Source organism: Aquimarina sediminis (genome assembly GCF_002895435.1).
GTDB classification, from domain to species: domain Bacteria; phylum Bacteroidota; class Bacteroidia; order Flavobacteriales; family Flavobacteriaceae; genus Aquimarina; species Aquimarina sediminis.
On the sequence record NZ_POYJ01000012.1, the window covers coordinates 1 to 57,671 of the forward strand.

Consider the following 57,671-nt stretch of genomic DNA (forward strand, 5'->3'; position numbering starts at 1 on the left):
ACTTATATATCGAAACATTAAGAAATATAGTGACCTAAATGACTCTATTCTTGAGAATATAAAAAAATAATAATACCCAACAAAAAAGCCAGACAGTAATGCCTGGCTTTTAACACTTTGTGACCCCAAGCATTCGAAGTTCGAACTTTTTATTAGAATCTTTGGAAGAAATTTCAGAATATACAAAGGAGCATCAAGATTTATTGATAGCTTGCTAATATTTTTCTTCAATAAAAGTCTTTTACTTTTATATAACTTTTGAAGCGAATTAAGAATAACGTTTCGTGTATGAGTAGTACAGGATTTCGAAGCTCCAAACTCTCAAATTACACTGCTGTTTATTTATTGTTATGTCATTCATCATTAGTACTTCTCCCGTATTACTTATACACATTGTGTCTGTTGCACAACTCGAAATATCTTTAGAATCATCCCTTATGGCTTTCTAAAAAAAACATAACTAACTGATTTTTAGAACTAATTATTTAGGGTTTCGTTTAAGATTTTAGCTTAATATCAAAAAGATAGTTGTGCAACAGTCACTATTATTAGCCAATGTTTATTTTTTCTGAGCTATTAATCTTATTTTTTCCATTGAAATTTGCTTCTCATATTTTTCAATTTCCGATTCTTCAATATCATTTACTAAATAATCAATATCTCCTAAATCATTACCAAACATACTTAATAATTCAGATTCGTATTCTTGTTCTAGTAGCTGAGGATTATAGTTTTGTATAAATTCTAATTTTGACCATTCATTTAAAACAATATTTGAGCTTACTTTATTTCCCCATATTTTTTCGTCATCAAACTTCTTTGCGTTTCTTTTATAGTTGGATTCTAGATTTATTCTATAAACTTTAATTTTTCTTTTTCTTATTAACGATTTCCAAAATTCTTTAGACCCTGGACTAGTATGACTCTTGTCAGATAGTACTTTGTAGTTTAATTCATTAATAAGTATCTCGAAAAGATAAGTAAGGTAACCTCTTTGTTTAATAATTGAACGTGTGTAATTTACTTCAAAGTAATCCACATTATGATAATTTACAAAAGTACCGTGAACAATAGCTATTGTATCTTTTTGATATTTATCTACTAGTTTCAAAGTTTGTAAATCCGTAGATAGCTTAATATCTTCATATTGCCTAGAAGGCATTGATTTAGGTATGAAATCATCAAAAATCTTGCTTGAATATAATGTATGTAAATATTCAAGATTTAAATCGTCAGGTTTATGTACAGTTGGCATTTTCTATTTTCTGATGATTTTATCAAAGACATTGATACTTCTTCTTCAAAATTAATTACAGTGTTTAATATTGGCTAACGTTTAATATAAAAAATCGTAGGGCAGAGTATAAGCATTGCATTTCGGTTGGTCACTAAGCCAAATATAAATAATTTGCTTTTGTCATTTTTCGTAAACGCTAAATTTTATATTTGACGAAATAGCGTATAAACTAGCATCTCTCGGGCATTCTTAAACCGCCCTATGTTTTTTAAACAGTGTTATATGCTTTATTTTTTTATGAATTTTATTTTTCCTGCTCTTATATCATGAACAAGTGCCTTAGTAAATAGTTGCCTATCAAACACATGCTTCGATCGGGTTTTAGATGTTTCATATGTTAATTCAACTCGTTCTATTTTAATAGCTCCATAATCATTAGTGTTCATATAACCGTTCGAGAATGGAAAGAAGTGTGTACAACCCTCCGAGTCAAAAACTTCGCGTAAGTTATTTTCTAATTCTAGGAAGTTCGTAAGTTTATTTCCTAATTCATCAACTATGTACATTTCATTATTTAATCCAGTGAAAGATATATCAACAGATTTAGGGTCTATATCTGGAAAATTCTCTTTGAACCAAACTAAATCCAATTTAACAAATGTATTTGTAATAGAAAGATCATGAACTTCAATTGTTGTGTCCAGATATCGTATTTCTCCTTCCCAATCAGATTCTAAAGGTTCTCTTAGTATAATTAATTGAATTCCATAATGCTCAGCAAACTCAATTGCTCCACTCTGAAACCCTTTGGTTGTCACTATTATTCCGTTGGTATTACCAATATCTTCTATAACTGATTTGAAATCTCTTACTTTACCGATTGAAACATTATTGCTGTAATTCTTACATTCAATAGCTACTTTATGATTGACACCAGCAAAATCAAACTCCCAAAATACATCAATCTGATGTTTGGCAGCTTTACCTTGAATTACTTGATTATGTAATACTTCGACTGTTAAGCCGTCCTGAGCTAAAAGTTCTTGATATATATCCCTTGCAAAGGTTTCATAATCGGTATTTCTATTCATGAAGTCTTAATTTAAAAGGGAAGATTATTGCATATAATAATGTTGTTTAGGCACTAAGTTACTATATATTCAAATATTAAGAAATACAGCTACCTAAATGGCTCCATTCTTGAGTATGTAAATATAATAAAATCTTTGGGGGAGATTAATATCAATACTAAGAAGAATAGAAACCTATTAACAGCTAAATTGTCTTATAAAGTAATGGTAAATTCAATTTAATACTTTTCAACTGAACAGAAACCTTCCTCTATATAGCTATAGTTTTGGTGATAAAATCGCTATTGTTTTGAGTAATTTTTTTTATAAACAAACTCTTTTATTTCTTTTTTGTTATAGATATAGTTTTCTTGTGAATCAATTTTTCTTAAAAAAACATATTCATTAGTTTGTCCAAAAAACAGAAGGTTTTTGTTAGTCTCTACCGACCTTTCGTCAATCATAAATTTTACATAACAGATAGATTTTCCGCTAAGGATTTCTTCCGCTTCTTTAAGACTCATATCCGAATATACGATGAAACAGACAAGCATCATAATTAAATAAACAAACAAGTTAAGTCTTGGGTTATGTTTGGTTTTTGAACTTCGAAATATAAATTTTAGAAGGAAGATAAGACCCCAAAAAATCATTAATACAATAGGGATTTTTGTGCTGTAGGGTATATTGTCAAACTTAAGACCAATTGCTAAATAAGCAAACAATAACATTGGAACAAAGTTCAGGTAGACACTTGTCATTATTTCAACTAACCAATATATGTTTTTTGAAATTTTTCCAAATTTGTTATTACTCATTTTATCTAACCTTTTATAAATACTAGACCCGTCTTTTCGGGTTTCCGATTCGAAATCATCATTATTATTTCCAAATACTACCATTGGAGCAATTAAAATCACAACAAATAATAAAGCAGATACTAGCATTGAACCCACTGGAATAAACATTAAAACTAACTCTGGAATAGTTAAATAATGCAAGATGTCAATTCCAAATTTATCATAATAGAGAGTTTTGTTAAAGTAGCCAAAACACACCAAGAAGATATAAATTAATGGTAAATAATCTTTTATAGTTTTTAGAGTAGTTTCTTTTTTTTCTGACATCACTTGTTTGTTGATGTTATTTTAATTCTTGCCAAAGTTAAATAGATAAATTGAAGCAGGGCAAGTACACCTCAGCCTATCGATTTAATTACGCATTTTAATCTCTTGTTTAACTTATAAAATCTAGAATAATTGTAAAAATAGAATGACATTCTCATTAAGTACTCTTTAACTATTTACATACAGTGTTATTTGGCACTGTTTTTATTTAGATTAAAAGTTTTGTCAACATAAAAAATATTCCTATCCTTTTGACTGCGAATATCCGATCGAATTAATATTCCTTGCTGTTCTCGCGTTAGTTTTAAAGGGCTGAAACTAAATTCCGCGTTGTTAGCATCATTATCCGAATAATAGCCCGTATACAACCAAATCTCTCGAAAAGAAGTGTTGTCCAAAAAATCTCTTAAAGTTTCTTCCGCGTCATCCAATTCATTCATTTCATAGGTTAAAGTCCTGTTATCAATAACCAAAACTGTTGATTCTTTTTCTAAATGTTTTTTATTTTCTTTTTTTTCTATCGCTTCTCTTATTAATTCAGAAAAAGGTCTTTTAATATCATCAAAACCACTAACGAATAAGGTTGGATTTTTTTCATAATAAGGATTGTCGATAAGTGATTTTTTACCTGTTTTTAGATCTTTTAATTGCTGAATTTGTTTTGAGGAATCTTCGCTCGGAAATAGTTTATTTAATTTCTCCAACTCATAAAATGGTATTTTTTCTTTAAAACTATTCAAAATGTATCTTTCTTCATTTTTGAACTTTTCAAACATATTCCTATTTTCAGAGATTGCAGTTACTTCCACGTTAAAAATCTCGTTTGTACTTAATTGAATTTTAAAATCCCATGGATTGTCTCTTGAAATTATATTGATTCCAATGGTTTCATTTAAAAATAATTTAACTTGATTTCTAAAATAATGAGTGCAGATAATTAATTCTCGATGAGAAGGGTTTAAAATATCTAAAAATATCCTTTCAATAATTTTACCATTTTTTTCAATTCGATAATACTTTTTGTAATTGGATTTATTATCCAAACTATCAATTGGATGAAAGCTACTTTTTTCAATATTCATTACGTTTGTTTTCAAATATCACCTAATAATTAAATTTACCTAATTAGGTATGTTTCTATAATTTAAAGATAACAATATCAAACAAAAAAGCCTGACAAAATTGTCAAGCTTTAGTAATATTTTCCTTATTAGTAATTACATGCTCAAAATCTACATTTTGGCATTTTTCCGTTTACTTCCCAGATATGTTCAATATTATCTTCGGTAAGATCAATTTCTAAAGTCTTTCTATCCGCTAATAACATGCTTAACTTTCCTCTAAAACTTCTGATATGCCCAAAATAGATATCTGTTTTATCTTTCTGATCATCTAAAACCACAATATATAGTTTTTCCATTCTTATAGTATCGTAGTATTCCATCAAAGTATCAGAGTACAAATAATCACCTCTACTTATTCCTATTTCTTCTAATCCATTTCCAGATACTTCAAAGGCAATTGCACTTTCTACATCTTCTAATATTGTTTTCGGAAGATTATCAAGATAATATTCATCATAATAATTATCTATATATTGATGATAATCTTGTTTGGTAACTAATCTTACATTTTTTTCTTGATTTTCTGCTGCTTCCCTTCTAAGATCATTTAGATAGTTTCTAAGCGTCGTTCTTGCTTTTGCTTTTTCAAGTCGATCTTTTAATCTAAGATTGTCAATTCTTAATTGGGTATAGTCTCTTACTAGTAATTCAAACTGTTGTTCTAGTGAAATAGTATCTGGAAAAAAATCCTCTGGCAAGTCAAGAGCTTCGATAATGTCATGCCTATATTCTGGCTTAATAATATTCTGCTGATATAATACATATATCCCCTGACGTGTTAATCCAAGCGTTTTGGCAAGATCATTGATGCCTCCTTTTTTATTAATGCCATTAGCTCTAACATAGTTTTTTAGCAGTTCCCCATGGTGGCGTGAGTCAATTTGTTCTAGTATAGATTTCATAGCTTCTTAAAAAAAAGTAAAAATTGTCTCAACAAATATATTTTTTGTATAGTAATTTATTTTACATTTGAGTAGATATTTACTATTGTAAGTAATTATTTACAAAGATAATGATTTTTAGTATCGAAATCTTAATCATACTAAATTTTGTTTTATCAATCAATTGTGTACATGATTTACATTAACTCTTATAATCATAGCTGTTCCTACCCCAGTTCATGATAATTCATATGTAAACTAAATAAGTTTACTTTTTTTTTAATTTTAAAAACTTTACTCTCTATGAATTACAAGTATTGTATTAAAGAACGTCTGGAAAAACTTCCAGTACACCAGTATCGAGAACTGAAAAATGACATTATCATGGCTTTAAAAAAGACCAGACGTACTTTTGACCGTTATTGCACCATCCATGCTGATGAGTTTGCAGACATTCCCGCTTTGGATTTGGATATTATTGCTTCCTTTCTGGACTGTTCCGCCGATGAGCTTAAAAATTACAAGGTTGATAAAGCTGAAATCAGGCATAAAATTACCCGACAACGATAATATACTTATCAGGGGTCACAGGGGTCAGAAAAAACAATCTAAAAACACACAAAAATGAAAAGAACATATAAATCCATATCCAAAAAGATACTCGCCCAAGCGTATAACATTAATGACAAGACTTTAAATAAATGGCTGGCTCCCCATCAGCAGGATATCGGGGTCTATCGTTCACGTTGTTATACTCCCAAACAAATAGAAACCATTGTCTCTCTATTAGGGATGCCTGAACGTTATGATTTAATCTGTGTCTAGCACATACAAGAATATTTCTTTAGATTTTGAGAAGGCAATCCTACAGATGCAGGATGATCTACGGTATCTGGTCAACAAAGGAAAAGTTAATAAGGGTTTTATAGCCAAACAAAACCGTATTTTAAAAGCTCTTATTACTTATTATAAGAGCTCGGCTCAGACGTATTCTGATACAGAGCTCGCACAGATGCAAAATAAACATGACAAAGAAATAGAAATCTTAACCGATCGTATCATCCAATTTGAAGCGATTTGTATTATGCATGGTATCATCGATTTCCCTATCCTTTTAGACCTGCCAAAATCTATACTTATTGATCAGGCAGCAGAATTACACAGAGAAGGAGGTTTTAGATGCAGTGCTATGCTGAAAACCTTTATAAAAAAATTGCCTTCAGAAAAGAAAACCTTATTTGAAAATATTCTATTTGAGCGCATTGACAATGAGCTTAAAGCAATATTTCAAAAAATAAAAAACAAACCAAATAAACATATAAGAAAATGGCAATAGATCATATAGAAATATGGGGTGATGATGGGGATGACGACTCCAAAGACATGAATAATAAAAAGGGGGATGACAATTCTGATCAGCCCGAAGAAGATAAAAGTGATAAAACTAATAGGAGACGTACTAATTATATTACAGATATACAGGAATACCTTCAGGAGAACTACCAAATGCGATTTAATACCTTAACGTTGACTTTAGAATTTAAAAGGAATGATGAGCATATATTTAAAACCCTTGATGAAAGAGTTTTAAATACGATCTGGATAGATTTACAACTAGAAGGGTTAAAGTGTTCAGATAAAACACTGGATAAAATCTTAAGATCGGAATACACCAAATCCTATCACCCTTTACATGAATACTTTAAAGGACTTCCTAAACATGATGGAACCGACTATATAGGTGAACTTGCAGCTACTATTGAAATCACAGATTTGCAGGCAGGTGAATTAAAATTAAAGAAACTGTGGCGCACCTATCTTGAAAAATGGCTGGTAGCAAGTGTAGCTACCTGTATAGGAAAAGGAATTAACCAGACCTGTCTCATCCTGGTTGGAGGTCAGGGAAGTGGAAAAACTACTTGGCTTAACAAACTTACCCCTGTGTCAATGAAGAGCTTTGCGGTATGCGGACATATTAACCCTTCTATGACAGATAACCATACCGTAAACCTGTTAGCCGAAAAATGGCTGGTCAATATCGATGATCAGTTAGAAAATATTTTTTACAAAGATTTTAATGCGATCAAGGCAATTATTACTACTCCCTTTGTAACCAACAGAAAAGCCTTTGCCAGACTTACCAAAACCAGATCGCGTACCTGTTCCTTTATGGGGTCTGTTAATAATCCTCAGTTTTTAACCGATACCTCCAATCGCAGATATTTAGTGTTTTCTACCGAAAAGATTGACTTTAAACATACCATCCCTATACAAAAAGTATGGGCACAAGCACTGCATTTATTACAACAGGGGTTTTCTTATTGGTTTACTGATCCCGAGATAGCACAGCTTAACATCATGAATGAGCATTTTCAGACAGCTACTGTTGAGCAAGAATGGCTGATTAAAATATTTGAACCTTGTGATTTGGATAACAAATCAGGAATGTACTTAATGTCTTCAGAAATTCTTTCCATTCTTGGGGCGCATTCCGGATTAAAACTAAATCAGAAAAAACTATCACAAGCCTTTGAGAAATTAGGATATGGTAAGCCCATTGCAAAACGAATCAATGGCAAAGGAGTACGCAGGGTTTTTTATGTCAGAAAAATAACAGACGAGCAAGAAAACAAATTCCAACGAGATGCAAGAAAGGATATTAGTGCTAAAAAAGATGATAACAAAGGTTCTGATACTACAGACCCTCCTAACTTGTTCACTGAGTAAGCTCCCTTTATTTTACTGTATTACACCAAGCCGATAGCATTTTACTATCGGTTTTTATTTTTTCATTGGATATTATTAAAATACAAAACAACAAATCTCCTGTAGGCAACATCTAATTTGATTGTTTTAAAAAAAACTAAAAACAATAAAACAACATAGCAACACGACAACATTTTTAAGTAAACCTCTTATAATTACCTATATATTAATATTATATATATAATACTATTATATAATATAGTACTTCAATGTTGTTGTCTGCTGCTGTTACGTTTAAAAAATCTCATTTTGTTGTTGTTGAGTTGTTGCGTTGTTTTAGGCGTTCGAGGTTTTTTTGTTTTTCGTTTTTAACTTTTTTAATGGTGATTTTTTTAAAAACATTGACTACAGGTAGTCTAAACCCAGCAGAATACACCCCATTTTTGACTGATATTGCTCTAGATCATGCAGAAAACCCCTTTAAACCTTCATGATTTAAGCAAAAAACATATAGATTAGAGGAACGATTAAAACCTAAAAACATGTATAAAACATTAGATAATTTAAAAGAAAAAATAAAAGAGTATAAAACTTTGGTTATGTCTTTTCCTGTATTGTTAGGAGGGGTATTTCAAATAATTGATCTTTGTATTTTAAGCCCTTCCTATATTCGGTATTTTTCTTTGAGCCAAAGTCTGTCAGATGGGCTATTAATATTAACAGTCTTGTTTTGTATTTTTAGTTTTGTTTATCTTTTTACGCCTTTAATTGACCGTATTGGAAAGGACAAAAAACATGAAAAAACGAAAGAACAGATAATTGAATCTATTAAAAAGATTTTATATGCTTACCCTATAATCCTTGGAGTGCCTCTGTTAGCAATCTTTATTTTTTCGATAAAAATAAATTTTGTTATAAACTGGTGGGTATATCTTTTAACGTGTTTTGCTCTTGCAGTATATTTTATTATCTTTCTTTGGGCTGGACAAAAACTAAACGAACTACTAGAAGGCAATAAAAGATATGAAAATGCTTTTCACACTTTTTTTAACATTCGAGTATTGTATATTATTGCTATCGCTTTTTTATTTTTCTTATATGTTATGTTTAAAGAAATTACAAGAAACAAAAACAATACATTTCTCAATGAAAAATTTGTGAAATGTTATGTAAACAAAAATCACCCTACCAAAGTCTTTGACATACTATATAGCAATAACACATATATTTTTATCAAAGTTGATCCTTATAAAAATAAAAAAGGAATAATTACCGATGTGCTTCTTGTAGATTTTAAACATTTCACTGATTTAGAGGTATGTAAAGACGTAGAAACAACCTCTTAACCCCTTCACTTCCATACTTTAATTTACTTTATCCCGACTTTTTAAACGGTTAGGGTACTTCTTCGGGTTGTGTTATTTTTCACGGTAGCATCTTAGCTCTATGAAAAAAACGGCTATTGTTTTCCTTTTTTTATTTGTTTTCCTAGCAAGCGTTAAAGGCTGGCGTATGTATATCAAAATACGCCATGCCCAACGCTTAAAAATAGGAGTAGAAAAATTCAAAATACTAAGTCTCTCGCTTCACCCTGTAAGCAATATAATCTTATCACTGGGTAACTATAGCAGTTCGACCTTTACAATTTCACAAATTAAAGTCAATGCCTATACTATAGACGGGCAACTACTGGCAGAACAAAGCGCCCCATTGTCACAATCTTTCACCTTAAACCCAAATCAAAACAGCGCCTTGCCTTTATCCTTTGTGATTAATGCAGCAGTAGTAATAGGTGCTTTAAAATCCATTGGTGGCTTATCCAGTCTGGCAGCTAACTATTTAACTTCTGGTACTTACGGACTTCCTATTGTTTTAAAAGGTTTCGTTGTAGCCGAAAATATACAAATCCCTATTGAAGAACCCATAACTATATAATCATGAAAGAAATCTATTTTTTGATATTCTCGGCATTGTTTAGCGGTTTGATTGCCATTCTGGGCTATTTTGTAAAGTCAGTGCATACTGAAATTAAAGCCCTTTTAAAAGAACTTACCGAGTACACAGGGGAATTACGAACCCTGATAAATGGTATCCAGATACAGATTGATAAAGGCATTGAATCTGATATCAGAGAAATCAAAACCGATATCAAACATTTGTATAGTAAAACAAACAGTCATACCACTGAACTCTCCAAGCTAAAAAACAACCGCCCTAATACCTAGATATGGATACGCATTATACTGATGAATTAGGCAAAATTGAAGATGCTGGGGCTATTGTTCGTGGGGGCGGTATTGATCGTCACTGGCAAGGGATTACTCCTGAGAAGAAATTTTTAGCCATGTTCGGAAAATCTCCAAAACATGCATGGTTGTTTGATAGTACTACCGCACTTACTCATTTTAATTTACGCAGTATTGAATTTGGTAACTGGATGACCCAACAGGACAGGGCTAATTTTTTATATGGCGCAGCCTTATCCCTGCATCATTTAGCCAAGGTTTTAAAGGTTAAAGATTCTGATATCGGATTAGGTGGCAGGTTGTCTCTGGCACTCGGAGCCAGAGGACATAGTCGTGCATCAGGGCACTATGAACCTACTCCTTTTGGAGTGATTAACCTGACTAAAACCCAAGGATTATATGGGGTACTGGCTCATGAATATGCCCATGCTTTTGATAACATGATCAGTTTTGTTACTCAAACCAAACCCCAGACCTATGCTTCTGGCGGGCGAAGCACCCGAAGGGGGTATAATGAAACCCTCGCAAAAAAAGGGAGTTTTTTTCAACAGCAGTTCGAAGACTTTTTTAATCGTCTCTATTTTAACCAGCAAGGAGAAGAAACAGAGTTTGGTCAACGTCTTAAACAATTTGAAGATTACTGGCAAAGACGAAATGAGGTATTCGCCAGAACCTTCGAGGTATATATCCGTATGCTTTTAGATCAGGCAAAGATTAAAAATACCTTTTTAGTATCAGGTAGTTATAACAATCCAGCGTATCCCAGTGCTACAGCATTACAAAAAGTAGCACCAATTATTCGCAGTATGTTTCGCAAAGGAATTCCGTTACTTAAAACAAATAAACCTTCATTATCAGGAATTACGACCCCTACAGGCTACAAAGGTTTTAGAAAAACACTTAAAGAACATGCTAATCTTGATGATACGCTTAAGGCAATGAAACGTATTGCTTTACGAGATTACAAACAGGTCGAAGGTCTGGCATTAGAATTAAAAGCGGATAATATCCATGAGACATCAAAAAACATATGGGAGTACTTACGTGAGAATACCCGATACAAATTGGACACGAAAGGCATAGAAGAATTACGCACGCCTGCCCGAAGTATTATCGACGGGCAGAAAGGTGTACACGATAGTGATTATGGTATCGATTGTGATGATTACACTATACTGGTGAGTGCCTTACTGCTCAATTTAGGTATATCCCACGAATATCGAGTAGTAGCCTATCAGGAAGCTGGTAAATTTCAACATATCTACCCTGTTGCTTTGGATACTGATGGTACGCCTTATGTTATTGATATCGTCCCTGAAATCCCACACTTTAATTATGAAGAACACCCAATTATAGACTTAAAAACAATCCCTATGGAACTACATGAATTATCTGGTGCAATACCAGAAGTACTGGAAGAAAATGAATTTGAAATCAGTGAAGAAGAAATTCTGAATGACTTTGCAGAAGAAATGGAAGAAGGAAATACCATTGCAGGCATCGAGGATGATTATGAAGATGCTATACTAGACCATTCTTTCTTGTCTGGTTTTACAGAAGTAATGGAAGAAAGTCAAGCCGATATTGTACTGCATGGTACATCAGATGCCATTACCCTATTAGAACGAGGTATTTTAGCTGAAGTCAATAAAGCAAGGCAAACGCTTGCCAATGAACATAGGAAGCCCAGTGTATTAAGTCAATTGGTCGATGTTGGTATGGAGCTGCGTATTATAGATACGGTAATGCAATCATGGGAAAGTGAAGATTTAAGGGATAGTGCGCTATTGGCAGCCATACAATCAGGAAGCCAGTACACTAATTTCTATCGTGCTATAAAAGCCAGTTTAGACCAGTTACAACATCAGCAATTAAACGGTTTTGACGATGAAGAACTGGACAAGCCTTTATATTTAGCCCGTGTACCTAATAATGAAGACTTATTACTCGATGTTCTGGATGATGAGGATGATTTAGAAGGTTTAGGCGAGATTGACGATGAAGAATATGAGGACTATGATGATTACGAGGAATTTGATGATGATTTTGATGATTCCCCTACTGATCTAAGTGGTTTTTTTAAAAAGATATTTCGTAAAATCGGAAGAGTAGCCAAAAAAGTGGTCAAAGCAGTAGTACGTTTTAATCCCGCTACCCTTGTGATGCGTGGTGCTATTATTCTGGTATTAAAAATCAACCTTTTCCGATTTGCTGAAAAACTGATTTATGGATACCTGACAGAATCCCAAGCTCGACAGCAGGGTCTTGATCTGAACGAATGGCGTAAACGAGTTAGAAAACTACGTAGAGCAGAACGTTTTTTTACCAAAATCGGAGGGCGTGCCAGTAAATTTCGTAAAGCTATTGTACGTGGTAAAGCGCGTAATCGCACTCGTTTACCTTTACGTGGATTAGGTGCAGCGGTGACAGCTACTAGTACTACGGCAGCCAGTGGGTTTATAGTATTTATGAAAAAAATACTTAGAGGACTTCGACCTATCAAAAGGTTTGTAAAAAAAGTCATCCGAAAGATTAAAAAGAAACCAGCCCGAAGGACACTTCCTGTGGTAAGAAAACCCTCTAGATCAGTGCCTCATAATCCAAGAACGGCTCCTAGAGCCAGTCGTCCTGTGGTACAAAAGTACACCCCAACCCAACACCAAAGCACTACAAGTACAATGCATAGAGCTGTCCCTATAATACCAGAACCAAAACAAGGCTTCATAAGCAAGATAAAACGCCTTTTTATCCAGCATAAAAAGAAATGGTTTTTGGGTATTGCCATTACCATCCTAGCTATTGTAGGGGTAAAATACTACAAGAAAAGTAAGAAAAAACAAAAACGTTCCCTCGCTGGCATCAAAGCTGCCAGAACACGCGCCAGAAACCGTAAAAAAATAGCTGCTGCCCCTGTGAGAAGAAGAACCAAAAAACGAAAATCCAAGCCAGTACTAAAAAGACGTAAACCCCGCGCCTTACCAGCACGGACAGTAAGTGGAACACGAAGACGTAAAACTTCAAATACATCTCGACTTAAAGCTATGCATCGTAAGGCAAAAGAACTTCAAAAGAAACACCCTAAAACCAAATATAGCACCTTGTTAAAAAGAGCAGCTAAGCAGATATAATAACTATTAATTTTTTAAACATCATAAAATGGACGATTTAACAAACGATGAGATCATACTTGCAGGATTAGGTGAGGTAGACGGCAGAAGACATGGTAGGAGTAGCAGCATGAGCCGAGTACGCCGAGCAGTAAAATCTGAGATCGGAGCTTCCCGATTTAGAAGGCACTTTTTAGACCGAGTACATAAGTTACCCCGCAATCTACAACAGGATTTAGTGCGTGGTAAAGCTCAGATATCGGATGCCCCCTACTACGCCACAGCAGAGTTAAAAGGGACACGATCAGAGCTAATCAAACTCTCTACTTCTGAGAAATTAGGAGTTACCAATATTGACAATGGGAAACTCAACAAAGACAGGTTTTTAACCCTTTCAGGAATCCGATTACTCTTTGATAAAGATAGTATGGAAGGCTGTTTTACCGACCCTTTCCCTGCGGATTTGTTAAATGGAGAATGGGAGTTGGAGCTTAACGGACAAAAGGTATTTGAAAAACAACCTATTCGTAAATTCTTTGATGGATTTTATGGGTACAACACTATAAAACCTTTTGGACTATATATCCTTAATAATCCCAAGATCATACACCCGCAGACCCCTATTGAATTTAACGTAAATCTTCCCAATGAAGTACAGGGCTACTTAAAAGTATTTCTGGAAGGTACAAGCGTATACAGCTATTAATTGCCCCTTAACCATAAAGCTACCGTTAGCGATTTATAGCAGGCTACACGGTAGCTTTTAAAACACATGCGATGAGTACTATAGACTACAACACCCTTTTAAAAGCAGAATTGATTAGCCTTTTAGAAAAAAGAGACGCAGAAATTACCACTTTAAAAGAAATCAATACTACAGCGAATACAGATATAGCAAAACAGGTTGCCATTATTCAGGGCTTACAAAATGAGTTGCATACTTGCCACAATACTACTACTAATGGTACAGTAAGTGATGTTATTGATACGATACTTAATTTAACAACACCAGAATTACAAAAGTTCCCACAACTTATCAGAACTACCGACAAAGGTATTGAAGCCTATACGGCTTTTACCTATGGCGTATTATCCTGTGTGGGAAGTTCTGGAGGTAGTAACCCAGACCCTAATCCTGATCCAAACCCAGATGGATGCCATGATATTGAGCAGCCTTTACCTAATGAAAATTAAATGGTATGAAAACAAAAATCCAACTTATAGAAACTACTATTACAGAGGCTAAAGATACGGTTCGCATATCTGAGGATTTGGATATAGGATATAGCCGTTTAGAAGGTGTTGCTGTACTCAGTAGTATTGGTAAGGGGCATATACTACGTTCTTTTACCATTGCAGGAGCGGAACTATTCCCTAAAAATTTTGAAGTAGAGTTTTTACAATCTAGCAGTCATGTAGCTCCAAACCAACGTTTTTTTGGTGTAGACACCCCCGCAGATGGAAAAAAAGCAGAAATAGAGTATATCGATAGTGGTAAAGCGGATAGCTACCCTTACAGCCTAAAAATTTATATGCACCTTTCCCAATGAGTAGAAAACTGGATATCATACGAATTGCGGGGGCAACACTTGCCCCCAACAAGCAGACTACATTTCGATATGTACTCGATGGAGATCGCACTGAAATGACAGGGATATTATGCAGTAATGGCACACAGGTATCGATTAGTTTTCTAAACGGTAATGATTTAGAAATAAACAGCCTTGAAACCCTGCTTACTGATACGCTGGAACTCCCGCCAAATAAACGTATTCTAACATGGAAACAAGACTTAAGTACTTGTCGTGTTATTGTGGGGAGTATCATCAACATACTATCAGAAACCCAAAAGGTAAGCCTGTATTTATTACTCTATAAAACTAGTACTTATGAAAAGTAATGATGCGCTATTATCACTACTGATGCTTCAGGATAAAGTTAGTACAGGTAAGCAACCAAAACTAATTACTGATCATTGTATTATTAGTCCCGATAAGATTAAGGTAAAGGCAAATCAGATAGTATATCTTCATTTTTTACATACTAATGCTTCAGATTTTGAAATAGAAGTAATTACCGCTACACAAAGCCTCACTATTACTCCTAATAACACTTTAAATGGCAGTTGTAATACCATATTCAGGACAGTATCAGATATAGAATTTAGAAATATAAAAAGCACGGATTTTTTTATACAACTTTTAAAAATGCAGTATTAATATGAAAAAGGTAAAAAATTATATTGCTCCCGATCTGGCAAAAAAGAAGATTGCCCGATACAAGTACTGGAACATCAAAGATGAAAGCGGGATTAGTATTACTTCCAGTGAGGATAGTACAGAGGGAAGAAGTTTTGAAGAGGTACTTGATGCTATTATTACTGATAACGTAGATGCTGAAGTACAGGTGAAGTTTGGCACTAATGAACAGTCTTCCCGTCAAAACACACCTATTTTCATACGTATCAATGAGACTATTGAATGGGTAGAACCCGAAGAAGAGGACACCATAAATATTAATGGTGTTCCGCATAAAATGGATAAAAACGGGAATGTACATATTAACCTAAATACGCCACAGGCAGAAACCCCGACTATCGAACCCCCTAATGATATGATACGTCAGGAAATGGAAATGCAACTAGAAGGCTTACGCAAAGAGAGTGAACTTAAAGAACAACGTTATCAAGCAGAGTTACACAATAAGTTGGCAGAACAAACCCTGAAGTTTAAAGAGATGATGCTAAAAGAGCGAGAAAACCGAATAGTTGAACGCGAACAGGAAATAATGGCTAAAGAAGCTGTACTGGAAGAAAAAGAAGCAGAAATGAGTAGCCAGCTCAAAGGATATGTAAAACTAATCCCTTCGACATTAGGAGGTGTTGTCACTGAATGGTTAAAGAGTAATCCTTTTGGTAAAAAAGCAGCATTGGGAACAGCAGCACCAAAATCTAAACCTAAAACTCAAAACCCTGTACAGTTTTCTATTGATAACGATATCGAAACTCCAGAACCCCAACAGTCAGAAGATATCATAAATGATATGCTGGATAAAGAAGAACTATTGGATATAGAGGTAGAAAATGTCGAGCAGGTAGAACCAGAATTACCAGAACCAGAACAGCCTTTGTTTGAGGCTATACCTGAAGAAATAGAGGAAGAGACACCAGAATTAGATAACAAAATTATAGAAAAAGAAGAAACATCAAAAGTAACAGACCATGAAGAACTATAAAATATCTCTTACTGTACCTGCTTTAGATAAGGAGCAATTGCAGGAAAAACTACAAGCCTTTCAGGATTTACAAGACCATTTGGAACATGAAGATTTTATTGCTTCGACTACCATTATTGTAGAGCATCCTGATATTATTGATTTTATAAAAGAAGTAATCCCCGAAGAAGGGGAACAGCTTACCATGACCGATTATATAGGGATTGCCAAAAGAGCCTTTGAACGCTTTGCCTGAAGCTTAAGGAATTGTATACCAAACTAAAAACATACGTATGAATCCATTACTCATCGCACAAGCAACAAAATCAGCAACCTCTTTTTTTTCTAACAGAAAAGTACAAATAGTACTACTAGGCATCGTGTTGTATTTCATTTTTAGAAGAAAGATCAAACGGTTAATCCATAATTACCGTCAGCGAAAATTTAATAGAAATGAAGGTAGGGACATTAACCAAATCGCACAACAATACAGGTCAGTTGCCAATCCTTCGGGGATATCGTGGATGATTAATTTTGATGGTACACGAACCAGCCAATTAGATGCATTAGCCCGTGAAACCAAAGGAAGGTTACAGCCCATTGCAGATGCTTACCGATTAAAGTTCGAAGAATCGCTAAGTGATAGACTACGAAAAGAACTAAGTGCCAAGGACTACAGAACTTGGAGGGATATTGTAGAATAAGGGGTTAGTCTCCTTTTTATGATTTGATATGACAATTACTTATACACCCAACAGAAACGCTAAAATCTTACTCGCCATCGTGTTTATTATTCTCATTGTGATAGTGTACAAAAAACGTAAATCTTTAAAATTATTAACGATGAGTACTATTAATTACCTAAAAGAAAAGACTTGGGATATCATATCAGACCGAAGAATTAACACCCTACACCCTAATATAAGAGCCAAAGCTAAAGAGTTCATAGTACGGGCAGAAAAAGAGCTTGGAATTAAACTACGGGTTACTTCGGGGCTTAGAACATGGGAAGAACAAACCCGATTATATAACAAAGGAAGATCCGCTCCTGGTAAAAGAGTGACAAATGCCAAAGCAGGGCAAAGCTATCATAACTACGGGCTTGCATTTGATGTGGTAGAAATTAAGAACGGCAGGGCAATCTGGAAAAACCCCAATTGGAATAAAATCGCCAGACTTGGGAAATCATTAGGTTTTGAATGGGGAGGAGATTGGAGAAACGTCGATAAACCTCATTTTCAAATGAGATTCGGAATACATCATACTACACTGGCAGAGTTATACCAATCTGGACAAAAGGATGGGGCATATGTAAAATTGGCTTAATCTTTCTGAAAAAGAATTTTAAAAACAAAAAAGTTGGTTCTTAAATCCAGTTGTTTGTTATGGAAAAACCTTAGTGATTTTGCGGTTTTAAACTTATTGATAAAGAGGGACTTAGTCGAGTTTTGTCTACATAATTGTAGCATAAAATTAAAAATTGACATTTTAGGCTAGAAAATTCACCAAAAAAGGTGGTTTTTTCCGCTTTTTTTATGTCAAAAAGGTGGCAAAAATACACTTAAATTAACAAAAATTCATTAACCTGTTTTTAAAAATATTCATTTACTTTAGCTTGTAAATCAATTACTTGCATTTGATTTTATTAAATATTTAATGATCATTATTTTTAAAAACCTAACATTATGAGAAGTATCCCATTTTATTTAAAAGCTATTTTCCTATTTTTATCTATCGCACTTTTAGCAAGTTGCGAATCAGAGTCAATTAATGAAGAAATAGGAGCAAATGAACAAGACACGTTCGACAAATACCAAATCGATAAAGATGATGTACAGGTCCCAGGGGATAAGGACTAAAATTAATATAATAGTATTGTTACTCACTTTAGGTGCAACGGTTGCTGCTGTTGCGCCTTTTTTACATATATTATTTCCAAAAGAATCGCAAGTAGAAGTGTTTGGCTTTCGTAATGCCAGAACATTTTGTTATTCTTTAGGTATGCCAATAACTATTTTTGTAAGTGCATTGATCATGTCGTTCATAGTAAATTTCATAAAAGATACTCCTATATATAAGACTATCCAGAATGTTTGCATCGTTTTTCTTTCTGTTGCTACCTATTACATACTTTGGACATTTAGTGCCTTCTCAGATTTTGACCCTCTTTTTTATTATATAATGATCATTTTGGTTTCTATCTCTTTTGGTATTTTAATAAATAGGTTTCTAAGATTCACATCTTCTAGCACCAATAAATTACTAAAAGTACAAAGTAATATTCCTAATCTTGATAAGCGCATAAGGACGGTTAATGATATAGCGAGTATAATGCCTGATGACAATGAAGATATAGTAACTTATAAAGCAATGGTTGATGTCACTGGTGATAATTTAAAAGAAACCATCACAGAAATTAAAAAAGATTTGAATTAATGGCGAGCAAGGATAATCTCAACAATCTATCCAGAGAAGAGCTTCTCAAAAAACTGCAAAATGAATTTGAAGAATCAGAAACACTTCAGTGGTTTATTGAAGTTGAAATTAAACGATTAACTTCTAAAGGGAATGGATACGAAGAATTAAAAAAATTAGCAAAACTCTCTGAAGAAAGTATAAGTAAATCAAATAAAAAGAAGAAATAGCTTATCCTATGTTACATTATTATTTTCTTTTAAGCTTGCCAGATAATTAGATAGGATTTCATAAAATTTATCATCTTTAATTAATTCCAGAAGTTTCTGGGAAGCAAAAGTATTTATTTCTTTACCAATAATATATTTTAAGGCTTTCTGTATATCATCATCAACTGTAAATAGACGAATTATTTCGTCTTTTAATTTTTCGTTAGTACTTGTTACTTCCTGCGAAATTTCTTTTTTGATAGTACCAATCTCATTTTGGGAGTGCAAAGAGGATTTCTCTTCTCCTTTAATAAGCCAATTTAGATCAATTTTAGGATAATAATCTATAAATTTTAATATGTTGTCTTCAGTTATACCACTTTCACTATCCAGTACTCCTCTAGTAATACCAGTTTCTTTATAAAATTTATACTTGCTCATACCATCGGCTGCTATATGTTCAAGCATTCTTTTTTTAATAGACGACATTTTTTGCTGTTTTTTTTAATAAACAAAATATATTGCTTATATTTGATTAATTATACAAAATATTTTGTTTAAATATACTGAAAATTTTACGGATAAGCCGTACTTTTTTCTTTTGTGTTTGACAATGACTATTAACAAATTTAACCAAAGACTTATGTTAAAGAAAGAAATATACGATAAAAATCGTGCAGTATTAATTCAGAATACTCCATACATAAACTATGAAAAAAACATTTTTAATCTTTTACAGGTGAGTCCAGATCATTTTGAACAATGTGTGAAAAGCAATAAGACTTACGCTTTGTTATTAAGAAATTGGATAAAAGAGTGTTTAGAACATAATATAACACCTAATAAAGTAGCGAAAAAAATAGTTCGATCAAAAGTCCTAAAATATATGGGTTTAAAACCTAGACCTAGAATAGGTATAGGATATTAAATCAACGATCCTAATATTGTTCAAAACTTAATAACACACACTATTCGTCATATCAATTTGAATTATCAAGATACCTAATACCCCCATAATATAATTAGGTATATCTCAATTACTTCTAAAATAATTAAATGATATGAAGAAATCTAATATAAGGCAACGTGTCGAAAACTGGTTACAAACCAGAGGACATCTGATTAATAAAAATGCTTTTGAACGAGAAATAAATGTATCAAAAGGTATTGTCCAAAAATATATTAAATATGATAAAAAAATAAGTGACAAGCACATTAAAGACCTGTATAAATTGATTAAAAAGTTTAGAGATATATAACTGAGTTATTAATCACTATTATACCAACTCATGCTACCAGATAATATAAACCATATACCACCAGAAATCTTGTTTGGCATACTGACGGTATTAGAAATTGATATAGGTGAATTTATGTATAACCTGTTAAATGATAGTCCAAATGAAATTATACTCTATATCTATATATATCAATTATATCAACGGACAAAGTAATATGAAATCAAGAAAATGATTAATGGATAACCCCATCTCAAATCTAAATCCTACCCGTGAAAACCTACTTATGTTTTTTATGATTCTTTTATTAAAAAATTAACAACAATGTTAATATGAGTCTTAAAAAACGAAACCAGCTTCCTTTAATATTGCATCTAGAAACAGTAATTATTTTAAAACCTAATAAATCCAACTTATGAACACAAAGCAATATCACTACTCATAGCGTATACAAATCTAAAATTTACAGGAGTATAAAATAGGGCTAGCATTCTAGACACTACATCCATGTTTTGTACTTCTTAAAGAAAAGTTCTTTCAAGGACTTTTCTGAGGGCTTACCTATAGCATTCACCAAAGAATCGCATTAGGGACACCCTACCCAAATAAGTAACATAAATCATTATTAACACCTTAAATTCATAAAAAATGAATAGATCAAAATTATGGGGCATACTCCTTATTGCCCTTTGTGTTATGCATTATGGATATGCATATCAATCCACAGAATTAAGCTGTGACCGAAAAATACAACTTTTTAAAACCTATTATCCTTATCTGAATAGCTATCCCTCCGAAGTCATTATACAGATGCAAGAATGGATTGCCCCCTGTGCTACAAATGCGAATGACTTATTTCTTAGATATCTTGAAGCTTTGGCAAAATTAGAAAGTAATAATGCAGCTACGATTAGTGAAGGTCTTAATTTAATGGCGAAAGTAGCAAAAGACGGTTCTATTGATGCGATGAACAAGATGGGGATTATTAATCTTACAGGGCAATATGGACGCCCTATAAACAGATACATAGCAGAATATTATTTTATACAGGTTCTACGAGGAGATCGTGATCCTCAAAATGATTTAGCTAATTATTGTATGGGGTATATAAAAATGAAGGGATTTAACTCTACCGACTATAGAAAAAATGATGAGTCGGCAAAAATCTATTTTTCACGAAGCAATCACCCAATGGCAAAACATTGGCTGGCAATTTTTAATTACTTCGGATACGGTGGAGCCAAAGACCAGCAAAAGGCTATTCAAATATTATCAGCCAATGATATCTTAAATAGTCGTACGCTATTAGCTTACCTACCAACACAAAATACAGATTGGATACAAATACCTGCCGAAGAATATCAGGCAGTCCGGTATTTTGTAAATCAACACCCTACAGTATATACTCCTGATTTTAATAAGATCAGCACTACATATCAAGGTAAGTTTGTTGAATTTGATTGGGCGTTAAACGGTATAAAACGATATACCCCTTTTTCACTTACCTTGGATATTGAAAATACGACAGCTTATGCCAAGACAGTGAGGTATCAGTTTTCTATAAATGGTCATACTACTTCAGGAACGGGACAGATTACCAATAACATTATCAAGTTTGATCAGAATTTTACTTTTCCTTTAAAACGATTGTATAAAGACAACCCAAACAAGGAAAACATTACCTATAAAATTTCTGAATTACGCTTTAAAGAAACCACCATAGACAATACTCCTGTTCTGGTAGTTAGAATTGATCGTGCATCAATTTTAGATTTTGATAATGAACCCATGATACATCTTAGAATGATTATGCAAGAGAATATCCCTTCACCAACTATAGCTAGCACTTCTGTTGTTCACTCAGATAAGCAGAAAGAAGATGTTTTGAAAAAGATAGATAAAGATTTTGCAGTGATCTCACCAAATCCAATAGGTAATGAGTTTACTATCACCTATACGCTAAAAGAACCGGCAGAAATTCAGGTATCTATCTATGATTTCTTTGGTCAGCAAAAGATAAGTGTACCAAGCAAAAAAAATACAGATGTAGGTACACAAACTATGAAAATTAATAGTGCGTCCCTACCAAGTGGTACGTATGTAATACAAATGACAATAGATGGCATACCATACTCAAAGACTGTTGTTAAGCTATAAATAATACACAAAACATTTACACATATGAAAACAATATATAAGGTATTGATAATAGTCATAGTATGCCTATTATCCACCAGAAGCTATACACAAGTTTATCAATATTCAGATGATGGTACAAAAAGCTGTATTGATTGTCAGAAAAGTGGAATTGAAGACCCGCCTAATACTATAGGATTTAACTGTTTCTGCTTTCTAATAGGAAACTTTGGGCAGTTTGATCAGGCTTACAATGCAAATGTATCTCGACAAGAACAATGGTTACGGGGTCAGGAAGGTTTAATGAAAGCTGAAATTGAACATCGGTTAGCAAAGAACTTTACTACATTCCAAGAGGCACAAAAGTCATTTTTCAGATGGTTTGAGGTCAATAGAATATCATCAGATTATCAACATAGTATTACAGAAAACCTAAATACTTCTATTGGTTTTTCTGGTACTCAAAGGCGATTTCATGTCGCAACTGCATCGGCATTAGAAGCATGGCGGTCTGACCTTACAAAAATAAATCAGGGACAAACGGTAACTGATAGATTTGGTGATTTAAAATATGGCAACCGACGTATTAAGGACATCAGGAATATGGGAGAGCTTAACACCCTTATCAGTACAGAACGAGGGAAATATAATGATCAAACAGAAAGGCAAAAAAGACAAATTATTGCCGAAAGAAAAATGAAAAAGGTAAAAGATGAAGACCTGTTTGAAAACTACTTGGTTCAGAAATACATTAACCATTACAATGGATTAGATTATGAAGAGGCGATACGATTTATGACAAGATACCTTATTGCAGGTGTTAACATGAGTCAATATAGTTATATCATGCAATATCCCTTTGGAAATTTAGGGCAGGCATTCTCAATTAGAAATGCTGATTATACAGGAGAACTTACCACACTTGTAAACTTAGTTTCTGTACCCAATCCTTCAGTATCACATTATACTTTGGGTGGAGATCAGGCAATTTATCAGCATGCCTTGTTTACCTATATGGGAAATAATGCATATTCATATCTAAGTGATAAACCTGAAGTTGATAAATATCTTAATGGGTTTCTGGCTAATGCTAGTTATCAATACTATGAAAATTCCTCCATTCAGGCAGCAGCGACTTTTATAAAACCCTATACTTTAGGTAGAAGTTATGACCCTGCAAGTTTTAACTTTAGAGCGTTAAGACCTTTAGGTGATCACTTGCAGATACAAGACAGAATGAACCCAAACAGGGCAGTAAGAGTATCTAATATGGATTATGAAATATCTCTAACTAATGGGTTTCGTAATTTTTCCAATACACTTTCGGTTTTATTTGATCGTAATGATGTGTTTAGAGATTTTGAAGGGGGAGTATATAGAGATGTTTTTACAGATAACGACATTGCGGTGTCTTCACAAGTTACTAATGAGCAATTGTCATACCTGTTTAACATTCGATTTGATTCTCAGTTGTTGGCAGGTTCATTTCCCAGAATAGAACTGGTATTTGCAAATAATATAGGGCGGTTACTTTCTCAGCATGGTATTAGACTAGAGACTGTTTTAAATGACCCATTCTGGGCGGAAATAGGAGTAAGGCTAATACAAGGAGAAACCTTTGATTTTGATCATTTGGGTAGAGTAGAAAACCTGATGAATACCTTGCAATTAAATGATGTGCAAGTAGATTGGTTAATGGAACATAGTGCCATAACCACCAGAATCCATAATTACTTAAACTCAAATGCATGGTCAACTATTTCGCTGCAAACCATGAGTACTTTACTTCGGTTAGAGACAGAAAGTAATCACTTGATTAATGCTAATCAAAATAAAGATATTTTACGAACAGTCACTTATTATAATGACGGAATATTTGACTCAGAAACAAGTTTCTGTGGATGTAGTTCGTCTAATATAGAAATATACAAAGGCTATTTGAATGGTGAAATTTCGGATGAACAATTGTTTGCAATTCATAATCCAACTGTAGAATTTCAGATTCAAAACCCTGATGGTACATTTAGGATAGTATCTCGACTTGATTTTTATTTGGAAACAGCAACAATTAGGGAAGGAGTCGTTAGAGAAATTTTAGCATGGTCACCATTAGGAGATATTTCAGAAGCAGGATATGAATTGTATGATGGTAACTATGGTATGGCAGCTGCGAATATTGCTTTACTTTTTGTTCCATTTGACAGGGTTGTTATTGCTGGAGGAAAAATCGTTAAAATTATCTTTAAGAAGGGAGACAAAATAGCAGAGTTTACAATAAAACAAATGTGGGATTTACACCCATTTTCTAGAGGGCGTTTGATAGAAGAAGCATTAGCAAAAACACATTATAAAGATTATCTTTGGACTGTTAATATCCCAACAGCTAATGGGAAACCTAATTATTTCTGGCCTTATTTTGATTTTATTAAAGGCAATAAAGTGGTAAGTGTTAAAACAACTACAGCCACAAGTGGTTTTGGAAATATCAAAAAGAATATACAAGATTTAGCAACTTATGTAAAAGGAAGTGCAACAAATGGAGGAATTATTATTAATGATGTTGATTTAGATATATGGGTTCCTGAAGGGTATAATCAAAGTTTGTTAGATGAGGTGATAAATTTAGCAAGACAATTAGATATTAATTTAAACATATTAGAGTTTAAATAAAATACGATGAACAAAAAGATTATAGAGCTTGTAATATCTTTACCTGTAAATGTTTTTACGGGTAAAGATATTCACAATATTTTTTTAGAAGATTTATGGTTTAAACCAACAAAATTTTATGGATATGGCATAACATATGGGGATAAGGTTTTTCGGAAAAAATATTTTGATGATGTTAAGAAACAAAAAGAAGATGTAAGCTTTACAATATGGGATAAAAAGACCGATAACAGCTTTTCTGTAGTTAGACCAGTACCATACCATCAACACCAAAGGATTCATATACATTTTGATATAGCAGATTGGAATGTAGTAGTTTCAAAACTGGAAAAACATGTTTTGGATAAGGTGATTACTGGATATGCAGCTCAATATTATGATATATACTTTCAAAGTGCTAAAAATGCCACAGCATATCGTGTCAAAAATATGGAGCCTCCTAAAGAAAAATTGATTAAAAATCATATTGGATTACTTGAAGATATTGACATAAGTAATAATCCAGGCAGGGCTGATCTATTAAAAAATATGTGGATAACCTCGAATTGGCGTATGTGGTTTGGCAAAGAATTCTATAAAGAAGTTAGCAAAGAACACCTTAAAGGTTTCTCTCAAGCACATGCAATTAGAGAGCTGGATAACGATGTGTTGTTTATGGAACTATATGAAGACCCTTTTGCTGCCGATTTTCCAGAAAACCGTAAAATTCAGCAAGCTTTTAGAGATTATGTTAAAATGGATGAACTTATAAAAAGACTTAAATAAATGGGCTACGAATTAAATATTATACGAGAAACTGACCCACCTATTCAATTACAGGAGTGGAATGAATATGTTGAAAATGATAATGAGTTAGAAATTGTTGATGTTGTTGAAGGCAAGAGTCTAGTTACAGGTTCTGAAATAAAAACACCTCTCGAAAAAGCTGCTAGATACAAAGACGAGAGAGCTATTTTTATTTTTTCTACAGATTACAATATGATAAGTGTTGTTAATCCAAGTCAAAAGACTGTAGATAAAATGATAAAAATTGCAAATACTCTGGGAGCTATTGTACAAGGAGAAGAAGGAGAATTATACAATTCATTATCCAATCCAGAAATTTTTCAAGATTATGAATTTGTAAGGGTTGAAAAACCTAAAAAGTGGTTTGAGTTCTGGAAAAATTGAATCATAAAAACTAGTTAAATTGAAAACAACGCCCATTAGTATGATGGGCGTTGTTTTTGATGTAAGGATAACTTCTAGAAATCCCATAAATTATGAAATAGTCACAGTTTTATAATCACCAAAACCTTTTATATTCTTAATTTTTACTTCTCCACAGTCCGGGACTGACGATTTATAAATGTTTACTCGTGCTACTTTAATAAATAAATTTTCTATAATTACACAAGTGAAAGTTTTGTCTTTACCAAGAGAATAAGTTACTAACTAAGAAAAAAATGCACATCTTATTTATTGGTAAACAGTGTGTTTTCTGTCTTTTTAAAGACAGAAAAAAGGAAATAAAGACAATATTTTTTATTGATATAAAGACAAGCAAAAAGGCTTATATATTCGTAATCGATAATACCGAATAAAAAGCCTTTCACACATGAAATCATCTAATGAGGATAAAGAGTTAAAAATACTAAGTATTAAAGAACTTAGAGAATTTGAAGGACTTGAAAACTTAACAGATGAACAAGCAAAAGAAATGATTAACATCTTCAAGGAATTATCATTATTAGCACACAAAATTATTATCCAAGATGACAGATTTACAACAATTCCAAATCTTCGCAAAGAAGAATAATCAAAAGATTGTTACTAATAACAAAGCTGTAATCTATACTAGGGTTTCAGATGTGAAACAAAAGGATAATACAAGTCTAGAGAGCCAAAAAGAAATTTGTACCGAATTCGCTTTAAAAAATGGTTATGAGATTTGCGCATACTTTGGTGGCACTCACGAGAGTGCAAAAACAGATGAAAGAAAGGCATATAAAGAAATGCTAACCTTTGTAAAACGAAAAAGGATTACAAACATCATTGTGCATAGTCTAGATAGATATTCTCGTACCGGTGGTTTGGCTATTGCGACTGTAGAGAATTTAAAAAAGAAAGGAATAAAAGTACTTTCGATTTCCCAAAATGTTGATAGCGATACCCCGACAGGTACATTCATGCAAAACTTTCATTTATTATATAGTAGGTATGATAATGATATAAGAAGAGAGAAAACCATCACAGGGATGCGTCACCGTCTTCTAAATGGGTATTATATGGGTGTTGCTCCTTTGGGGTATAAAAATGCTAGAAACAAGCAAAATATCCCTATCATAGTTCCTAATGAAAATGCAAACTATATTGAAAAGATATTTTCTTGGAAAGTAAATCAAAATTTATCTAACGTAGAAATTATTGATAAGTTAAAACTACAAGGGTTAACAATTTATAAACAACGCTTAACGGATATTTTTAGAAACCCTACTTACTGCGGTTTACTTTCACATAGCTTATTAGATGGTAAAGTAGTAAAAGGAAACCATCAACCTATCATATCAAAAGAAATGTTCTTAAGAGCCAATGGTATTCAATCTAAGAATTATCAAAACTATTCCCATAAAAAAGAAAACGATAATTTACCACTAAAAACCTTCGCTTATTGTAGTTCCTGTAAAAGCCCTTTAACAGGCTATATCGTTAAGAAAAAGAAGTTGTATTATTATAAGTGTAAAACTGTTGGGTGTTCGTGTAATAGAAGCTCTAGAGCATTGCATGAACAATTCAAAAGGCTACTTTCCTGTTTTGAGATAGAAAAAAAATATATTGCTCCTTTAAAAAAACAATTAGGTTATACTTTTGATCATTATTTTAAGGTGCAAAAAGATAATACACCAAATTTAAAATATTCTTTAGCTACTATTAAAAATAAGATAGATAAAACGCAGGAACGGTTTGTATTAGGAGAAATTGATATAACATTATATGATAAATTCAATTCCAAATTTGAAGAAGAAAAAAGAGCAATTGAAAAAGAATTGAAAAATAACACTTTAAAAAGTTCGAACCTTACAAAATATGTAGACAACTGTATTAAATTATTCTCTAACTTAAATAAAATATGGGAGTTAAGTGATTATGTTGGTAAACAGGAACTACAAAAATTATTGTTCCCCGAAGGGATTACGTACAATAGAGAAAAAGACAGTGTTCGAACCAATTTGGTTAATCCAATTTTAGAAATAACAAGTTCACTTTCAAAACTTTATTCAAAAAATAAAAGCGGACAAGTAGTAGATTTTACTAACTTGTCCGCTTGTGTGACCTCGGCAGGATTCAAACCTGCAACCTCTTGAGCCGTAATCAAGTGCACTATTCAGTTATGCTACGAGGCCGTTTTGCGGGTGCAAATATAGTAGTTTTTTATATTGCTGGCAAAATTTATTATTGATTTTTTATTAATTCTAATACTACTACGTAATGTGTCTTGTATACGAATAATTATGAAAACGAGATTCGGGTAGTATTAATGTTTGTTGTTAACTCTTTGGTGTATAGTAAACAAGGTTGCGTTGTGTGCTCTTTAGGGGTATCATTTTTTATCTTTTTGAGGTCTCTTTTTTTTATTTTCATTATTTTCGGGCGATGAATATACAAGATTACATCAGAGATATTCCTGATTTTCCTAAACCAGGAATTTTGTTTAAAGATATAACTCCGTTGCTGGCTGATCATAAAGCTTTAGTGAGTTGTGTAGGTCAATTAGTAGATTTGATCCCTAAAGATGTTAAAATAGATAAGGTAGTCGGTATCGAGGCTCGAGGCTTTATTATGGGAAGTATGATAGCAGAACGATTGGAAGCCGGGTTTATACCTGTTCGAAAAAAAGGAAAATTGCCGTATGATGTACATTCAAAAAGTTATAACCTTGAGTATGGAGACGATTCTTTAGAAATTCATGTTGATGCGATCAAAGCTGGAGAAAATGTTTTGATCCATGATGATGTGCTAGCTACAGGAGGAACGGCAAAAGCTGTTTGTGAATTGGTTGAAGAACTTGGCGGAGTGGTGGTGCAATGTAATTTTATTATGGAGCTAAGTTTCCTTAACGGTAGTGCTAAGCTTGGAACACCTGCGTCTGCTCTTTTAAAGTATTAAATATATAAAAACAAATAGCCTTCAACTCTCGAAGGCTATTTGTAAAACATTCAAAAAACTACTTTTTGGTGGTAGCAATAATTGCTCCATCCTTTGCTTTATCACCATAAATGCTAACAGCAGTTTCTGACTTAAGAAAATCTACTTCAGCTAATTTATCTGATTTGGCAAGGTTATCTAAAGTATTGAAATCAGCCTCTTTTCCGTCGATAATAATTAACTTTTCAATATTGGGGCTGTCTACAAAATTGAATTTATGAGTTCTAGAATTTTGAAGCGGATGCACTTGTTGTCCATTGAAAAAGAAGTCTCCATGGTCTCCCTCTTGAAAAGAAAAGGATTTCATGATTTGATCCTTCAGTTTTTGTACATCTAAATTTCCATTAAAAAAGAGAGAATCTGTTTCATGATCAAAGTCAAAAGTAAAACTGTGCTTTTTCATAATACTATCCATGTCAATTTGTGGATAAGTGAATCCCGATTGGTTTTTCCAGGCGGTTATGTCAAACATACCTGAGTTGGTGATATATAAATTACCATTCTTGTAACCAAGTTCTATTTCAGAAATAGGTGTTTGGGATGAAGAAGAATACTGACTTTTTGTATTTCCTTTTTTAAGAATAATACTTAAGCTTGTAATTTCATTTTGAGGGTTAAATTCAATTTTTTTTATATGTAACTCAATATCATTTTCAGAAAAGAATGTCTTTAGATCTTCTAACTCTTTTTCAGTAGTGTTTTTGTTGATAACTGCTGTTACTTCATCTGATTGAAGATTGTTGATTGTATAGTAATTAGTGTCAAATGTACTGGTAAATGCTGTTAAAGTAGATATGCTTATTATACTTAGGCTTAATGTGATCCATTTTTTCATACTACATGTTTTTTTGGTTATTTATGGATGATACAACTTCATTCATAATTACGAAAAAGAGTAGTTAGTGTTGCAAAAAGAAATATTTTTTAACAATTGGAATTGGCTTTTATCCCAACGCTTTTTTAGTTACATAAAGTTTCCATCCAAATACAAGGAGTTGTAATTTAGAGGCTTTACTAAGATCTACACGATTTTTAGTAAAGCTGGGAAGAATAACTTTATTTATTTTGGCGATAACTGAAAAGAATTGTTTTTGCATGGTGCAAAAATACAAAAAAACGAAATTAGTAAAAACTAGTCCTTGTATTACTTGATGAATTTTATATAAAAGTATTTAAATCCTTTTGAGTAATTCTCTTTTTTTGTCTCTGGATATTGATAATGTCTTGCCATCGCTCATTACAATATGCCCACCGTCATCATTACTCAATAGTTTTAGGTAATGGATGTTTATCAGATTGGATTTATGAATTCTAAAAAAATTGGACTGTGTCAATGTCTCTTCAAAAAACTTTAGGTTTTTAGAGACTACCATTTGAGGTTGATTGTTAAGGATAATAGAGGTGTAATTTCCTTCAGCGATACAGTACATAATATCTTCAATTTTAATAACATGAAGACCTCTTGTGTCTGATAATATAATTTGCGGAGATTCTCTTAGGTTGTATAAATTTTTTAAGTTTTCTTGAACATTGCTTTTGGATACTATTTCTTCATTAATTTGTTGAGAGGCTTTAGAAATAGCTTCTTTAAGTTTTATTGGGTCTACAGGTTTTAACAGGTAATCAATGGCGTCATATTTATATCCTTTTAGTGCATAATCATCATGAGCAGATATAAAAATTATCTTACAGTCCATTTGTCCAAGATTAGGAATCATTTCAAAAATTGTATTGTTTCCTAATTGGATATCCAAAAATACTATATCAGGGTTAACTTCTTTAAAGAGTTTTTTGATAGATAATTGATCCCATGCCTCGCCAATAACCTTTACTTGGGGACAATAGTTATCTAGTAATAGTTTTAGGCTGTTACGAGCCATTTTTTCATCGTCGATAATGATGCATTTTAGGGGCGTATTCATGATTTTTTTAGGTTATGATTGGTAAATTAACTGTAACTCTAGTGCCTTTTGATTTCTTGTTATTGTCTAACAGATCTGTAATTTTCATAGAAGTCTCTTTGTATCCTACTTTTTTAAGAAGTTTTATTCTTTCGGATGTGTTTTTAGAGGCAATAGATAGATGTGTATTGTTTTTTGATTTTTTATTCATTTCAGCAGATTTTCTTCTGCCGATACCATTGTCTTCAATAATACATCGGATACTATTTTTCTTTTTTTCAAAGGATAATTTGAGTACTTTTTTATTTTTAGAACTAAGCCCGTGTATTACAGCGTTTTCTAAATGAGGTTGAATGATCATAGAAGGTATTTTGGGGTTTAATTCGATTAAGTTTTTATCAATAGATATATTCAAAACAAATTGATCGTCAAATCTTTTGTTCTCGAGAGTAACATAGGTTTTGATAATCTCTAGTTCTTCTTTAAAATTAATATATAAACTATCAGAACTGGATAATATTTTACGGATTAGTTGCGAAAGTTTTCTCATATGCTCGCTAGCTTCAAATTTGTCCTTTTGAAGAATAAAACTTTGCAATGTGTTAAATGAATTGAATAAGAAATGGGGATTCATTATCGATCGTAATGATTTTAGCCTTGTCAAACTTATTTCTTCATTAAGTTGGGCTATTTTTAGTCTGCTTTTTTGATAAATAATCAAAAAGAACAAGAAGCAGATTATAGTCAGTACTCCAGAACTTAAAGCGATAATTTTGGTGTTATAGATTTGTTTATTCGTTTTTAGGTTTTTCTTTTCTAGAGAAGTAATCAGTTTGTTTTTTTCGGCAAGTATCTTATTAAACTCTAATCTGGCAATCTCTTTTTTTAGATTGTTTTTGTTGAATTTTTCGAGATAACTTTCTTTTGCTTTTAGATACTGAATAGATTTTTTTAGGTCACCTTTGATTTCATATATCTCGGCCAGATCATTTAGGCTCATAATTGCAGAAGGAGGGTAATTGGATTTGGTGTTCTGTATTGATTTTTTGTAATACTCTATAGCTAAATCATAGTTTTTTAGTTTGTAATTAAGTTCTCCTATGGTATTAAAAAAGAAGGCTTCAAAAGATTTTTTTTGGTTATCAGCTATTTTATCCAAATCGATGTATTTATTTATGATAGCCGATGCTTCCTGTAGTTTGTTTTGTCTAATGTATGAGTAGGCTGTATTATTAGCGGCAACTTCAAGAGAGTTTACTTTGTCTGGATTTTTTTCAAGAATAGCAAGAGCTTTATTCGAGAAATAAGCCATTGAGTCTGGATAAGTCTTTTCAAAAGTTGTAGAGATATCTAATAGAGAAATGGCTCTCATATGATCATTGTTTGTGTCAATATAATCCAGTGACTTTTTGAAATATTCTCGTGCGAGTTCTGGTTCTAATAATTCATTAAATAGTGCCCCTTGATTAAGGATAATAGACCATCTTAACCTTCCTTTTTTATAATCACTTGAAATCTCATTTGCCTTGTTGTAATACTCTAATGCTTTAATGTATTCATCTGCTTTTTGCATTTGCAAAGCTATCAGAGAATAAGTTTCTACAATGCAATCACGATTGTAGTATTCCTGGCAATAATCTAACAGATCAAAAAGACCATCTATTTCTGTGTTTTCAGGTTGATTATAAGTGTAATATCTTAAAATGGCTAAATCATTTTTGATGATACTATCTTTATTGTTAAGCTTTCTTGCTATTTTTTGATTCCTCTTAAGATTTTTAAGTATTGAATCCTGTTGTACTTTATATGAAGTAGTTTGTTGGGTGTCTTGTATGATAAAAGAGAATGCAGAGTTGCTAGCTCCAATAGTTTTCGGATTAAAGAATTCCAATATAAAAAGCAATATGGGAATAGTTTTTTTTATTGTCATATCTATAAGGTATAGAGGGTAAATTTACGAAACAATTAAAGTTTTGTTTTCTTTTTTGTGGTTTTGTTGATTTTATGTACGAAAAACAACAGTTCATGTAAAGGAATGGGGGTTTTGTGTATTTTGATTTAATTTTAACAGATGTTAAGGATAAATTAGGAAACTTTTAATTTTTTAAACACAAACTCAAAATGAGAAACTTAAAAATTTGTGCCGTAGTAGTATGTACGGTACTGTTGTCAATTTTTACATCATGTGAAAAAGAATCTTCGGAAAACTTTGTAAATGAATCTCCTCGGTCAATTTCAAAAGAAGTATTGGCTAAAATCACAAAACTTAACTACAACCCAAATGGAGTAACAAAACAAATGATAACTGATATTGATGGTACAAAAAAAGAAATGTACCTTATAGAAGATGATATTATTATGTCTTATGATCAGATTATGTCTGCAGATCTTCATGGAGGAATACAAAGTAAACAATATCGAACTACCAATTTAGTGACCGCTACCAATGTTATTCGAGTAGTTGGTTATAATGGTAATAATCAATATGGGCTTAGTGCAACTGCCCAAACGGGTTTAAGATATGCTATTGATAACTATAATAATGAAAATCTAAGTATAAGATTTGAATTATCGATTGGAACAAGTTGGGGACCAAACGATATATTAGTGTATGTAGATAATAGTATTAACCCTAATCCAAATCAATCATCAGGTATAGCAGGTTTTCCTTCTAATGGGTTGCCTTTTACACGTGTTAGAATTAACAATGGAGCAAATACAACTCAGACTAATCAACACTTGGAGCATTTATTAGCTCATGAGATTGGTCATTGTATTGGGTTTAGACATACTGATTGGGATACAAGAAAAACTTGTGGAGAGAATAGTAACGAAGGTGTAAGTAATGATGGTTTAGTTTATATTCCTGGTACAGCTGGTCCTGGAGGTGATGCTAATTCTATTATGAATGCTTGTTATCCTGCAAATACAGATGGAGAATGGAGTCACTACGATAGAGTAGCTCTTAACTATCTCTACTAGAAAATTTAGCAAATAAGAGTAAGTACCCCCTATCTTATTTGTTACATATTGGTTTATATATTTTAAAATAGCATCCTGAAATATGGATGCTATTTTTATGAAGAAAAGTTTTGATATAATAGTATCTTCGCAAACAAATTTTATGATTTATGGTTGCTAGTATATTATATGTTGTTATAGGACTTGTCCTTCTTGTAGTAGGGGGAGAATTCTTAGTTAGATCTTCTGTAGCATTATCTTTTAGACTTAAATTGTCTCGTATGGTTATTGGATTAACAGTTGTTTCTTTTGCGACGTCTGCTCCAGAACTGTTAGTAAGTATTCAGGCAGCATTAAATGGATTGTCTGATATATCTCTTGGTAATGTGATCGGGTCTAATATTGCTAATATTGGTTTGGTGTTAGGAATTACTGCAATAATAGGTCCTTTGGCAATTGATAGAGATTTTTATAAATTCAATTGGCCAGTCATGGTGCTTTTGTCTTTTGCTTTGTATGTTCTGTTAGAGAATGATGGAGTTTTAACTCAGGTAGAAGGGTTGATATTGGTGTTGGCATTAGCGGTGTACCTGTTTTTATTGATTAGAAGGGCTAGGAAATTCTCAGATGCCTCTGTGGAAGAAGTAGATGATTCTCTTCAAAAGACTTCAAATTTTAAAATAATTGTTTGGCTTTTGATTGGTGGGAGTGCATTGTATTTTGGTTCAGAATTGTTGGTTAGTGGAGCAGAAACTATTGCTTTAGAAATGGGGATAAGTGAAGGAGTGATAGCAGTTACCTTAATAGCGGTCGGGACTAGTGTTCCAGAATTGGCAGCTTCGGTTATAGCTGCCCTTAAGCAAGAGAAAGCAATCTCTCTCGGAAACCTTATTGGTTCTAATATTTTTAATATAGCTTCGGTATTAGGTATAACCTCTTTGATTCAGCCAATTGCCGTAAAAGATGAAACACTAATGGGAGTGAATATATTCTGGATGCTCGGTTTTGCTATGGTGTTACTTCCGTTAGCATTTATACCTAAGAAAATGACTTTAGGACGCCCTAAAGGATTTTTGATTTTTGCTGCGTACTGTGTTTTTATTGCTCTGGTATTTATGAAGTAATCAATATAGTGTAAGCTATACGGCTCTTTATAGTTTAAAAAGAATACTTTTTTCTTGTTAATTTAGAGTATAAAAAAACACCTTTATATACTTTATAAAGGTGTTTTTAGCGTTTAACCTTAATTGGTTAATTTTTATAATAAGTAGAGGTTAAGCTAATATAGCTGAAACATCTGCCGTCTTAACTGTTGTAACAATTCTAGCGGCGATTTTGTATGGATCACCATTAGAAGCAGGACGACGGTCTTCTAGCCATCCTTTCCATCCTTTTTCTACAGTAATAATAGGAATTCTTATAGATGCTCCTCTATCAGATATACCATAAGAAAATTCGTGAATGGATTGTGTCTCATGTTCTCCGGTTAATCGTTGATCGTTAAACTCACCATAAACAGCGATATGCTCTTTGGTAACTGGTCTAAATGCTTCACATATGGTCTCATATACCTCTTTTGAACCACATGTTCTTAATACTTCATTAGAGAAGTTAGCATGCATTCCAGAACCATTCCAATCTCCTTTAATAGGCTTTGGGTGATACTCGATATAGTATCCATAATGTTCAGTAAGACGATCTAATAAGTATCTTGCTACCCATATTTCATCTCCAGCTTTTTTGGCTCCTTTGGCAAATAATTGAAATTCCCATTGTCCACTAGCTACTTCTTGATTAATACCTTCAAAATTAAGACCGGCAGCAATGCATAAGTCTGCATGTTCTTCTACAAAATCTCTTCCATGAGTATTTTTTCCGCCTACAGAACAGTAATACATTCCTTGAGGTCCTGGGTAACCACCAACAGGAAACCCTAAAGGTAGTTGCGTTTTAGAATCCATAATAAAGTATTCTTGCTCAAAACCAAACCAAAAATCATTATCGTCATCATCAATTGTTGCTCTGGCATTTGATTCATGAGGTGTTCCGTCTGCATTTAAAACTTCAGTCATAACCAGATATCCATTTTTTCTTGCAGGATCGGGATATATTGCAACTGGCTTTAATAAACAATCAGAGGAACCTCCTATTGCTTGTCTAGTAGAACTACCATCAAAAGACCACATTGGGCAATCTTCTAGCTTTCCACTAAAGTTTTCTTCAACTTTTGTTTTACTTCTTAGGTTAGCTGTTGGTCTGTAACCATCTAGCCAAATGTATTCTAGTTTAGCTTTACTCATAATTAATCTTTATAAATTGAACTCTTACAAGCTTCAAAATTACTTTTTCTTTTTGGATGAGCAAAAAAAACGGGGGGTTTTGGGTTGTATTTATGCGAATTTTTGTTAACACCCTAATTTTTTAGGGGGTATTACTGATAATTATTAATTTTAAATTAGTTTTTTTTTCATATTTGCAATAGAAACTTCTTTTATCTTTGTATAAAAACTTACTTAATTATGTCAACACTCAGATTTCAAGCTTTAAAAGAGGCGTTAAATCGTAATTCTGTGATAGTTACAGAAACAGAACGCCGATCTGCATTATTTGGTGAAAATGTATTTAACCAAACGACAATGCTGCAGTATTTAACCAAAGATGCATACAACAGTGTATCGGATGCCATAGAAAATGGCTCCAAAATTGATCGTAGAGTTGCAGATCAAATCGCTTCGGCCATGAAAGAATGGTCACTTTCTAAAGGAGCTACTCATTACACGCATTGGTTTCAACCATTAACTGGGGCTACTGCAGAAAAGCATGATGCATTTTTTGAAACAGTGGGTAACGGGCAAGGAATAGAAAAGTTTGGCGGAGGGCAATTGGTTCAGCAAGAGCCCGATGCCTCTTCTTTTCCTAATGGAGGTATTCGAAATACATTTGAAGCTAGAGGATATACGGCATGGGATCCAACTTCTCCGGCTTTTATCTATGGTACCACTTTATGTATCCCTACCGTTTTTGTAGCTTATACAGGAGAAGCTCTGGATTATAAGACACCATTGTTAAGGGCTTTGCAGGCAGTAGATAGTGCGGCAACCGATGTAGCAAAGTATTTTGATAAAAATGTCAAAAAAGTAAACGCATCTCTAGGTTGGGAACAAGAGTATTTTTTAATTGATAGCGCATTGGCATCTTCAAGACCTGATATAGTAATGACAGGTAGAACACTTTTAGGGCATTCTTCTGCAAAAGGTCAACAGTTAGATGATCATTATTTTGGTAGCATTCCTACGAGAGCTTTGGATTATATGAGGGACTTGGAAACAGAGTGTATGCTGCTAGGTATTCCAGTAAAAACTCGCCATAATGAAGTTGCGCCTAATCAATTTGAATTAGCACCTATTTATGAGGAGACAAATCTGGCGGTTGACCATAACTCTTTGCTTATGGATGTAATGGATAAAGTGGCAGCAAGACATAACTTTAAAGTACTATTACACGAAAAACCATTTGCAGGTGTAAATGGATCAGGGAAACATAATAATTGGTCTTTGGCGACTAATACGGGAGTCAATTTGTTAGGGCCCGGAAAAACACCAATGAGTAACCTTCAGTTCTTAACATTTTTTATTAATACAATTAAAGCAATTAATGAGAATGAAGAACTGATGAGAGCAGGCATTGCTTCTGCAAGTAATGATCACCGTTTGGGAGCAAATGAAGCGCCTCCAGCAATCATGTCTGTATTTATTGGCGAGCAGTTGACAGCAGTACTTAAAGAGCTAGAAGGCGTAACAGATGGTAAGCTGTCTCCTCAAGAAAAGACAGATTTAAAACTTAATGTAGTAGGTAAAATACCTGAGATATTATTGGATAATACAGATCGTAATAGAACTTCTCCTTTTGCGTTTACAGGAAACAAATTTGAGTTTAGAGCAGTAGGTTCTAAAGCAAATTGTGCAAATCCAATGACAATTCTTAATACTATCGTTGCAAAACAACTTATAGATTTTAAAAAAGAGGTTGATTTATTGATTGATAAAAAAGCACTTAAAAAAGACGAAGCAATATTTAATGTCTTAAGAGAATATATAAAACAGTCCAAAGATATTCTTTTTGAAGGGAATGGATATGGTGAAGAATGGGAAAAAGAAGCTAAAAAAAGAGGATTAAGTAATAATAAAACAACTCCTGAAGCATTGAAAGCCAAGGTTTCTGACGAAAACCTGAAACTTTTTGAAGAGATGGGAGTGATGAATAAGGTAGAAGCAGGAGCTCGCTATGAAATCGAAGTCGAAGAATATGTAATGAGAATTCAGATAGAAGGGCGCGTATTAGGAGACATTGCTAGAAATCATGTTATCCCAACTGCAATACGATATCAAAATATGTTGATTAATAATGTTTCTGGTTTAAAAGAATTGTACGGCAAGGACTTTAAGAAGTATGCTAGTGAGCAAATGGGGATTCTGGAAGAGATTTCTGAGCATATTGGAAAGGTTAATACGAAGGTAAATGAGATGACTGAAGCTCGCAGAAAAGCAAACAAGCTTGAAGATCTAGAAAAAAAGGCTGCAAATTATTGTAATAAGGTAAAACCTATGTTTGATGAGATTAGATATAGTTGCGATAAATTAGAGCTTTTGGTAGATGATGAGCTATGGCCTTTAACAAAATATAGAGAGTTACTTTTTACTAGATAGGTAAGAAAGAACTTACGTATTTGAACTTTAAAAATGATTTAACAAAAAATTAACGCTTTCAAAGCCCTTTTAAAACCATAGAAATTCATTTTTCTATGGTTTTCCCGTATGTATTTCATCGATTGTCAGGCAAGTACGTGATAAATAGTCCTAATATTTCCTAAATTTGATAATGTCAAAATGAATACCATTCTTTTGATCGCACCCCTTAAGTCTCAAAATATACATATTTAGAATAGAACAAAATTGGATTAGATTTTTCTAACCCCTTGCTCTTATGCTATATTTTTTAGGTAAGTAATCACATTTAATCACTTTAATATATATTACGTATGAAAAAAATCGTTTTTAGCCTTGCAGCTTTATTAAGCGCTACGGCGATGGTCGCACAATCAAACAACAGTAATGTAAATCAAGCGGGAGAAAATAACATCGCAAATATTACTCAGATTGGGGCCACTAACTCATCTATAACGATGCAAGAAGGAGGGGATAATACAGCAGAAGCTATACAAGGTAGTGAAGCATTTATCTCCAGTAATGGAATTGTAGAACAATCCCAAACAGGTAATAAGAACTCTGCTTTTGCTCAGCATGAAGAATTAGGTAATGAAGTGTATCAAGTACAAGTAGGTAATGGTAACTCTGCAAGTGCTACACAGAATTTAGCTTTTTTTGGTGGAGGTAATGTAGCAGATCAACTTCAGGAAGGTGATAAGAATGATGCCACAATCTCTCAGGAAGGGATAACAAATGCTGCTTTTCAGGTTCAAACAGGTAATGATAATTCTGCTTCTTCTTCACAAGAAGGTATAGATAACCTTAGTGAACTAGAGCAAGTAGGGAATTTTAATGTAGCTACGATCTCTCAAGTAGGAAATGATAATTATTCTACTCAATCACAGGTAGGAGATTCTAATGTTGCCAATGCAGAGCAATTCGGACCTAGTAATTTTGTTAATCAAGATCAAGAAGGTGGAGGTAACGTAGCAACTTCAGAGCAAGGAAGTAGTATTTTTGATTCTAGAGGAGGTATAGTGCAGCAAATTCAGATAGGAAATGAAAATACTGCTTTTGCAAATCACGAAGAAGATAATAATACTATTCTTCAAGGGCAGGCAGGAGATGGTAACAATGCGAGTGCTACTCAAAATCTAGGATCTTTTGGTGGTGAGAACTTTGCAATCCAAATACAAATTGGTAATGCAAATACAGCTACAGCATCACAAAATGGTAGTACTAACTATTCTGATCAAGACCAAAGAGGTGATTACAACACGGCTTCTGCGACTCAATCAGGAACAGATAATGTACTTATTCAAAGCCAAAACGGAGCTGATAATACTGCAACTTCTTTACAAGGTGGATCTTTCTTTACATCTAGAGGCGGTCTTGTAGATCAGTACCAATCAGGTAATGGTAATGAAGCTTATGCAAGACACGAAGAAGATAACAACACTGTATTACAAACTCAGATAGGAGATAGAAACAGTGCTTCTGCTACTCAGAATCTTGCATTCTTTGGTGGAGATAATAAAACTGACCAGTTTCAGTGGGGTAGTGGTAATGTTGCCGAAGCATCTCAAGAAGGAGATTCTGGAATCCGAGGAGAAGCTAATCTTGTGCTTCAACTTCAGATTGGAAATGAAAATATAGCTATGTCTTCTCAAAATGGAGCAAGTAACGTTAGTGATATCTGGCAAGATGGTAACTCTAACATGGCAGAAGATATTCAGTTTGGTACAGGTAACACTACTTTTGTAACTCAGGTAGGAGATATGCATACAAGTACAATTCTTCAAACAGGAACTAACAATGCCGCTGTTGTGACTCAAGTAGGTTCAAATTAATCAGTAACAAGGTTAAGATTGACTATATTTTAATACCTTAAATTAAGAGTTATACTTAATTACATATTAAGTATAACTCTTTCCTTGATTTTTAAAACTATTAAAGATGAACAAGACTATTTTTAAACCTGTATTCCCGATTTTAGTGTTTTTTTCATTTTCTTTTACATATGCTCAGAATGTAGAAGATGAGGATTCTCGACTTTTGAACACTGATCAAGATAAGTTTATTACTCTATCTCAGACCAATAGTATCCCTACTAAGTCAGCTAATAAAACATTGCTTTCTAATGGGGTGAATACAGTTTTTATTCAGCAAATAGGAGCGGATAATGTTGTACTGTCTAATATCAATGCAACATCTTCAGATGTTAAATTAGTTCAGAATGGAAATCGAAACAAAATAGAAATTAATGAATCTGCTAGAGAGGTAGAAAAAGTAATTACCCAAACCGGAGCGAATAATTCGGTAATTGATTTTTCTTTTAACCCTAATATCTCGACAACTTTAGAGCTTATTCAAGAAGGGAATGATCTTATTTTTGAACGATTCGGCAGTAATGAATTATCTAAAAATTTGAAATTCAAGATGTCTGGCGATGCCAGAACCATAATTGTTAGAAGTTTTTAATTGATAATACCCGTGTATGAAGTATTGTGTATTTGTCATACTTACAACTTTGCTTTTTCAGATTTCAAATGCTCAGTATACGAATACCGATGTGATTGCCAAAATCAAGACGGAAACGGTTGATGGTGCAATTTTGATACTAAGTACTGCTACGAATACAACAGAAGTTTATAAAAGCCTAAAATACACCATTTCTGCTTTTAGAACGGATACCAATAATAATGTGTCCAGAAGTAATCAGGAGGGGAGGTTTACACTAGAAGCTAATGAGAGTAAATTACTCTCTAAGGTCGCTCTTAATGTCGAAGAGGGGTATAAAATAGTGATCCTTTTATTGATTTATGAAGAAGATAAAATTATAGGAAAGGATAGATTAGCATTTAATGAAGATAAAGATGATAAAGTACAGGAAGAAGATTCTTCAGATGATGGGATAGTGTTAAAAGGAATTGTAGTAGAGGAAACAAAAACCAAACCGGGGAAAGATTTTTATGATTATTTCTACACTTCATATTCATTAAATCAAATAAATGGAAGTAAAATTGTAGGAGTGTTTGAAAAATTAAGTTTTGGTCGAAGTACAATTATTCAGGTAAAAATAGAGGATAATGTTATTCATGAGTTTATCGGAAAACCTGATTTAGAATACCTTGAACAAATGTCAAAAATCGCAATTCGGAAAGTGTATAAATATTTTAAAGACCTAAAAAAACAGAAAAACGATATTTTTCAGTATTAGATAGAATAGTTAAGATGAAATCAATTATAATTACGCTATTTCTTGTTTTTTCGATGAGTAATCTCTCTTTTGGACAAGATTTAGTATACAAACCAGTAAACCCCGCTTTTGGAGGTGATACATTTAATTATCAATGGCTTCTTAGTTCTGCAGAGTCGCAAAATAAATTTACAGATGAAAGAGACTCTTCGAGAAATGAAAGATCTGATTTAGAGAGATTCACAGAGAATTTAAATAGCCAGTTGTTAAATCAAATATCCAGAACACTTTTTAACGAACAATTTGGAGAAGAAGGTCTCACAGAAGGGACTTTTAATTTTGGAACATTGTTCGTGGAGATTTTTCCTTCGGGAGAAGGGTTGGTGATCAATATTTTGGATACCAGTACAGGAGATCAATCTCAAGTAATAATTCCTAATTAATTTTTAATGTATCATAAGTTTTATAAAGTATTTGTACTAGTTTCTTGTGTGCTTTTGTTATCTGGATGTGGAGCATATTTTAATCAACCTATTACGATAGAAAATGCTAGAATAGGTGAGGACACAGAAGTTACAAAAACATTAAGAGATTTTCCGTTACCCGTAGAGCCTGTAGTTGTCGGAGTATATAAGTTTAGAGATCAAACAGGGCAATATAAACCAACCGAAAATGGGAGTACATTTAGTACAGCAGTAACACAAGGGGCAACAACAATATTAATCAAAGCTCTAGAAGATTCTAAATGGTTTGTGCCTATTGAACGAGAAAATTTGAGCAATTTACTTAATGAACGTAATATTATACGTTCAACAAGAAAAGAATATAGAAAAACCAAAAATTCGAACGAACCACAATTACCTCCATTGTTATATGCAGGAATTATTCTTGAAGGAGGTATCGTCTCATATGACTCTAATATAATTACAGGAGGATTAGGGGCACGATATTTTGGGGTAGGAGGTTCTACAAAATACAGGCAAGATAGAATTACAATTTATTTGCGTGCTGTATCAACCTCTAGTGGTAAAATTTTGAAAACAGTATATGTGTCCAAAACAATTTTGTCACAAGCATTAGATGTAAACTTTTTTAGATATGTAAACTTTAAAAGATTATTAGAGGCAGAAACAGGTTTTACAAAAAACGAACCAGGTCAAATGGCAGTGTCTGAGGCAATCGAAAAAGCGGTAGAATCTTTGATCATAGAAGGGGTAGAAGATAAATTGTGGGCGGTAAATGCAGATTCTGATGAGATAAATGCTTTGGTAGAAAACTACAAAAAAGAAAAAAACGAAGCCCAAAATACAGGATTATATGATAGGTATTTTAAAGAGAGAAGGGCGAAGAAATCTGTTTTTGTAAAAGGAGGAGCTGCTTTGATTAGCGGAGATTATAATAATCCAGAGTTTACATATTCTGCAAAAATAGGAGGTAGATGGTACTTTAATCCATATCTCAATGTAAATCTAAGTATTAATAAATTTGACCTTTCTAATGAAAATGCATTTGTGGAAGGTTTTAATGCTTCCGACCTCAATGCTGAGATAAACTTCTTACCCTTCGATAAACTATCACCATTCTTATATGGAGGAATGGGGGTTGTAAATGATGATGATTTTGATAATACGCTGTTTAAACTTCAATATGGAGGAGGGATAGAGTATTTATTGTCTGATAAGGTCGGTATTTCGGTAAATGCTACACATAACCTAATGCTTAATGATGAGTTAGATGGAGTAATCCAAGGGAAAAGAGATGATCAGTATTTTGATTTTACTGTCGGGATTAACTGGTATTTTGGAAATCGTATTAAAAGAAAAAAATAGAGTAATACATGAAATCGGAATAACCTAGAAATAAGTACACATAGAGTTGTTACTTGTGGTTGTATAAGATTTGATGAATCTCTTAAAAGTAAAATAGACACATGAAAGAATTTATTATAAGAATAATAAGTGTTTTTGTAATTCTGGCTACAGCTTCTTGTAGTGAAGATACTATTGATTCGGCAGGTTTAGGATCTGTAAAAGGAAAAGTGGTAAAAGTAGGAACAAATGAACCTATAGAAAATGTAAAAATATCTACAAACCCATCTTCAAGTACTGTGTTCACAGATGAAGATGGTGTTTATAAATTAGATAATGTACCCTCTGGAGAGTATTCTTTATCCGCCCAAAAAGAAGGGTTGTTGGCCGTTTTTAAAGGGATAACTGTGCTTTCAGATATAGAATTAGAAGTTGTTTTAGAGATGGAAGTAGAAGCTGCTGGAAATCGTCCTCCCGTTGCTGCAACATTGGTTACACCAGTTGATAATACTATAGATCTTCCGTTAGAAGTTAAATTAATATGGACAGCAAGTGATCCGGATGAAGATAATCTTACTTACAAAGTAAGTTTAAGAAATGAAAACAGTGCAGATGTAGAGGTGTTTGAAGATGTAACTGATACTACCTATACCGTTTCTGGACTTTCGTACAGTACCAAGTATTTCTGGCAGGTAATTGCTAGTGATGGTATTAATCCCGAGGTCAATAGTGCTATTTTTGCTTTTAAAACAGCAGGGCCACCAAACAATAGAATTGTTTTTACAAAACTGGTGGGGGACAATAGCGTGATTTACTCATCAGATGAGAGTGGAGGCACGCAAATCCCTCTTACTTCTACTTCGAAAAATAGCTTTAGACCTAGAAGAAATGTAGCTACCAAAAAAATCGCCTTTTTACAATCTATAGGATCGCAAACCCATTTGTTTACAATGAATGAAGATGGTTCACAAGTAAAACAAGTAACTTCTACTGTTGGAGTATCAGGATTTAATCTAGAAGAAATAGATTTTTCCTGGGATGCAGGAGGAGCAAAACTCCTATTCCCTAGTCAAGATAAATTATATTCTATAAATGCAGACGGAAGTGGTTTGAGTTTGGTATATCAAACAACAGGAGATTTGATTACCGAGGTTGATAAGAATGATAGTACAGGAATAACGGTCTTAAAAACTAATGATCATGATGGATATGCAGTACAGATTTTTACAATTGACGGAGGAGGCGCAGTACAAGATGTAATCCTTACGGGGCAAAATGGAGCAGCAGGAAGTGTTAATTTATCTGTAGATGGAACCAAATTATTATATAGTCGTGATATGTCTGGTTCAGAAAATATAAATTATCGACAATTAGACTCTCGTATTTTTATTTATGATTTTGGAACAACAGTAAGTACAGACCTGTCAACAGGTAGATCCGCAGGAACTAATGATCTAGATGCTAGGTTTTCGCCAAATGAAGCTAGTGTGATTTTTGTAAATACATCTAATGATGGTATCTCTGTTAAAAATATTCAAACAGTACCAATAGGTGATCTGGATACTAGAACGACAGTATTAGAAAATGCCGAAATGCCTGATTGGGAATAATTTAATTTATGATTTTTGTTTAGATAATTTGATTAATTATTTCAGAGTAAGTTCATAATTCTACGTTGTCGATTTAGAGTTGCATAATTCATACAACGTAATTCGTAATTCGTAATTAATTAAATTATCTTTGCGCTCTAATTTTCAATATCATGAGCGAAGAAGTAAGTAAACGCTATGCGCAACGTGGAGTTTCTGCATCAAAAGAAGATGTTCACAGTGCAATTAAGAATATAGATAAAGGATTATTTCCAAAGGCATTTTGTAAAATTGTTCCCGATTACCTTACAGGAGACGAAGATTACTGCCTGATTATGCATGCAGATGGAGCTGGAACAAAATCTTCTTTAGCTTATATGTATTGGAAAGAAACAGGAGATGTTTCAGTGTGGAAAGGTATTGCCCAGGATGCATTAATAATGAATATTGATGATCTATTATGTGTTGGGGCAACAGATAATATTATGTTATCATCTACCATTGGAAGAAACAAAAACTTGATTCCGGGAGAAGTGATTTCTGCAATTATTAATGGAACAGAAGAGTTGCTGGCTGAGCTTAAAAGCTTTGGAGTAGAGATTCATTCTACAGGAGGAGAGACTGCTGATGTGGGTGATTTGGTGCGAACGATTATTGTAGATTCTACTGTAACTGCCCGAATGAAACGCCAAGATGTTATTGATAACGCAAATATAAAAGAAGGAGATGTCATCGTAGGGCTAGCTTCTTTTGGTCAGGCTAGCTATGAAAAAGAATATAATGGAGGAATGGGAAGCAATGGCTTAACCTCTGCGCGCCACGATGTGTTTAGTAAGATTTTGGCAGAAAAATATCCAGAAAGCTTTGATCCATCGGTTCCTTCTGATCTGGTATACTCTGGTAAAACAAACTTAACCGATGAGGTGACCGATTCTCCTATCGATGCAGGTAAATTAGTATTGTCTCCAACAAGAACATATGCACCTATAATTAAAAAAATACTATCGCAATATGATAGCAAAACTATACATGGGATGGTACATTGTAGTGGTGGTGCACAAACTAAGATTTTACATTTTATAGATAACCTTCATATCATAAAAGATAACTTATTTGATGTTCCACCTTTATTCAAACTAATTCAGGAAAACTCAGGTACCGATTGGAAAGAAATGTATCAGGTGTTCAATATGGGGCATCGTATGGAACTTTATGTGTCTCCCGAAATAGCAGAAGATATTATTGCAATTTCTAAAAGTTTTAATGTAGATGCCAAGATTGTAGGTAGAGTAGAGGCTTCTGAAAAGAAAAAACTTACAATCAATAGTGAGTTTGGAACTTATGTATATTAAGTTTTGATAGTAATTAGATAATAATAAACGAATCAAAAATAACTGAGAACAGTATGATAGATCTTTCAAAAATAGAAGAGAAAGAAGTAATGGAAGGCTTTAAAGGAAAGTTTATTCATACCGAGAACAGTACGCTTGCCTTTTGGGAAGTAAAAAAAGGATCGATTTTACCACTGCACTCTCATATCCACGAGCAAACAACACAAGTTTTAGAAGGTAAAATTGAATTAACTATAGATGGTGAAACAAACATCTATGAAAATGGATTTGTAGCAGTTATTCCTCCAAATATTCCACATAGTGGTATAGCATTAACAGATTGTAAAATTTTTGATACGTTTAGCCCTGTAAGAGAGGATTATAAAAACTTTGTTTGAGAAACTCTTAATTTTACTAATAACACCTCTGTATATAAGTTAAAAATGGAGTGGTGAAAATGTAAAAACGATATCTTTATTTGAAGATAGATAATTCGGAATATTTTTTTCTTAGTAATTCCAGTTTTGGATTGATGTACTTTTTGCAAAATGGTTTGTCTGGATTATTTTAGTAATAATCAAGAAGATCTGCCCTTGAAGATTTAAATTCTCGAAATCCTAAAACCTTAGTAATTATCTGATGAGTATACTCTTTTTGAAGTACCCCTCCTGGCAAGGGGTATCCCCCATATCGTGAGGGTTCTTTTTGATCCCGAGGTGGTTCGAGCTGATACAATCACGCTTCGAACTGATATTTTATCGCTTCGAGTTGATAATTTGACAATTACTTTTGATAAAGTATCGCTTCGAGCTGATATTTTATCGAATATTTTTGATACGTTCACCCTTCGAGTTGATAATTTATCAACTCGAAGAACCATTTTATCAGCTCGAACCACCTATATAGGTGGTTCGAACCGTCTTGGGATCAACTCGAAGGGTGAACGTATCAGCTCTAAGTACCTATAAAGGTGGTTAGAATCTTGATTGTATCAGCTCGAACCACTTCTGGATCAATTCAAAAGACCATTTTATCATCTCAAGCCATCTAAGTACCCCAAATACCATAAAAGCCCTTTAAGATTTCAAAATAAGACTATGTTTGTTTTTAAAGATATATGTAAATTGGTCACGGATTACTAGAAACACCCATATGTCAGATATTACTAAATTTTACAGCCTGGCGCATATATGTATCGCCTCGATAGGAGGAATATTATTATTGGCTATATGGTATAATATTAGAAAACGTTTCAAACAATTTTTAGAAGAAGATGATTCGCAAAAAAGAATAGATAAAGGGCTGTTGTATCTTAGTTTAGCCCTTTTTGTATGGGTGTTTTCGGGAACCTGGATTTACATGGCAAATCTTTTTTCTTTTACAGACACTATTATTTATGATGTTGGATATAGCTTTTTCTCTGTTTTAAATACCTTGGTTTTATTATTAGCATTATTCTATTTTGATTTTGCTCCCGGTTTTTTATATAAGAATAAAAAAAATACGATTATTCTTACTGTCTTGGTAATCGTAGTTTCTGTAATAACTTTTGTTCTGATTCAGAAATATAAAGATGCTCCTGTGGCAAACGGAATACGATTAAGCGGTATCCCTGATTTGCTGTTATCCTGTTTTTTGACTTATTTGTTTATAGTCTCTTTTTATAAAACATTTATGAATCGAGGATTGAAGTTGGTAGCAGTAATATCGGTATTAGCTTTTTTGCTTATGTTGGGGTCACAGATGCCAGATGTATTTGTGATGATGGATAATGTATTGTATGGTCATCTTATTAAGATCATAGCAAAAACAACATTTATTTCTATCTTTCTGGTATTGGCAACAAGTTGGGTGATTCAATTGGCGTTAACTCCTAAGCCTAGTGAAATGACAATCAAATTTATGGATTGGTCATTGGTGAAAATAACAATTCCTTCTAAAGAAATTTATGATAAAACAATCGATTTTGGATCCAAAACTACCCAGTATAAAAACTTATTGAAGTTTGCCATAAAACGAAAATATGAAGTAGGAGATGGACAGTATTTATTAGTAAGTTCTGGAGGAGAAATAAAAAGCCAAACGTATCTGAGTAGAATCATAGAAAATATAAACTCTATACTTCAATTAGAGTCGGTATCGCAGTTAGAACGAAAAGATATGTTTACTTTTATTGGGCATGGTAAGTACAGGCTTAGAGTAATTCCCGAAAATATAGATATTGACAAAACATTACTGGAAGAATTCAATAAAACTTCATAAAATATAGATTGTAATTATTTGTAACTACCCGTGAGAGCGTAACAATTTGATATAAATTGCTATTTTTTAGAACTTCTCTTTTAGTTATTCTGAAATTATTAATGTTTTGTGTTTAATATAAATTTAAACATAGAACATGAACTCAAATCAAACCATTGCTGGTAAGCAGGAAGTATTCGGACACCCCAAAGGATTATTATACCTGTTTTTTGCAGAGTTATGGGAGCGTTTTTCGTTTTATGGAATGAAAGCTCTTTTGGTGCTGTATATGACCAAACATCTTTTGTATTCTGATGATAAATCTTTTGGTGTAATGGCGGCGTATATGTCGTTGGTATATGTTACTCCTATGATAGGTGGTATTATAGCCGATAAGTACATGGGATACAGAAAATCTATAATCTTAGGAGGAGTGCTAATGGCTGCAGGGCATTTTTTTCTTACGATAGAGACTCCTGTGTTTTTTTATGGATCCTTAGCATTAATAATTGTAGGGAATGGTTTTTTTAAACCTAATATTTCTACTATGGTAGGATCATTGTATAAAGAAGGAGATGGAAGAAGAGATTCTGGATTTACAATTTTTTACCTAGGAATTAATTTAGGAGGGGCAATAGCGCCTCTGATGTGTGCATGGCTTGCAGAATTATATGGATGGCATTATGGGTTTTTATTAGCTGGTATCGGCATGTTGGTCGGGCTTATCGTCTTTAAAAGAGGAACACAATTAGAGGTGTTTGGAAACAAAGGTTTGGTTCCTGATCATAAAAGTTATCATAAGAAAATGTTTGGGCTTAATAAAGGTGATCGAATTTGGTTTATGGCCTGGTTATCGGTTCCAGTGTTTGCATTAATAGTGCGATTTAATGAATTTGAGCACTACCTGGTATGGGTTGCCTCTTTGTTTTTGATAGCGTATATAGCATATATTTTGACCAAAGTATCTATCAAGGAACGAAAAAGATTGATAGTAGCAGTATATTTCACCACATTATATGCTTTGTTTTCGGCTGTATTTGAACAAGCTGGTAGTTCTCTTACATTGTTTGCCGATAGAAATATAAACCTTGTAGGAATCAATGCTGCTCAAACTAATAGTATTAATTCTACCTGGATTGTCTTGCTGGCGATTCCTTTTGCGATGTTATGGACATTTTTGAGTAAGAAAAAAGCAAACCCCAACTCGGCTATTAAGTTTGGTTTAGGAATGTTGTTTCTTGGATTAGGGTTTTTGGTTTTTGGACTGTCTGCAAATGATGTAGATCAATATGCAAGAACCCCTATGTTTTATATGGTTGTCGGGTATCTTATTTTGACAGTAGGAGAATTGTTTTTGTCACCTATTGGACTTTCAAAGATTACAGAGTTATCACCGATAAAATATGCTACATTTATTATGGGGGTTTGGCTTTCTGCTAATTTCTATGGTCACTTTTTTGCAGGAAAAATAGCAAAACTTACTACCGTAAAAGAAGGAGAAGCCAGTGCATTCTCAAAAGGTATTTTTGGAACTATAAGTGAAACTGTTACTGGGTTGTCAAATACCGTAGTCGAAGGAAGTAATGCTGAAGCTTTTCAGCAATTATACTCATACGTATCCGTGTATGCTAATTTTGGAGTCATCACGATTGGAATAGGTATAATAGCAATACTAATCTCACCAATTATTAAGAAATTAATGGAAGGTGTACATTAGATTTGTTCAGTTAAAGTTAAATTTCTGAATAATATTTAAAATGAAACTCATCCCTGAAATAAATTAACATTGTTGTGGCTTTGATTATTAGTGTTTTGAATAGGTTGAAATTGTTTTGATATGATGCTGTTTTTTAAAAAAAAGTCTTATGTGTATGGTGTGCTTTATATAACAATTTTGTGTATGTTATCAACTCAGTTTGTTATTGCTCAAACTATTGTCTCGGGTAAAATAGTTAACGAAAGAGGCGAGCCATTACCTTTCGTACATATCAAACTAGAAAACAAAAGTATTGGCACTATATCAAATGGTTTTGGACTATTTAAACTAGTGACAAATTCAGATAATAAGAGTGTAAGTGTAGTTGTTTCTACTATAGGTTACAAAACAAAAAGGGTAGATTTAGAGAAAGGATATCACATTATTTCATTGGATCAAGATATTACCGAATTAACCGAAGTTGTTTTAGTTCCTAAAGATCAGGGAAAACAACTCATTCAAAAAGCTATACGTGCTATTCCGAATAACTATCCCATAGAAGACGAGCAGCATACCGGATTTTTCAGGGAAATCACTACCTGGGAAAACCAAGAAAATCCAATTTATATCGCAGAAACAGTAATAGAATCACACAAAAGGTCCTATGTCTCTGCGCATAGGTCGGGAGATGTAAAGCTAATAGAATTTCGTAAATACGAAAGCGAGAAATTAGATTCTCTAAGAATGCGAATTTTTGCTGGGGGTCATCATATACATAGATTTGATATTGTATCAAGAAGGGAGGCTTTTTTAAGAAATCCTGATGGTTATAAATATAAAATTAAAGATACTTTACGGCAATATGGTAAAGATGTTTATAAGATTTATTTTGAAAAGAAAAATAAAATATCCGGACATGTTTATGTTATAGACTCTTCTTTTGCTATTCTAAAAGCTAATGTTAAACAACACTCATTTTTTGGAGTATCTGGGAAAAGTCGTCAATTTCTAGAATATACAGTTACTTATCAGTTGGGGGAGGATAAGGTGTGGAGGTTTAATCACTCGAGGTACAATACAGCTTTTAAAATAAGAGGAAGGTTACTTAACTTAGATAGTAGGTATGTAACCACAGAAACTCAAATCAAAAAAGCTAATATTCCATACTTAGAAAAGCTACAATTTGGGGATATTCTTTTGAATGAATCGAAAGAATATAATCCCAACTTTTGGGATAATTATAACATTATTTTACCAGATGAACATTTTGAGAGCTTGTTTAAAACTATTGATTATACGAATAAGTGCAATGACAAAAAACAAAAATTTAATTTGATAAGTTTTTTGAGCCGCTTTAAGAACGAAGTTACCCTTAATTGGACATCAATTCGCACTACTCCTTATAAATTAACTTATGATAATTCAATTTTAGATATCCAACAGGATAGAGTAGCTTCTGAAAACAATTCTTTGGGCTTAGCACTTACATTTTTTTATCAGGTCAAGCCATATTTTTCTGTTGGCTACGCTGGTGAAGTTAAAATTTCAAAAACCGGAATTACTGCACATGATCTGGTAATGGCAGGTAGTTTTAACGTAAACCCAAATAGAAGACCAATCTTTATCTCTCCTAGGGTGAATTTGGGTTATCAAAGATTGGATTATTTTATCGGAAATTATACTGCTGAAGAAGATTTCAAAATTAGAGGAAAATCATTTGATAGTGATAAAATTGATCTGTTTATTTCCCAAAGAGGCTTTCGAATAGAGCCGGAAATATCTTTAATAGTAGAAAAAAGTCGAAAATTAAGCTTTTTAATGTCTGTAGGATGTAATTTTCAATTAACTGAAAAAAAAGGAATGTTATTTCATGAAAAGGAAGGGTTTTTACTTTTCCGAAAAAAGGCATTTCTTGAGAATGGACAGCAAAATCTTTTGATAGAAACAAATCAAAGAGGGGGGTTAAAAAACTCTATATCTATTAGAGCAGGTATTTCTTATAGACTTTAATTTTAGATTAAATTCAAAAAGTAATTTATAAAAGGAAATAAATGATCTAATAGTAATAATTAGGGTCACTTTTGTCGCTTTCCTTGCATTTAGTTATAAAATTAATTTGTATTCGTTCTTGTCTGTATGAGCTTATGACAAAAAAGCTTACTTTTGTAAATTCTACAGATTAGGACGAATACACTATGATTGATAAATTAAATATTGTAAAGCAAAGATTTGACGAGGTGACTGATTTAATCATTCAGCCGGATATCATTGCAGATCAAAAAAAATACATACAGCTTAATAAAGAGTATAAGGATCTTAAAGCACTTATGGATGTGCGAGATACTTATATAGAGCTTACTGGTAATCTTAAAGAAGCAGAAGAAATTATTGCAGATGGTAGTGATGATGAAATGGTTGAGATGGCAAAGATGCAATTAGAAGAAGCCAAAGAAGAACTGCCCGCCCTAGAAGAAAAAATTCGTTTTATGCTAGTGCCAAAAGATCCTGAAGATGCTAAAAACTGTGTAGTAGAAATTCGTGCAGGAACTGGAGGAGATGAAGCAAGTATTTTTGCAGGTGACTTATTTAGAATGTATACCAAATACTGTGAAGGTAGAGGGTGGAGTACAAGTGTAGTTGATCTTAATGAAGGTACAAGTGGAGGATATAAGGAGATTATTTTTGAAGTTAATGGAGAAGATGTATATGGAGTTTTAAAATTTGAAGCAGGAGTACACCGTGTACAGCGTGTTCCTCAAACCGAGACACAGGGGCGTGTACATACCAGTGCTGCTACTGTAATGGTGTTGCCAGAAGCCGAAGAGTTTGATGTAGAGTTGGATATGACAGAAGTAAGAATAGAAAGAACAACTTCTACCGGACCAGGAGGACAATCGGTAAATACGACATATTCTGCAATTAAATTACATCATGAACCTACTGGGATGATTGTAAGCTGCCAGGATCAGAAATCATCACATAAAAATCTGGAAAAAGCATTGAAAGTATTGCGTTCTAGGTTGTATGACATGGAGCTAGAAAAGAAACAAGCAGCAGATTCTGAGAAACGTAAAAGTATGGTGTCGTCTGGTGATCGTTCTGCAAAGATTAGAACCTATAACTATCCTCAAGGACGTGTGACTGATCATCGTATTGGTTTAACATTGTATGATTTAGGAAATATTATTGATGGAGATATCCAAAAAATTATTGATGAGCTACAATTGGTAGCTAATACAGAAAAATTAAAAGAATCGAACGAGATTTTTTAAAAACATAATTGATTACCATAAAAAAAGACCGATGTATTTATACACCGGTCTTTTTTTATGATCTTTTTTGGCTATTGTTCTATTTTTTTTCTTGACTGTATTACAAAAAACACACCAGTAATAATAAAAGGTATACTTAGCCATTGCCCTGTTGATATTAGGCCTAAGGTTTTCTCAAAACCTCCCTGAGTTATCTTAACGTATTCTACAATAAAACGTACAGTGAATATTAAAATCAAATACATTCCGAAAAGGAATCCACGATTATTTCGTTTGTCCGTTTTCCAATAGATTAACCACAGAATAAAGGATACAAATATGTATCCAAAAGCCTCATATAATTGAGCTGGATGGCGATATGGGATAGCTTCTAATAAACCTGAGAATTTAGGGTTTTCTACTATAGTAGAATATGCCTCATTAATGTTTTTGATACCAGTTTCTCTAACCGCTTGAGTTTTACTTAATCCATCTCGAATAAATTTTACTCCAAAAGCAGAATCCCCAGATTCTTTACCAATAATTTCTGAGTTAAAGAAATTTCCTAATCTAACGAAAATCCCTCCAAATGCAGCAGGTATAGTAACTCTATCCAAAACCCAAAGTGGGTGTTTGTTTAGTACTTTTTTAGAATAATAGTACATTGCAATTATAAAAGCGATAGCAGCACCATGACTCGCTAATCCTTGGAAGCCTATAAACTCAAACTCTGGTTTGAACCTAAAAGGTAAAAGGATTTCTAAAAGATTGTTCTTGTAATAACCCCAATCGTAAAAGAATACATGACCTAGTCTGGCACCCAATAAAGTACCTATGACGGCATATATAAACACAGAATCTAATTTCTCCATCGAAATATTCTCTCGGATATATATTTTTTTCATTAAATACCATCCTAATGAAAAAGCTACCACAAACATTAGGCTGTAAAAGCGAATAACAAAAAAGCCAAGGTCTATTCCTTCAGTAGGGTTCCAGATTATTTTTGAAAATATCATGCGCAAGTTTTATTTTTTCGGAAGTAAATATAGGTATTTATATGAGAAACTAATTATTCTAAAAACACAATGAAAGAGTGGATAATGTATTGCTATATACAATATAGCACTCTTTCATGTGTTATTTTGTTTTTTTGCTCGATTCCTTATCGATATCGGGTACTGGGTCATAACCACTACCTCCCCAAGGATGACAACTAAAAATACGTTTTGTGGCTAGGAAACTTCCTTTGATCAAACCGTGTTTTTGTAATGCCTCAATAGTGTAATGAGAACAAGTTGGGTGGTATCGACATGTCGCTGGGGTTAGGGGTGAGATCAAGTTTTGATACATCTTCACCAAGGCGACAAACGGGAATATTAAAATTTGTTTTATAGTTACTTTACGAGTCAATACTATTTTAATTTAATGAAAAGCTAGTGCCTTCTCGACTATCTTTAAGTTGGATTCCGATTTCAAGGAGTTCGTCTCTAATCTTATCACTTGTAGCAAAATCTTTATTAGCCCTTGCTTCTGCTCTAAGGTTGATAAGTAATTCTACAGCACCAGAAAGCTTATCGCTTATATTGGAGGAAGTCTCATTAATATCTACTAATCCTAATACATCAAAAACAAAATCATGCATTGTTGCACTAAGTAGCTCAAGATCTGCTATAGAAATAGTTGCATTCTGTTCTTTAACTGTATTGATGAATTTAACAGCATCAAATAACTTGGCAATTAGAATAGGACTGTTAAAATCGTCATTCATGGCGTCATAACATTCTTGTCTCCATAATGATACATTAAAACCATTGGTGTCTTGACTTGTAGTCAATTTATCCATTGCTTGTATTGCATCTAATAATCGAAGAAAACCTTTTTCTGAGGCTTCTAATGCGTCGTTAGAAAAGTCCAAAATACTTCGGTAATGTGCTTGAAGCATAAAGAATCTAACTATAGAAGGATCAAAGGCTTTATTAAGAACGCTGTTGTTGCCAGAAAATAATTCTGCAGGCGAAATAGTGTTTCCTGTAGATTTAGACATTTTTTTGCCATTTAGAGTAAGCATATTAGCATGCATCCAATAATTTACTGGTGTTTGTCCACATGCAGCTTCTCCCTGGGCAATTTCGCATTCATGATGAGGGAATTTTAAATCCATTCCTCCTCCATGAATATCAAAACGTTCTCCTAGATATTTGGTGCTCATAACAGTACATTCTAGATGCCAACCAGGAAAACCGTCACTCCATGGAGATGGCCAACGCATAATATGCTGAGGGTCTGCTTTTTTCCAAAGAGCAAAATCCTGAGGGTTTTTCTTGTCACTTTGTGCAGATAATTCACGGGTATTAGCAATCATATCCTCAAGGTTACGACCGCTAAGCTTGCCATAATTATTGGTTTCATTAAATTTTTGTACATCAAAGTAAATCGAGCCATTAGATTCATAAGCGAAACCATTGTCTATGATTGTTTTTATGATCTCTATTTGTTCTACAATATGACCGGTAGCCGTAGGTTCGATACTAGGTGGAATAGCGTTGAATTTGGACATGACCTTATGAAAATCTAATGTATATCGTTGTACAATCTCCATAGGTTCCAGTTGTTCAAGCCTAGCCTTTTTTGCTACCTTATCTTCGCCTTCATCGGCATCATTCTCTAGGTGACCTGCATCTGTAATGTTTCTAACATAACGAACTTTGTAGTCCAGATGTCTTAGATATCTGAATATTAAATCAAAAGAGATAAACGTACGGCAGTTTCCTAAATGTACATTACTATATACTGTTGGACCACATACATACATACCTATATTGCCTTCGGTAATAGGGGTGAATGTTTCTTTTTGTCCAGAAATAGAATTGTAAATCTGTAATTCTTGAGTTTTATACAACGGAGCTGCTGCCATAATTAATAGTTATGCTTAAGATTTATATTTCAAAATAAAATTAAAAGGTGGTGTCTAGTTTGATGTAATCCAAAAATTCTCTTCGCACAGAGTCTTCTTTGAATTTACCTCCAAATTCACTTGTTACTGTACTGCTTTCTATATCTCTGATCCCACGAGAATTAACACACAGGTGTTTTGCATCGATTACACATGCTACATCTTTTGTGTTTAATACTACCTGTAGATCCTGTACAATTTGCATTGTAAGACGTTCTTGTACTTGTGGGCGTTTGGCGTAATAATCGACAATACGATTCATTTTGGATAATCCAACCACAGTGCCATTAGAAATATAGGCTACATGGGCTCTACCGACAATTGGTAATAAATGATGTTCGCAAGTAGAATATACTGTGATATTTTTTTCTACTAACATTTCTCCATATTTATAATGATTTTGAAAAGTAGAAGCATCTGGTTTTCTTTGTGGATGAAGACCTGAAAAAATTTCATTTACAAACATTT

At 33.2% G+C, this 57,671-nt stretch carries 57 protein-coding genes and 1 tRNA gene (1 of these 58 running past the window's edge); 43 read left to right on the forward strand and 15 right to left on the reverse strand.

Annotated features, from left to right (window positions below):
* Nucleotides 1-559 precede the first annotated feature (559 nt).
* The 5 genes from C1X07_RS20120 to C1X07_RS20140 all read right to left on the reverse strand — a co-directional run bounded on the left by C1X07_RS20120 (nucleotide 560) and on the right by C1X07_RS20140 (nucleotide 5,460).
* A complete protein-coding gene (locus C1X07_RS20120) occupies nucleotides 560-1,255 on the reverse strand; it encodes a hypothetical protein (RefSeq protein WP_103071844.1) in 696 nt (231 codons plus the stop codon).
* A gap of 269 nt (nucleotides 1,256-1,524) precedes the next feature.
* A complete protein-coding gene (locus tag C1X07_RS20125) occupies nucleotides 1,525-2,328 on the reverse strand; it encodes a restriction endonuclease (protein WP_103071845.1) in 804 nt (267 codons plus the stop codon).
* Between the two features lie 281 nt (nucleotides 2,329-2,609).
* Complete coding sequence (locus C1X07_RS20130; protein WP_103071846.1) at nucleotides 2,610-3,434, reverse strand: hypothetical protein; 825 nt, start codon at nucleotides 3,432-3,434, stop codon at nucleotides 2,610-2,612.
* Nucleotides 3,435-3,622: 188 nt separating this feature from the next.
* Entirely contained in the window at nucleotides 3,623-4,516 is an 894-nt protein-coding gene (locus tag C1X07_RS20135; protein ID WP_103071847.1) for a hypothetical protein, read from the reverse strand.
* A gap of 143 nt (nucleotides 4,517-4,659) precedes the next feature.
* Entirely contained in the window at nucleotides 4,660-5,460 is an 801-nt protein-coding gene (locus C1X07_RS20140) for a hypothetical protein (protein ID WP_103071848.1), read from the reverse strand.
* A 282-nt stretch (nucleotides 5,461-5,742) separates the two neighbouring features.
* Between C1X07_RS20140 and C1X07_RS20145 the strand changes: the two genes are divergently transcribed.
* The 19 genes from C1X07_RS20145 (at nucleotide 5,743) to C1X07_RS20230 (ending at nucleotide 19,356) form a co-directional block, all read left to right on the forward strand.
* Nucleotides 5,743-6,009 (forward strand): hypothetical protein, encoded by a 267-nt coding sequence (locus tag C1X07_RS20145; RefSeq protein WP_103071849.1) that lies wholly within the window; start codon nucleotides 5,743-5,745, stop codon nucleotides 6,007-6,009.
* A 247-nt stretch (nucleotides 6,010-6,256) separates the two neighbouring features.
* Complete coding sequence (locus tag C1X07_RS20150; RefSeq protein WP_128755339.1) at nucleotides 6,257-6,775, forward strand: hypothetical protein; 519 nt, start codon at nucleotides 6,257-6,259, stop codon at nucleotides 6,773-6,775.
* The gene (locus C1X07_RS20155; protein ID WP_103071851.1) at nucleotides 6,766-8,166 is read left to right on the forward strand and encodes a VapE domain-containing protein; all 1,401 of its coding nucleotides are present in this window, start codon (nucleotides 6,766-6,768) and stop codon (nucleotides 8,164-8,166) included. The genes C1X07_RS20150 and C1X07_RS20155 overlap by 10 nt, the downstream gene beginning before the upstream one ends.
* A gap of 521 nt (nucleotides 8,167-8,687) precedes the next feature.
* Nucleotides 8,688-9,491, forward strand: coding sequence for a DUF4153 domain-containing protein (locus C1X07_RS20160; protein ID WP_103071852.1), 804 nt, complete (start codon nucleotides 8,688-8,690; stop codon nucleotides 9,489-9,491).
* 166 nt (nucleotides 9,492-9,657) lie between these two features.
* Nucleotides 9,658-10,080, forward strand: coding sequence for a hypothetical protein (locus tag C1X07_RS20165; protein ID WP_128755340.1), 423 nt, complete (start codon nucleotides 9,658-9,660; stop codon nucleotides 10,078-10,080).
* Nucleotides 10,081-10,082: 2 nt separating this feature from the next.
* Nucleotides 10,083-10,370 carry a hypothetical protein gene (locus C1X07_RS20170; protein ID WP_103071854.1) on the forward strand — a complete coding sequence of 96 codons (288 nt, stop codon included), beginning with the start codon at nucleotides 10,083-10,085 and terminating at the stop codon, nucleotides 10,368-10,370.
* Between the two features lie 2 nt (nucleotides 10,371-10,372).
* Nucleotides 10,373-13,519: an LPD1 domain-containing protein gene (locus C1X07_RS20175; protein WP_103071855.1), complete on the forward strand. Its 3,147-nt coding sequence runs from the start codon at nucleotides 10,373-10,375 to the stop codon at nucleotides 13,517-13,519.
* A gap of 28 nt (nucleotides 13,520-13,547) precedes the next feature.
* Complete coding sequence (locus tag C1X07_RS20180) at nucleotides 13,548-14,204, forward strand: hypothetical protein (RefSeq protein WP_103071856.1); 657 nt, start codon at nucleotides 13,548-13,550, stop codon at nucleotides 14,202-14,204.
* A 71-nt stretch (nucleotides 14,205-14,275) separates the two neighbouring features.
* Nucleotides 14,276-14,692: a hypothetical protein gene (locus C1X07_RS20185; RefSeq protein ID WP_103071857.1), complete on the forward strand. Its 417-nt coding sequence runs from the start codon at nucleotides 14,276-14,278 to the stop codon at nucleotides 14,690-14,692.
* 5 nt (nucleotides 14,693-14,697) lie between these two features.
* Nucleotides 14,698-15,048 (forward strand): hypothetical protein, encoded by a 351-nt coding sequence (locus C1X07_RS20190; protein ID WP_103071858.1) that lies wholly within the window; start codon nucleotides 14,698-14,700, stop codon nucleotides 15,046-15,048.
* A complete protein-coding gene (locus C1X07_RS20195; RefSeq protein WP_103071859.1) occupies nucleotides 15,045-15,398 on the forward strand; it encodes a hypothetical protein in 354 nt (117 codons plus the stop codon). Before C1X07_RS20190 ends, C1X07_RS20195 begins: the two co-directional genes overlap by 4 nt.
* Complete coding sequence (locus tag C1X07_RS20200; RefSeq protein ID WP_103071860.1) at nucleotides 15,388-15,717, forward strand: hypothetical protein; 330 nt, start codon at nucleotides 15,388-15,390, stop codon at nucleotides 15,715-15,717. The genes C1X07_RS20195 and C1X07_RS20200 overlap by 11 nt, the downstream gene beginning before the upstream one ends.
* Before the next feature lies 1 nt (nucleotide 15,718).
* Nucleotides 15,719-16,732, forward strand: coding sequence for a hypothetical protein (locus C1X07_RS20205; protein WP_103071861.1), 1,014 nt, complete (start codon nucleotides 15,719-15,721; stop codon nucleotides 16,730-16,732).
* Nucleotides 16,719-16,967 (forward strand): hypothetical protein, encoded by a 249-nt coding sequence (locus tag C1X07_RS20210; protein ID WP_103071862.1) that lies wholly within the window; start codon nucleotides 16,719-16,721, stop codon nucleotides 16,965-16,967. Before C1X07_RS20205 ends, C1X07_RS20210 begins: the two co-directional genes overlap by 14 nt.
* 37 nt (nucleotides 16,968-17,004) lie before the next feature.
* On the forward strand, nucleotides 17,005-17,415 hold the full coding sequence (locus tag C1X07_RS20215) for a hypothetical protein (RefSeq protein WP_103071863.1): 411 nt from the start codon (nucleotides 17,005-17,007) through the stop codon (nucleotides 17,413-17,415).
* A gap of 139 nt (nucleotides 17,416-17,554) precedes the next feature.
* Complete coding sequence (locus C1X07_RS20220) at nucleotides 17,555-18,037, forward strand: M15 family metallopeptidase (RefSeq protein ID WP_206604260.1); 483 nt, start codon at nucleotides 17,555-17,557, stop codon at nucleotides 18,035-18,037.
* A 359-nt stretch (nucleotides 18,038-18,396) separates the two neighbouring features.
* Entirely contained in the window at nucleotides 18,397-18,570 is a 174-nt protein-coding gene (locus tag C1X07_RS25095) for a hypothetical protein (protein ID WP_164914210.1), read from the forward strand.
* Nucleotides 18,539-19,147, forward strand: coding sequence for a hypothetical protein (locus C1X07_RS20225; RefSeq protein WP_128755341.1), 609 nt, complete (start codon nucleotides 18,539-18,541; stop codon nucleotides 19,145-19,147). The genes C1X07_RS25095 and C1X07_RS20225 overlap by 32 nt, the downstream gene beginning before the upstream one ends.
* Nucleotides 19,147-19,356 carry a hypothetical protein gene (locus tag C1X07_RS20230; protein ID WP_103071866.1) on the forward strand — a complete coding sequence of 70 codons (210 nt, stop codon included), beginning with the start codon at nucleotides 19,147-19,149 and terminating at the stop codon, nucleotides 19,354-19,356. The genes C1X07_RS20225 and C1X07_RS20230 overlap by 1 nt, the downstream gene beginning before the upstream one ends.
* A gap of 6 nt (nucleotides 19,357-19,362) precedes the next feature.
* Here the strand turns inward: C1X07_RS20230 and C1X07_RS20235 are convergent, their stop codons facing one another.
* Nucleotides 19,363-19,824 (reverse strand): hypothetical protein, encoded by a 462-nt coding sequence (locus C1X07_RS20235; RefSeq protein ID WP_103071867.1) that lies wholly within the window; start codon nucleotides 19,822-19,824, stop codon nucleotides 19,363-19,365.
* Nucleotides 19,825-19,978: 154 nt separating this feature from the next.
* On the opposite strand from C1X07_RS20235, the gene C1X07_RS20240 reads away from it, so the two are divergent.
* The 8 genes from C1X07_RS20240 to C1X07_RS20275 all read left to right on the forward strand — a co-directional run bounded on the left by C1X07_RS20240 (nucleotide 19,979) and on the right by C1X07_RS20275 (nucleotide 28,723).
* Complete coding sequence (locus tag C1X07_RS20240; protein WP_128755342.1) at nucleotides 19,979-20,263, forward strand: hypothetical protein; 285 nt, start codon at nucleotides 19,979-19,981, stop codon at nucleotides 20,261-20,263.
* Between the two features lie 133 nt (nucleotides 20,264-20,396).
* Nucleotides 20,397-20,594, forward strand: a complete 198-nt coding sequence (locus C1X07_RS20245; protein WP_103071869.1) for a hypothetical protein — start codon at nucleotides 20,397-20,399, stop codon at nucleotides 20,592-20,594.
* A 627-nt stretch (nucleotides 20,595-21,221) separates the two neighbouring features.
* A complete protein-coding gene (locus tag C1X07_RS20250; RefSeq protein ID WP_103071870.1) occupies nucleotides 21,222-22,730 on the forward strand; it encodes a T9SS type A sorting domain-containing protein in 1,509 nt (502 codons plus the stop codon).
* Between the two features lie 24 nt (nucleotides 22,731-22,754).
* Nucleotides 22,755-25,379 (forward strand): hypothetical protein, encoded by a 2,625-nt coding sequence (locus tag C1X07_RS20255; protein ID WP_103071871.1) that lies wholly within the window; start codon nucleotides 22,755-22,757, stop codon nucleotides 25,377-25,379.
* A 6-nt stretch (nucleotides 25,380-25,385) separates the two neighbouring features.
* Nucleotides 25,386-26,144, forward strand: coding sequence for a hypothetical protein (locus C1X07_RS20260; RefSeq protein WP_103071872.1), 759 nt, complete (start codon nucleotides 25,386-25,388; stop codon nucleotides 26,142-26,144).
* A complete protein-coding gene (locus tag C1X07_RS20265; protein ID WP_103071873.1) occupies nucleotides 26,145-26,549 on the forward strand; it encodes a hypothetical protein in 405 nt (134 codons plus the stop codon).
* Between the two features lie 427 nt (nucleotides 26,550-26,976).
* Nucleotides 26,977-27,177: a hypothetical protein gene (locus C1X07_RS20270; protein WP_103071874.1), complete on the forward strand. Its 201-nt coding sequence runs from the start codon at nucleotides 26,977-26,979 to the stop codon at nucleotides 27,175-27,177.
* A complete protein-coding gene (locus tag C1X07_RS20275; RefSeq protein ID WP_103071875.1) occupies nucleotides 27,134-28,723 on the forward strand; it encodes a recombinase family protein in 1,590 nt (529 codons plus the stop codon). Before C1X07_RS20270 ends, C1X07_RS20275 begins: the two co-directional genes overlap by 44 nt.
* Here the strand turns inward: C1X07_RS20275 and C1X07_RS20280 are convergent.
* A tRNA-Arg gene (locus C1X07_RS20280) sits at nucleotides 28,689-28,762 on the reverse strand. The genes C1X07_RS20275 and C1X07_RS20280 overlap by 35 nt on opposite strands.
* A gap of 250 nt (nucleotides 28,763-29,012) precedes the next feature.
* On the opposite strand from C1X07_RS20280, the gene C1X07_RS20285 reads away from it, so the two are divergent.
* Nucleotides 29,013-29,525: an adenine phosphoribosyltransferase gene (locus tag C1X07_RS20285; RefSeq protein WP_103071876.1), complete on the forward strand. Its 513-nt coding sequence runs from the start codon at nucleotides 29,013-29,015 to the stop codon at nucleotides 29,523-29,525.
* A 58-nt stretch (nucleotides 29,526-29,583) separates the two neighbouring features.
* Here C1X07_RS20285 and C1X07_RS20290 read toward each other — a convergent pair whose 3' ends face one another.
* From C1X07_RS20290 to C1X07_RS20305, 3 genes are all read right to left on the reverse strand, one after another.
* Complete coding sequence (locus C1X07_RS20290; RefSeq protein WP_103071877.1) at nucleotides 29,584-30,399, reverse strand: hypothetical protein; 816 nt, start codon at nucleotides 30,397-30,399, stop codon at nucleotides 29,584-29,586.
* A 337-nt stretch (nucleotides 30,400-30,736) separates the two neighbouring features.
* A complete protein-coding gene (locus C1X07_RS20300) occupies nucleotides 30,737-31,486 on the reverse strand; it encodes a LytR/AlgR family response regulator transcription factor (protein ID WP_103071879.1) in 750 nt (249 codons plus the stop codon).
* 7 nt (nucleotides 31,487-31,493) lie between these two features.
* On the reverse strand, nucleotides 31,494-33,395 hold the full coding sequence (locus tag C1X07_RS20305; protein WP_103071880.1) for a tetratricopeptide repeat-containing sensor histidine kinase: 1,902 nt from the start codon (nucleotides 33,393-33,395) through the stop codon (nucleotides 31,494-31,496).
* Between the two features lie 191 nt (nucleotides 33,396-33,586).
* Here C1X07_RS20305 and C1X07_RS20310 point away from each other — a divergent pair, with 191 nt between their 5' ends.
* Both C1X07_RS20310 and C1X07_RS20315 read left to right on the forward strand, forming a co-directional pair.
* Nucleotides 33,587-34,447: a M57 family metalloprotease gene (locus C1X07_RS20310; protein WP_103071881.1), complete on the forward strand. Its 861-nt coding sequence runs from the start codon at nucleotides 33,587-33,589 to the stop codon at nucleotides 34,445-34,447.
* Between the two features lie 149 nt (nucleotides 34,448-34,596).
* Complete coding sequence (locus tag C1X07_RS20315; protein ID WP_103071882.1) at nucleotides 34,597-35,550, forward strand: calcium/sodium antiporter; 954 nt, start codon at nucleotides 34,597-34,599, stop codon at nucleotides 35,548-35,550.
* A gap of 150 nt (nucleotides 35,551-35,700) precedes the next feature.
* Here C1X07_RS20315 and C1X07_RS20320 read toward each other — a convergent pair whose 3' ends face one another.
* Nucleotides 35,701-36,726 (reverse strand): glutamine synthetase beta-grasp domain-containing protein, encoded by a 1,026-nt coding sequence (locus C1X07_RS20320; protein ID WP_103071883.1) that lies wholly within the window; start codon nucleotides 36,724-36,726, stop codon nucleotides 35,701-35,703.
* Nucleotides 36,727-36,945: 219 nt separating this feature from the next.
* Here C1X07_RS20320 and C1X07_RS20325 point away from each other — a divergent pair, with 219 nt between their 5' ends.
* The 13 genes from C1X07_RS20325 to prfA all read left to right on the forward strand — a co-directional run bounded on the left by C1X07_RS20325 (nucleotide 36,946) and on the right by prfA (nucleotide 54,268).
* Entirely contained in the window at nucleotides 36,946-39,132 is a 2,187-nt protein-coding gene (locus C1X07_RS20325; RefSeq protein WP_103071884.1) for a glutamine synthetase III family protein, read from the forward strand.
* 332 nt (nucleotides 39,133-39,464) lie between these two features.
* Nucleotides 39,465-40,982 (forward strand): hypothetical protein, encoded by a 1,518-nt coding sequence (locus tag C1X07_RS20330; protein ID WP_103071885.1) that lies wholly within the window; start codon nucleotides 39,465-39,467, stop codon nucleotides 40,980-40,982.
* 106 nt (nucleotides 40,983-41,088) lie between these two features.
* Entirely contained in the window at nucleotides 41,089-41,613 is a 525-nt protein-coding gene (locus tag C1X07_RS20335; protein WP_103071886.1) for a hypothetical protein, read from the forward strand.
* Between the two features lie 16 nt (nucleotides 41,614-41,629).
* On the forward strand, nucleotides 41,630-42,352 hold the full coding sequence (locus C1X07_RS20340; RefSeq protein WP_103071887.1) for a CsgE family curli-type amyloid fiber assembly protein: 723 nt from the start codon (nucleotides 41,630-41,632) through the stop codon (nucleotides 42,350-42,352).
* 14 nt (nucleotides 42,353-42,366) lie between these two features.
* Nucleotides 42,367-42,774, forward strand: coding sequence for a curli production assembly/transport component CsgF (locus C1X07_RS20345; protein WP_103071888.1), 408 nt, complete (start codon nucleotides 42,367-42,369; stop codon nucleotides 42,772-42,774).
* A gap of 6 nt (nucleotides 42,775-42,780) precedes the next feature.
* Nucleotides 42,781-44,160, forward strand: a complete 1,380-nt coding sequence (locus C1X07_RS20350) for a CsgG/HfaB family protein (RefSeq protein ID WP_103071889.1) — start codon at nucleotides 42,781-42,783, stop codon at nucleotides 44,158-44,160.
* Nucleotides 44,161-44,261: 101 nt separating this feature from the next.
* Entirely contained in the window at nucleotides 44,262-45,749 is a 1,488-nt protein-coding gene (locus C1X07_RS20355) for a carboxypeptidase regulatory-like domain-containing protein (RefSeq protein WP_103071890.1), read from the forward strand.
* A gap of 152 nt (nucleotides 45,750-45,901) precedes the next feature.
* Nucleotides 45,902-47,080 carry an AIR synthase related protein gene (locus C1X07_RS20360; protein ID WP_103071891.1) on the forward strand — a complete coding sequence of 393 codons (1,179 nt, stop codon included), beginning with the start codon at nucleotides 45,902-45,904 and terminating at the stop codon, nucleotides 47,078-47,080.
* 53 nt (nucleotides 47,081-47,133) lie between these two features.
* Nucleotides 47,134-47,457, forward strand: a complete 324-nt coding sequence (locus tag C1X07_RS20365) for a cupin domain-containing protein (RefSeq protein WP_103071892.1) — start codon at nucleotides 47,134-47,136, stop codon at nucleotides 47,455-47,457.
* A gap of 754 nt (nucleotides 47,458-48,211) precedes the next feature.
* Entirely contained in the window at nucleotides 48,212-49,321 is a 1,110-nt protein-coding gene (locus C1X07_RS20370) for a hypothetical protein (protein ID WP_103071893.1), read from the forward strand.
* A 136-nt stretch (nucleotides 49,322-49,457) separates the two neighbouring features.
* On the forward strand, nucleotides 49,458-51,017 hold the full coding sequence (locus C1X07_RS20375; protein WP_103071894.1) for a peptide MFS transporter: 1,560 nt from the start codon (nucleotides 49,458-49,460) through the stop codon (nucleotides 51,015-51,017).
* A gap of 183 nt (nucleotides 51,018-51,200) precedes the next feature.
* Nucleotides 51,201-53,006, forward strand: coding sequence for a carboxypeptidase-like regulatory domain-containing protein (locus tag C1X07_RS20380; protein WP_164914211.1), 1,806 nt, complete (start codon nucleotides 51,201-51,203; stop codon nucleotides 53,004-53,006).
* 185 nt (nucleotides 53,007-53,191) lie between these two features.
* Nucleotides 53,192-54,268: a peptide chain release factor 1 gene (prfA, locus tag C1X07_RS20385; protein WP_103071896.1), complete on the forward strand. Its 1,077-nt coding sequence runs from the start codon at nucleotides 53,192-53,194 to the stop codon at nucleotides 54,266-54,268.
* Nucleotides 54,269-54,339: 71 nt separating this feature from the next.
* Here the strand turns inward: prfA and lgt are convergent, their stop codons facing one another.
* The 4 genes from lgt to folE all read right to left on the reverse strand — a co-directional run.
* Nucleotides 54,340-55,266, reverse strand: a complete 927-nt coding sequence (lgt, locus tag C1X07_RS20390; RefSeq protein WP_103071897.1) for a prolipoprotein diacylglyceryl transferase — start codon at nucleotides 55,264-55,266, stop codon at nucleotides 54,340-54,342.
* Between the two features lie 121 nt (nucleotides 55,267-55,387).
* Nucleotides 55,388-55,642 carry a membrane protein insertion efficiency factor YidD gene (yidD, locus tag C1X07_RS20395; protein WP_164914215.1) on the reverse strand — a complete coding sequence of 85 codons (255 nt, stop codon included), beginning with the start codon at nucleotides 55,640-55,642 and terminating at the stop codon, nucleotides 55,388-55,390.
* Nucleotides 55,643-55,667: 25 nt separating this feature from the next.
* On the reverse strand, nucleotides 55,668-57,164 hold the full coding sequence (cysS, locus tag C1X07_RS20400) for a cysteine--tRNA ligase (RefSeq protein WP_103071899.1): 1,497 nt from the start codon (nucleotides 57,162-57,164) through the stop codon (nucleotides 55,668-55,670).
* Between the two features lie 40 nt (nucleotides 57,165-57,204).
* Nucleotides 57,205-57,671 carry the 3' portion of a GTP cyclohydrolase I FolE gene (gene folE, locus C1X07_RS20405; RefSeq protein WP_103071900.1) on the reverse strand. The gene runs 211 nt beyond the window's last position, so only the last 467 of its 678 coding nucleotides appear in the window; the start codon falls outside the window, past its right edge; it ends in the stop codon at nucleotides 57,205-57,207.

Bases quoted from the DNA above. Each gene is read 5' to 3' on its own strand.
- C1X07_RS20360 (WP_103071891.1), top strand. From the start codon at position 45,902: ATGAGCGAAGAAGTAAGTAAACGCTATGCGCAACGTGGAGTTTCTGCA.
- C1X07_RS20120 (WP_103071844.1), bottom strand. From the start codon at position 1,255: ATGCCAACTGTACATAAACCTGACGATTTAAATCTTGAATATTTACAT.
- C1X07_RS20285 (WP_103071876.1), top strand. From the start codon at position 29,013: ATGAATATACAAGATTACATCAGAGATATTCCTGATTTTCCTAAACCA.
- C1X07_RS25095 (WP_164914210.1), top strand. From the start codon at position 18,397: ATGAGAAGTATCCCATTTTATTTAAAAGCTATTTTCCTATTTTTATCT.
- C1X07_RS20180 (WP_103071856.1), top strand. From the start codon at position 13,548: ATGGACGATTTAACAAACGATGAGATCATACTTGCAGGATTAGGTGAG.
- C1X07_RS20270 (WP_103071874.1), top strand. From the start codon at position 26,977: ATGAAATCATCTAATGAGGATAAAGAGTTAAAAATACTAAGTATTAAA.
- C1X07_RS20345 (WP_103071888.1), top strand. From the start codon at position 42,367: ATGAAATCAATTATAATTACGCTATTTCTTGTTTTTTCGATGAGTAAT.
- C1X07_RS20315 (WP_103071882.1), top strand. From the start codon at position 34,597: ATGGTTGCTAGTATATTATATGTTGTTATAGGACTTGTCCTTCTTGTA.
- C1X07_RS20325 (WP_103071884.1), top strand. From the start codon at position 36,946: ATGTCAACACTCAGATTTCAAGCTTTAAAAGAGGCGTTAAATCGTAAT.
- C1X07_RS20250 (WP_103071870.1), top strand. From the start codon at position 21,222: ATGAATAGATCAAAATTATGGGGCATACTCCTTATTGCCCTTTGTGTT.
- C1X07_RS20290 (WP_103071877.1), bottom strand. From the start codon at position 30,399: ATGAAAAAATGGATCACATTAAGCCTAAGTATAATAAGCATATCTACT.
- C1X07_RS20215 (WP_103071863.1), top strand. From the start codon at position 17,005: ATGAATCCATTACTCATCGCACAAGCAACAAAATCAGCAACCTCTTTT.
- C1X07_RS20370 (WP_103071893.1), top strand. From the start codon at position 48,212: ATGTCAGATATTACTAAATTTTACAGCCTGGCGCATATATGTATCGCC.
- C1X07_RS20165 (WP_128755340.1), top strand. From the start codon at position 9,658: ATGTATATCAAAATACGCCATGCCCAACGCTTAAAAATAGGAGTAGAA.
- cysS (WP_103071899.1), bottom strand. From the start codon at position 57,164: ATGGCAGCAGCTCCGTTGTATAAAACTCAAGAATTACAGATTTACAAT.
- C1X07_RS20365 (WP_103071892.1), top strand. From the start codon at position 47,134: ATGATAGATCTTTCAAAAATAGAAGAGAAAGAAGTAATGGAAGGCTTT.
- C1X07_RS20155 (WP_103071851.1), top strand. From the start codon at position 6,766: ATGGCAATAGATCATATAGAAATATGGGGTGATGATGGGGATGACGAC.
- C1X07_RS20195 (WP_103071859.1), top strand. From the start codon at position 15,045: ATGAGTAGAAAACTGGATATCATACGAATTGCGGGGGCAACACTTGCC.
- C1X07_RS20275 (WP_103071875.1), top strand. From the start codon at position 27,134: ATGACAGATTTACAACAATTCCAAATCTTCGCAAAGAAGAATAATCAA.
- C1X07_RS20170 (WP_103071854.1), top strand. From the start codon at position 10,083: ATGAAAGAAATCTATTTTTTGATATTCTCGGCATTGTTTAGCGGTTTG.
- C1X07_RS20300 (WP_103071879.1), bottom strand. From the start codon at position 31,486: ATGAATACGCCCCTAAAATGCATCATTATCGACGATGAAAAAATGGCT.
- C1X07_RS20305 (WP_103071880.1), bottom strand. From the start codon at position 33,395: ATGACAATAAAAAAAACTATTCCCATATTGCTTTTTATATTGGAATTC.
- C1X07_RS20205 (WP_103071861.1), top strand. From the start codon at position 15,719: ATGAAAAAGGTAAAAAATTATATTGCTCCCGATCTGGCAAAAAAGAAG.
- C1X07_RS20255 (WP_103071871.1), top strand. From the start codon at position 22,755: ATGAAAACAATATATAAGGTATTGATAATAGTCATAGTATGCCTATTA.
- C1X07_RS20230 (WP_103071866.1), top strand. From the start codon at position 19,147: ATGGCGAGCAAGGATAATCTCAACAATCTATCCAGAGAAGAGCTTCTC.
- C1X07_RS20135 (WP_103071847.1), bottom strand. From the start codon at position 4,516: ATGAATATTGAAAAAAGTAGCTTTCATCCAATTGATAGTTTGGATAAT.
- C1X07_RS20220 (WP_206604260.1), top strand. From the start codon at position 17,555: ATGAGTACTATTAATTACCTAAAAGAAAAGACTTGGGATATCATATCA.
- C1X07_RS20350 (WP_103071889.1), top strand. From the start codon at position 42,781: ATGTATCATAAGTTTTATAAAGTATTTGTACTAGTTTCTTGTGTGCTT.
- C1X07_RS20125 (WP_103071845.1), bottom strand. From the start codon at position 2,328: ATGAATAGAAATACCGATTATGAAACCTTTGCAAGGGATATATATCAA.
- C1X07_RS20210 (WP_103071862.1), top strand. From the start codon at position 16,719: ATGAAGAACTATAAAATATCTCTTACTGTACCTGCTTTAGATAAGGAG.
- C1X07_RS20200 (WP_103071860.1), top strand. From the start codon at position 15,388: ATGAAAAGTAATGATGCGCTATTATCACTACTGATGCTTCAGGATAAA.
- C1X07_RS20375 (WP_103071894.1), top strand. From the start codon at position 49,458: ATGAACTCAAATCAAACCATTGCTGGTAAGCAGGAAGTATTCGGACAC.
- C1X07_RS20175 (WP_103071855.1), top strand. From the start codon at position 10,373: ATGGATACGCATTATACTGATGAATTAGGCAAAATTGAAGATGCTGGG.
- C1X07_RS20355 (WP_103071890.1), top strand. From the start codon at position 44,262: ATGAAAGAATTTATTATAAGAATAATAAGTGTTTTTGTAATTCTGGCT.
- C1X07_RS20235 (WP_103071867.1), bottom strand. From the start codon at position 19,824: ATGTCGTCTATTAAAAAAAGAATGCTTGAACATATAGCAGCCGATGGT.
- C1X07_RS20160 (WP_103071852.1), top strand. From the start codon at position 8,688: ATGTATAAAACATTAGATAATTTAAAAGAAAAAATAAAAGAGTATAAA.
- lgt (WP_103071897.1), bottom strand. From the start codon at position 55,266: ATGATATTTTCAAAAATAATCTGGAACCCTACTGAAGGAATAGACCTT.
- C1X07_RS20310 (WP_103071881.1), top strand. From the start codon at position 33,587: ATGAGAAACTTAAAAATTTGTGCCGTAGTAGTATGTACGGTACTGTTG.
- C1X07_RS20335 (WP_103071886.1), top strand. From the start codon at position 41,089: ATGAACAAGACTATTTTTAAACCTGTATTCCCGATTTTAGTGTTTTTT.
- prfA (WP_103071896.1), top strand. From the start codon at position 53,192: ATGATTGATAAATTAAATATTGTAAAGCAAAGATTTGACGAGGTGACT.
- C1X07_RS20185 (WP_103071857.1), top strand. From the start codon at position 14,276: ATGAGTACTATAGACTACAACACCCTTTTAAAAGCAGAATTGATTAGC.
- C1X07_RS20380 (WP_164914211.1), top strand. From the start codon at position 51,201: ATGTTATCAACTCAGTTTGTTATTGCTCAAACTATTGTCTCGGGTAAA.
- C1X07_RS20225 (WP_128755341.1), top strand. From the start codon at position 18,539: ATGATGTACAGGTCCCAGGGGATAAGGACTAAAATTAATATAATAGTA.
- C1X07_RS20330 (WP_103071885.1), top strand. From the start codon at position 39,465: ATGAAAAAAATCGTTTTTAGCCTTGCAGCTTTATTAAGCGCTACGGCG.
- C1X07_RS20260 (WP_103071872.1), top strand. From the start codon at position 25,386: ATGAACAAAAAGATTATAGAGCTTGTAATATCTTTACCTGTAAATGTT.
- C1X07_RS20340 (WP_103071887.1), top strand. From the start codon at position 41,630: ATGAAGTATTGTGTATTTGTCATACTTACAACTTTGCTTTTTCAGATT.
- C1X07_RS20240 (WP_128755342.1), top strand. From the start codon at position 19,979: ATGTTAAAGAAAGAAATATACGATAAAAATCGTGCAGTATTAATTCAG.
- C1X07_RS20245 (WP_103071869.1), top strand. From the start codon at position 20,397: ATGAAGAAATCTAATATAAGGCAACGTGTCGAAAACTGGTTACAAACC.
- C1X07_RS20130 (WP_103071846.1), bottom strand. From the start codon at position 3,434: ATGTCAGAAAAAAAAGAAACTACTCTAAAAACTATAAAAGATTATTTA.
- C1X07_RS20320 (WP_103071883.1), bottom strand. From the start codon at position 36,726: ATGAGTAAAGCTAAACTAGAATACATTTGGCTAGATGGTTACAGACCA.
- C1X07_RS20190 (WP_103071858.1), top strand. From the start codon at position 14,698: ATGAAAACAAAAATCCAACTTATAGAAACTACTATTACAGAGGCTAAA.
- C1X07_RS20145 (WP_103071849.1), top strand. From the start codon at position 5,743: ATGAATTACAAGTATTGTATTAAAGAACGTCTGGAAAAACTTCCAGTA.
- C1X07_RS20140 (WP_103071848.1), bottom strand. From the start codon at position 5,460: ATGAAATCTATACTAGAACAAATTGACTCACGCCACCATGGGGAACTG.
- C1X07_RS20265 (WP_103071873.1), top strand. From the start codon at position 26,145: ATGGGCTACGAATTAAATATTATACGAGAAACTGACCCACCTATTCAA.